Raw genomic sequence first — 57,671 nt, 5'->3', positions numbered from 1 at the left:
CCAGCTCGGCCGCGCGCCACTGGCTGATCGCCTTGGTGACGGCCTCGGTGTCGTCGGGAACGCCGAGCAGCCGCTGGGCAGCGACCTTGATCTTGGGGTAGGGGTTGAGCGGCATCACCCAGCGGTTGTCCGCGGTCCGGTAGAACTGGAAACCGAAGGCGGGGCTGACGTTGCTGGCCGAGGCGCCAGGATAACCGTTGAGCAGTTCCCATTTGCCGTCGTAGAACGGGCACAGCCGGTGCGGCGCGGTGCGCAGGTCGACCGTGATGTCCTGGCCGTCGCCACCGCGCAGCCGCCACAGCTTGGCCACCGCGGCGGACTTGGCGGCCAGCGCGATCGCGGCGGCGCCGCCGAGGCGCAGCGGGCTGGGCACCACCGGGTCCGCGCCGAGGAAGGTGAGCCGGCCGCCGGTGTCGGCCGGGGTCATGCCGATGCCCGCCAGGACCTCGGCCAGCTCGGCCTGCGGATCGAAGTGGTCGTGGGTGAGTGGGTGGGCCACCGCGGCGGTCACTCGATCCGTGAGATTCATCCGAAGAGCCTATCGCCGGGTCGGCGTTTTTCCCGGTCCGGCCGAGGAGATGATCGAGTGCGTCGGTGTGCCGAGCACCGGGTTCGCGCTCCGGCTGGGCGCGGAAGGCGTTGCTGAGGAGGGCGAATGCTGTTCCACCACACCGAGTTGCCCGGGGCACTGGTCATCACCCCGGAGCCGATCGCGGACGAGCGCGGCAGCTTCTTCGAGAACCTGCGCACCGAGGCCCTCTCCGAGGCGATCGGCAGGCCGTTTCGCCCGCAACAGATCAACTACTCGGTGTCCCGGCGGAACACTCTGCGTGGCCTGCACGGGGTGCGCAACCCGCCGGGTCAGGCCAAGTACGTCACCTGTGTCCGGGGCGCGCTGCGGGACATCATGGTCGACCTGCGGCTGGGCTCGCCCGCCTACGGCAGGTACGTGGTCACCGAGCTGACCGCGGCCGAGGGCACCGCGCTGTACATCCCGGAGGGCTTCGGCCACGGCTTCCTCAGCCTCGCCGAGGACACCTGCATCAGCTACGTGCTCGGCACCGCGCACGTGCCCGGCACCCAGATCGACATCAACCCACTGGACCCGGAACTGGACCTGCCCTGGGGCTTCGACAGCTTCCCACTGATCTCGCCCAAGGACGCCGCCGCCCCCAGCCTGGCCGAGGTACGCGACCAGGGCCTCCTCCTCCAGTTCCCCGGCTAAGCAGCCCCGCCGTCGAGTTGGCCCAAGTGGTACGCCCAGTTTGGCCAACTATGCGTACGACTTTGGCCAACTCGGCCTTGCGGTGGGGCGGGGGCGGGCGTTAGGCCAGATGCAGTCACTTGCTGGCACCGGGGCTTTACAACGTTGCAGAATGGGGGTTCAACCTGGGGTTTCTGAGGGGGAACTACGCATGTCAGGCGTTTCCTTGGCGCGCGCGGGCGCGGTCGCGGCACTCATCGGCACGGTGGTCGGCACCGGGCTCGCGGCACCCGCTTCGGCGGCGCCGAAGCCGAGTCCGGCCTGCAGCTGGCAGGCGCAGGCGGTCGCCGCGCCTGCCGGGCTGGATCCGCAGTACGCCAGCGTCACCGGGGCGGACGGGCTGGGCGGCTACTCCGGCTACTACGCCCCCAACAGCGGCGACATCACCCTGCTGCGCTGGACCGGCGGGGTCCCGGCGAAGCTGGCCCCGCCGGCCAGGGTGAACTGGGTGTTCCCCCGGGGCGAGAACCGGTCCGGGACGATCCTGCTGGACGGGATGAACACCGCGACCGGGGCGAAGCAGGTGTTCACGCTGTCCCGGTCCGGGTCCTACCACTCGCTGCCGGTCCCGGCCGGGCTCACGAATCCGACCGGCGCCGCGATCAACAACCGCGGTGACGTGGTCGCCTCGGCCCGGCGCACCTCGGACGACCGGGGTGTGGTGCTGCTGTGGGAGGCGCTCTCCACCGGGTCCGGGCCGCGGGTGCTCGACGTGCCCGAGGCGAGCTTCCCGACCGCGGAGGACCTGGATGAGGACGGGGCCGTGCTGGTCAGCGGCGGCTACGAGGTCTTCGTGTGGCGGGACGGGGTGACCACCCGGCTGCCCGAGCCGACCGGGACCGTGGTGGGCCGGGCGATCAGCGACGGCCTGGTGGTCGGCATGAGCTATGGCAGTGCGGCCCGGTCCTACGTCTGGGATTCCCGGGGCGGCAAGGTCGAGTACCCCGAGCGCGGGCGCACCGCGGAGAGCGTCAACCGCAACGGTCTGATCGCCGGGGAACGGGTGGACGGACCGGCCGCGGTGTGGCAGGGCTCGACCTTCCTGGCCGAACTGCCCGCACTGGATGGACGGCCCGGCCGGCCGCACCTGGTGGCCGATGACGGGTCCGTGTTCGGCGAGACCTTCGAGCCGGGCAGTGTGCCGGTGCAGTGGTCCTGTCGCTGACAACTGGGGAGAAAAGCCATGCTCAGCAAGGAAACCATCCGAGCGGTAGGGACAGTGCTGGCGGCGGTCGCACTGACCGCCGGACTCACCACCACCGCGGTCGCCGCACCGGCGGACGCGCCCTGCACCTGGCAGGTGACCCCGGTGGCGGGACCGCCCGGGATACCGGCGAGCGAGTTCACCGTGACCGGGTCCAACGCCCAGGGCGGGTACTCCGGGTACCGGCGGGTGACCGTCGACGACGCGGAGTTCTTCCGCTGGGTCAACGGTTTCGCCGTGCGGCAGCCCGCCGCGCCGGGGGTGACCGGGGCGCAGCCGGTCGATGAGAACAACGGCGGAACGGTGGTGTTGCGCGGCAAGGACGCCCAGGGCGAGCGGGTGCTGCTGACCCACTCCCCCGCCGACGGCTACCGCACCCTGCCGCTGCCGGCCGGGGCCAGGCTGCAGGACTCGGCCGCGCTCAACGACGGCGGCGACGTGGTGGCCGCGATCTGGCAGGGCGGCAAGGACTTCGTGCTGTTGTGGCGGGCCGGTTCAAGCACGCCGGAGGTGATCACGCCGCCGGGAACCGGGGTGCCGATCCTGGTCGACATCGACGAGGACGGCACCGTGCTGCTCAGCGGTGGGCGGAGCAACGTGCACGTGTGGCGGGCCGGGGTGTTCACCGCGATGCCGGGCTCGACCGACGCGATGGCGCGCTCGCTGAACAACGGCCGGGTGGTCGGCTTCCGGTTCAACGGTCAGAACCCGGTCACCGCCTGGCAGTGGGAACTCGGCACCGGCGTGGTCAGTCAGCCACTGCGCGGCGGCGCGGCGCACGGGATCAACCGGCTGCACCTGATCGGCGGGCAGCTGGACAACCTGGACGGACCGCCCGCGGTGTGGCGCGGCACCCGGCTGCTGGCCGAACTGCCGCTGCCGCCCGGTGCGACCGGTGGGCGGGTCAACGTCGTGGGAGATGACGGGGTGGTGCACGGCAAGGCCAGTACGCAACCGTCGATTCCGGTGCGCTGGCACTGTTCCTGAACAGTTGCGGCCGATGACGGGCGCTGTCCTCGCTAGGGGACAGCGCCCGCGCTGCTCAGCCCGGGTCCAGGATGCGCTTGAGGAAGCGCCGGGTGCGTTCCTCGCGCGGGTCTTCGATCACCTGGCCGCCCGGACCGTGCTCCACGATGACCCCGCCGTCCAGGAACAGCACCTGGTCGGCCACCTGCCCGGCGAAGCGGATCTCGTGCGTGACGATCACCATCGTCCAGCCCTGCGCGGCCAGGTCCTTGATCACGGCGAGCACCTCGCCGACCAGTTCCGGGTCCAGTGCCGAGGTCGGCTCGTCGAAGAGCACCACCCGTGGCTTGAGCGCCAGCGCGCGGGCGATACCGACGCGTTGCTGCTGCCCGCCGGAAAGCTGGTACGGGTAGGCGTCGGCCCGATCGCCCAGTCCCACCTGGTCCAGCAGGATCTTCGCCTCGGTGACGGCCTCTTCCCTGGGCCGCTGCTGGGCGATGACCGGGCCCTCGATGATGTTCTCCAGGACCGTGCGGTGCGGGAACAGGTTGTGCGCCTGGAACACCATGCCGCTCTGCGCGCGCAGCCAGCCTGCCTCCCGGCGACCGGCCTTGCCCTTGGGCAGCGTGGCGAAATCCACCTCGACGTCGTCGATCCGGACCACCCCGCGTTCGGGGGTCTCCAGCGCGTTGAGCGAGCGCAGCAGGGTGGTCTTGCCCGAGCCGGACGGTCCCAACAGGACGGTCGAACTCCCGCGCGGCGAGTCGAAGTCGATGCCGCGCAACACGTGTGCGTCGCCGAAGGACTTGGTCAGCTCGCGCACCCGGATGCGGAGGTCCTGCTCTGCGGTCTCAGTCATGTGCTCACATACCTGTTCAGTCGGATCTCCAGTCGTTTCTGCGCGGCGGACAGACCCACGCAGATCAGCCAGTAGTACAGCCCGGCGAAGGAGTACAGCGCGAGGAACTCGTTGCTCTCCGCCGCGGCCAGCTGGGACTGCCGGAACAACTCGGTCAGCAGCACCACCGAACCCAGTGAGGTGTCCTTGACCAGGGACAGCAACGTGTTGGACAGCGGCGGCACCGCGGTTCTGGCCGCCTGCGGCAGGATGATCCGGCGCAACGTCTTGGTGTAGTCCAGTCCGATGGTGGCGGCGGCCTCGAACTGGCCCTTGGGCACGGACAGGATCGCCGAGCGCACGACTTCGGCGGCGTAGCCTGCCACGTTGAGGCTGAAGGCGATCACGGCCGCGGCGAAGGGCGGGAACTTCAGCCCGAGCTGCGGCAGCCCGTAGAAGACGATGAACAACTGCAGCAGCAACGGGGTGCCGCGGATGATCGAGATGAACGCGCGGGCCAGTCCGGCCAGCACCCGGTAGGTGGAGATCCGGGCCAGCGCCACGAACAGCGCGAGCACCAGGCCGATCGCGAAGCTCAGCGCGGTCAGCGGGATGGTCACCTCGACCAGTCCGACGAACATCGGCCACGCGGTGCTGGCCAGCACCTCCCAGGTGCTGCGGCTGCCCCGGCCCTGGGACAGGTCGGCGCTGCCGCCGTCGGGCACCGAGACGTTGGCCTTGAAGTACTTCTGCGAGATGCCACTGAGCGTGCCGTCGGCCTGGAGCGCGGTGATCGCCTGATTTGCCTGGGCCAGCAGGGTTTCGTCACTCTTGCGGAAGGTCAGCGCCTGCTCGCTGATCTTGTCCCCGGCGTTGCCTGCGATCTCCACCGCGGTGGAGCCGGTGCTGGCCAGGTAGTCCAGCACGGCGATGTTGTCGTTCACGATCGCGTCCACCCGGCCCTGCGCGAGCAGTGCGGCGGCCTGCGCGAACCCTTCGACCGCCTCCACCTTCGCCCCGGCGTCCTTGGCCACCTTGGCCCAGTTGCTGGTGCTGGACTGGGCGGTGGTCTTGCCGTTGAGGTCGGCCAGCGACTTGATGGCGGTATCGCCGGTGCGCCGGACGACCACGCCGCGGGAGTAGGTGTAGGTGCTGGACAGGCCGTATTTGGCCTTGCGTTCGTCGTTGACCGAGACCTGGTTGGCGATCAGGTCGATCCGCCGGGCGTCCAGCGCCGGGAAGATCGCGTCCCACTGGGTCTCGACGAACTCCAGCTTCCACCCGGCCTTGCCGGCGATCGCCTTGATCACCTCGATGTCGTAGCCGGTGAGTTCCTGGCTGCGCGGATCGTGGAAGGAGAACGGCGGGTAGGTCCCCTCGGTGCCGACCCGGACCACGGGTTGTTCGGCGGCCTGTGCGCTCGCCTGCCCCGGCAGCACGACCAGCAACAGCAGGAACAGCACCACGCCCCTGAGCGTGTGTCGCATCAGCGACTCCCTCGACTTCGGCCAGCTGCCCGGAAGCCGGGCGTGAGCCGGAGACTAGTGCGATCGGGGGCGACACCGCCGGGTGATCCACTATGCGGGATCCGGCCGGGAAAGCTACGTCACTCGTTGGTGACCTGGTCACCGCGAGGTGCCCTGCTGCCCTTGCAGGTAACCACCACCTGTTGTTTAGGTTGCGGCACATGAGGTTTTCCGCCGTAGTGCTGGCGGCCGCGCTGGCCCTCCCCATGGCCACCGCGACCGCCGAGGCCGCCACCCGAGCCGACCTGCGGGTCGCCGCGCAGAGCCAGGAGATGATCTGGAACGCGGTGGCCGTGGACCGGAACCGGGTCTTCGTCTCCGGCCCACGCTGGAGCGGCTCCCGCGGCCCGGCCCTGGCCAGGCTGAGCCGAGGCGTCCCCCGGCCCTATCCGAACGCGGAGTGGAACTCCTGGCAGCCCGGTCAGGACCCGGCCGCGAAGTTCGTCAACATCAACGCCATCCACCACGACGGCCACGGCTCGCTGTGGGCGGTGGACACCGGGTCGCCCGACTTCGGCGGCAACCCACTCCCCCGCGCCGCCAAACTGGTCCGGATCAACCTGCGCACCAACCAGGTCACCCGGATCCACCACTTCGCCGACTCGGTGGCCCTGCCCGGCAGCTACGTCGACGACGTCCGCTTCCACGGCCGCCACGCCTACCTGACCGACGCGGGCCGCCCCGGCCTGATCATCCTCGACCTGGTCACCGGCACGGCCCGGCGGGTGCTGGACAACCACCCGTCCACCGTCGCCCCGGCCGACCGGCCCCTGGTCCTGGACGGCGCGGTGGTACGAGCCCCGGACGGCAACCCGCTGCGGGTGCACGCCGATCCGCTTGAGCTGTCCCCGGATCGCCAATGGCTCTACTACGGCTCCCTGCACGGCCCCTGGTCCCGCATCGCCACCCGCGACCTGGACAACCCGGGCCTGTCCGCGCCGGAACTGGCCGCCCGGGTCGAGCCCTGGGCCGACCTGCCCGCGGTCGGCGGCACCGCGATGGACCGGCACGGGAACCTGTACTTCACCGACCTGGTCGAGCACGCGCTCAAGCGGCGCACGCCTGATGGCCGGATCAGCACTGTGGTCCAGGACCAGCGTCTACATTGGACGGACGCGCCCTTCCTCGCCCCGGACGGCCGGATCTGGCTGCCGGTGCCGCAAATGGACCGGGTGGCCCTGTTCCACGGCGGCCAGACGCGGGTTCAGTGGCCGATCCAGCTGTTCACGGTGCGGCCGTGAGCAGGAGCTGAGCCAGTTCGCGGGGCTGGGAGAACATCGGCCAATGCCCGGTGTTCAACCGCACCAGTCGCCAGCGGTCACTGGTGAGCAGCTTCGCCACCGCGGGGCTCGGCTCGTCGCCGTCGAGCAGGCATTTGACGTAGGTGGCGGGCAGCTCGACGAGTGACCGGGTCAGCTCCGCGGGCTCGGTCAGCGAGTCGCCAGGATGTGGTGTTGATCCGTCCACGATCCGGGTGATCTGCTCGCTGGTCAGTCCCTGGCCGTCGTAATCGGCGGCGGCCAGGGGCGGCCAGAAACCCCCGGATTCGGCGATCGCGGGCAGGACCAAAGTCTGCCCCCACGGCGACATCGAGACGAAGGACTCGCCCTCCACAGGCACATTGGAGTCGACGAAGACGATGTGCGCCAACCGGTCGCCAATGCGTTCGGCGGCCTGGCCGACCGGGATGCCGGAGTAGCTGTGCCCGACCAGCACCACCTCGCGCAGGTCCAGGCGTTCGATCTCGGCCACGATGTCCCGCACGTGCGTTTGCTGCCCCGCGGGCAGATCCCGCTTCTCGGCCAGACCCGACAGCGTCACCGGGTGCACGCCGTGTCCGGCGGCGCGCAACTCCGGCGCCACGTCATCCCACGCCCAGCCACCCAGCCAGGCGCCCGCGACCAGCACAAATTCAGCCATGCGGGCAACCTAGCGGACGGGTCCGACAATCGGCTCAGTTACGCGTGTTGTAGCCCTCCACGACCAGGTTCGGCGTGCCGGACGGTTGTTTCGCCGGGTTCCAGGTCGCGGTGATGGTGCGGGATTCGCCGGGGAGCAGCCACAGGTAGTTGTCGCTGTAGGTCACCGGGAGCACTCGCTCGCCGGAACGGCGGTCGCGTACGGACAGCCGGACCAGCGCGGCCACCGTGCGGCCCTCGTTGCGCAGGGTCGCGGTCAGCTTGCCTGGCCGTTGCTCGCCGACGCGCACCGAGACCCTGGTCTGCGCCAACGTGTTGAGCTGTCGCATGTCCTCGGGTTTGCGGTAGCGCCAGTAGGTGTTCTCCGAGAGCACCTTGCCGTTGCCGTCACTGAGCACCAGCCGCAACAGGTGCAGCGCGGGCAGTTCGGCACCGAACGGGACGGTGAACGCGCGAGTGATGTTGGAGGCCGCGATGGCGAGCTGCTGGGACTGCGGGTCGCCGAGCTGTTTGCCGTTGAGGTCGAACAGGGTGGCCTTGACCGTGGCACCGGTGATCGCAGTCGTGGTGTGGTTGGCCGCGACCACCCGGCCGTCCGGATTTGCCTGCACGTGCACGGCTTCGCAGCCCTTGCGGGCGCCGTAGTAGCTGCCGTTGACGTCCAGGTCGTAGTCGTAGGTCTGCCACACCGTGCTGTGCCAGGCCGGGTGCGACATCCACAGCAGCAACGCGTTCGCGTCCTGCCACAGGTTCGCCGTCCACGCCTCGAACATGGCGCGCATGTTCTCGTAGTTGACGAACTGGGCCTTGCGGCAGAACTCGGCCAGGCTGGTCGACTCGCCGAGCCGGGTGTTGATCGCCTCCAGATAGGTCTGCGGCCGCTGGTTGCCCTTGGTGGACCAGTCGTGGTGGAACCAGGTGATGTCGATCGGCCAGCCAGGATTGTCCTTGCCGACCAGGTTGCGCATGCTTTCCACCACCGGGATGGTGGGCATGCCGATCTCGGTGTGGAAGCCGAAGTTGTTGGTGTCGTAGGTGCTCGCCTCGAAGTACTTGGCCGGCTCCACCCAGTAGTACGGGCCGTGCCCGGAGACAAAACCGCCCGCGGAGTCCGGCATGTACAGGATCTCGCTGTGTTCCTCGGCGATGGCCTTGGCGATGCCGTTGTGGATGGCCGGCGGCGGGTGCTGCTCGTTGGCCGCGCACCAGACCACGATGCAGGGGTGGGTGCGGTAGCGCAGGATGGTGTCGCGGGCGACGTCGACGTAGCCGGGCGGGTCGGCCAGGAAGGCCCCCGCTTCCCAGAAGTCGTTCCACACCAGGATGCCCTGCTCATCGCACTGGGCGAACAGCTCCTCCCGGTAGCTGCTGCCGATCCAGTTGCGGATCATGGTGAAGTTCATGTCGCGGTGCATCTTCACCACCGCGTCCATCCGGTCCGGGATCATCCGGCGCAGCAGTTCGTCCCAGCCCCAGTTGCCGCCGCGGCAGTACACCTGCACGCCGTTCACGCTGATCCGCAACGGGATCGGCGCGTTGCTGACCTTCTTGGCCTCCGTCCAGCTCTGGCCGTCGGCCGAGGTCTGCACGGTGAAGTCCTTGGCGTAGGCCGTTTCCCACAGCAGCACCACCCGGTCGAACCCGGTGTCCGCGCCCAGGTCCACCTGGATCCACTGGTTGTCGGTGTACTCCGAGGACCAGCGGGTGCCGGTGTTGCCGTCCACCACGTTGCCCGCCGCGTTGCCGGGATTGTCCACTGAGGACGCGCTGGCCGTCTTGCCAAGGGCCAGATCGACCTCCGGCTTCGCACTGTCCACAACGGACAGGCTCCACATCGAGTTGCCCCAGCCGGTGGCCCTGGTGTGACACAGAATCCGGACGTGCCTGGCCTGGACGCGGGCGAACTCGACGGTCTGCCTGGCCGAGTTGGTAGCCGGGTCGATCTTGATCGGGATGTCGTAGCCGTAGCCGAACTGGCGGATGCCGAACCGCAGGCTGCGCCGGTCGCTGCGCACCCCGCCGACGGTGGCGGTCAGGGTGAGGTCGTGCAGGCTGGGGTCGCCGTACCCGTTGGGCCACCACAGTTTCGGGTCACGCAGCCGCAGCGCCGGGTGCTCGGCCGGGGTGAACACGGCGTTGGCGCTGCCACCGGCGGGCACGGTCACCGTGCTGCGCAGGCTGATCGCGCCGAAGCTCGCCTGCACCACCACGGACACCGGCGCCGCACCGGGGTTGCGCACCGGGACGCTGATCTTGACCTCGGCCAGGCCGGTGTCCGGCAGGTTGGGCAGGGTGGTCTCCACCCGCGGGTCGCCGAAAACCGCCGATCCGGTGCTGCGCAGGCGAACGTGGTTCCACAGGCCCGCGCCGCGGTCGCGCACGGCGGGCATCCAGTCCCAGCCGGAGGCGGCCAGGTAGGTCGGCGAGTCCAGGTAGAGCTTGCCGGAGTGCAGGAACGCCAGTCCGTCCGCGCCCTTGTCGCCCGCGGTGCCCGGATGCGGCATCGGGTCGACCCGGATGGCCAGGTTGTGCTTGCCGTTACCCGCTTTCAGGGCTTCGGTGATGTTGAGGTGGGCGCGGGCGAACGGGCTGGTCACGGTGCCGACCTTGTGCCCGTTGAGCCAGACCTCGCCGTGGTGGTTGACCCCGTCCAGTTCCAGCCACACCTGCCGCCCGGCGCTGACGTCCAGCTCGCGCGGCACGGTGAAAGCCCGCCGGTACCACCAGCTGTGCCGGGACAGCGCCTCCGGGATGTGCAGGTTGTGCTGCCCGGACACCGGATCCGGCAGGTGTCCCTGGTCCACCAGGTCGGCCAGCACGGTGCCGGGCACGGAGGCCGGGAGCCAGGTGGTGGTGTCGATGCTCGGGCCGGACAGCGCGGCGCCGTCGCTGCTGCCCGCCCACTCGTCCATGGTCAGCGACCAGCCGGATTCCAGGGGCACGGTGCCGTCCTTGCCGACGGTCAGCGCCGGCGCGGGGCGGGTGTTGCGGCCCCAGTCGGTCCAGCCCTTGACCGCCGGGCGCGGCCGTTCGGTGCTGCCGTAGACCTCGAAACCGTTGAGCCCCAACGGGTTCGTGTTGTGCGTGCGCGAGGTGGACAGCCGCACCCAGCGGCCGGTGGCGGGCGTGGGCAGCGCGATGTCGACCTGGCCGCCAGGACCGGAGCCGGTCTCGTACACGGTGCGCCAGGCGGTCCCGTTGTCCGAGACCTCCAGCCGGAAGGCGGTGGCGGCGCTGGAGAGGATCTCCGAGCCGTCGGTGTCGGAGAAGGGATTCCAGCCGGTGCCGGGCACGTAGGCCGGGTCGGTCAGCCTGGCCTCGAAGACCAGGCGGACCGCCTCGATCCGGCACTGGGCCTGGAGATCCACGATCAGCCACTGCGGTCCCGCCGCCTCGGCCCGCCAGCCGCTGCCACGCACCCCGGTGACCGCGAGGCCGTCCACCGCGAACTCCGGCGGGGCGGCGGCATAGGCGGTGGAGGAGGCGGTGACGGGCCGGAACCTGGCCAGATCGGTGCGCGGCGGAGCGGCCTGTCCCGGATCAGGGGCCGCGGCCGCGGCGCCGGGTAAGGCGACGCCGACACCGACGCTGGCGAGCAAGGTGCCCGTGCTGGCAAGGAAACCGCGTCGCGAGACTGGTCCAGTCGCATTCGCCATGCCGGACATCAGACCTTGGTTCAAGGCGTGGAACAAGTGGACAAGCAGGACAGAAATCCGGCCGTCCGGGGATCAGTCAACCGGTGTCAGCACCGGTTTCCGCTGCTCGCGGGTGATCCGTCGCTCTTCCATCAGCGCCGTCAGGCAGTGATGACAGCGATTTGTCCACCACCGGCGCGGCCGGTGGGCCAGGCGATGCCACCGGGTGGGTCCACCGGTGAGCATCTTCTGGTGGGCTCGGTCCAGGGCCTGATCGGCCGCGATCAGCAGCCGTCCCAGGATCAGGACCAGCGCACCGCCGGCGATGAGGACAACGAGCACGACAATCAGCGACAAGGGCATGTTGGGGAAGTTCCTACCGACCAGACGTGAAGCGGCCCCGCGACATTGAGGGACCAGCGCGGACAACTGGCGGCGGCGACGCGAACCCTCAACCGGGGCACGCGTCGCCGCCGCCACCGGGTAAGGCCGATCTGCCCGCGATGCGGACCAGCCGGGTGGCTGCCTCCTCCACCTCGACCCATCGGTCCACGTCCATGCGTGGTCCTCTCTTTCCCGCACACCCCGACTGTGCGCCGTCCGCACTGACGGCGAGAAAGCAGCACTGACCAGGCCAGATGCCGTGGCTCGAAGCGATGCTGTTGATCAACATCGTAGGGAGCGGCCGGAAGGCGCGGCAAGGATGTGCGGCCAATGCGCACCGAAAAGGTGACGGGTCACCCGGCTTGGCGACCCAGTCCGCCTACTTGCGTGAACGTCCGAGAGAGCGCTCCCTCGGATTGTTGTGGACTCATACGAACGGCGGTTGCCCGCGCTGTCCGGACGGCGCGATAGTGACCGCTTGAGAGCGCTCTCTCCATACGTTTGCGTCGGGCCCGATGCCAAGCAGAGGGAGTTCCAGAATGGCTTCTTCAACGACGAAGAGACGTTCCGCCACCCTGTTGTCGATCATGGCCGTGGTTGCCGGCCTGCTCACCGGCGGCGCGGGCGCGGCGCAGGCCGAACCGGTCCGGGTGGCCGAGTTCGTGGCCGACTGCCAGCTCAGCCACCGGCTGCCCGATGACCCGATCGTGCTGCCCAACCTGGCAGGCGCCTCGCACCTGCACGACTTCTTCGGCAACTCCTCCACCAACGCCAACTCGAACCTGCAATCGCTGGCCGGGGCCACCGGCAACTGCGATCCGCTGATCGACATCTCCTCCTACTGGGTGCCCACCCTGTTCAAGGACAACGTCCCGGTGCCACCGCGGTTCATGACCTTCTACTACCTCGGCGAGGGCGTGAACCGGCCGCAGGACATCCGGTCCTACCCGCTCGGGCTGAAAGTGGTGGCGGGCAACGCCAAGGCCACCGGGCCCAATGACAGCATCGCGCGCTGGTCCTGCCTGCACGCCGGGCACGTCAACCCCTCGAAGAACTTCGTGGAGTGCCCGCCGAACACGATGCTGGAGACCTACCTGGACTTCCCGCAGTGCTGGAACGGCCGGGACCTGGACTCGCCCAACCACGCCAGTCACCTGGCCTACCCGGTCGCGGGCGGCTGCCCGTCCTCACACCCGGTGTCGGTGCCCAAGCTGCGCATGGTGCTGCGCTACCCGGTGACCGGCCCGACCGGCGGCCTGCGGCTGTCCTCCGGGCCCGGGTACACCATGCACGGCGACTTCTTCAACGTCTGGCCCGCCGCCGAACTGGACCGCCGGGTGCGGAACTGCCTCAACGCGGTGCTCAAGTGCAACGCCGCGGGCGTGCCCGGATGAGCTTGGCCCGGCCACTGCTCATCGCCCTGCTGGCACTCGGCCTGACCGGCTGTGACCGGCAGGTGGCGTCCCCGCCGCCGTCAGCGCCCTCGTCGACGGCGGCGGGCACGTTCGGGCCGACCGAGACCGCCTTCGCCGAACTGGTCATCGCCACCGACGACCAGGCGCTCAAACTGCTCGACGCTGGCGCGGCGCGGCTGGCCGCACCGGCCCTGCGCGAGCTGGCCGCGGAACTCGGCTCGGCCCGCCGCGCGGAACGGGAAACCCTGCACGAGCTGCTGAAACAGGCCGGGGTGGCCTACGTGAACAACCACGAGGGCCACGACATGCCCGGCATGCCGACCGAGCCCGAACTGAGCGCACTGGCCACGGCGGCGGACTTCGACGCCGAGTTCACCCGACTGCTGCGCGCGCACCTGTCCGAATCGACCACGGTGGCCGGTTCGGCGGCCGAGTCGATCACCCACCCGGCCACCAGGGAGGTCGCCGCGCGGATGACCGGGCAACGCAAGGTCGAACTCGCCCGGTTGACCCAGCTGACGGGCGGCTGAACGGGCGGCGGGAGCCGGTATAAAGATCAGGTGTCCGTCTCCCGCCGCCCCACCGCCGACCGCGTGACCCTGGAGGTCGTCGCGCGGGTGGCCGGCGTGTCAAGGGCGACGGTGTCCCGGGTGGTCAACGGCAAGGCCAGCGTGGACGAGGGCCTGCGCCAGGCAGTCGAGCGGGCCATCTCCGAAACCGGTTACCTGCCCAATCTGGCGGCCCGCTCCCTGGTCACCCGCCGCGCCGACGCGATCGCCCTGGTGCTGCCGGAGGAGAGCCGGATCCTGGGCGACCCGTTCTTCGGCCGGGTGGTCAGCGGGGTGACCAGCGTGCTCAACCCGCTGGGCCTGCACCTGGTGCTGCTGATGACCGGCCGGGACAGCCGCGAGCAAGTGGTCACCGACTTGCGCCAGGGCCGCCTGGACGGGGTGATCCTGATCCACACCTACGCCCAGGACCCCCTGCCCGGCCAGCTGCTCAAGTCCCGCCTGCCGGTAGTCCTGGCCGGCAAGTCCGCCAGCCCGGCCCGCATCACCTACGTGGACGTGGACCAGGTCGCCGGTGGCGCCCTCGCCGCCCAGCACCTGCACGCCCTGGGCCGGCGCGGCTTCGCCACCATCACCGGCCCCCTGGACGCTCCGGCGGGACAGGGGCGGTTGACCGGCTTCCGGGACACCCTCACCGCCCTCGGCCACCCGCCGCCGCTGATCACCGAGGGCGATTTCAGCCGGGCGGGCGGCGCTGCCGCGATGGAACGCCTGCTCGCCGACACCCCCGGCCTGGACGCGGTGTTCATCGCCTCCGACCTGATGGCCCAGGGCGCGCTGCCGGTGCTGCGCAAGCACGGCCGCCGGGTGCCCGAGGACGTCGCGGTAGTCGGCTTCGACGACAGCAGCGCCGCCCTGGCCTGCGAACCCCCGCTGACCACGGTCCGCCAGCCGGTGGAGGACATGGCCGCGGAAATGGCCCGCCAGGTCCTCACCAGGGTCGACGACCCAGACGTGCCGCCCGCCGCGGTGATCTTCGAACCCACCCTGGTGCACCGGGATTCGGCCTGATGCCCACCCAGGCATTCGCCCTGCGCACCCTGCTGCCCACCACCCCGGAGACGGTGTTCGAGCACCTGTCCGATCCGCACAACTACCTTGGGCTGTCACCGTTGATCGTCGAGGTCCGGGACGTGCGGCGGGACGGCGCGGAAGTCCGGTACACCGCGGTGGAACGCTTCCGCTTCGGTTTCCTGCGGCACGACAACGTGATCGAGGTCAGCCTGGTGCTCGGCGCGGGCACCATCGACGGCGCGGTGCGCAGTCCCGGCGGGGTGCGGCTGCGCTACGGCTACCGGATCGAGGCGGCTCCGGCGGGCACCGCGGTGCTGGACCACATCGCACTATCCACACCGCGCGGGCTGCTGGGTTTCGCCGCGGGCCAGGCCCGCAAGGCCCAGCTCGGCCGCAGCCGGGAACTGGCCCGCCGGTTCCCGGAACCGCCGCCTGGGAACAGCCCCAACCGCTAGCGTTCGGGCATGACTGACGATCTCTGGGTGCGTCGTTTCCATCCCGCCCCGCAGGCGCCGGCCCGGCTGCTCTGCCTGCCGCACGCGGGCGGGTCGGCCAGCTACTTCTTCCCGGTCTCCCGCGCGCTCACCCCGGGGGTTGAGGTGCTCGCGGTGCAGTACCCGGGCAGGCAGGACCGCAGGCAGGAGCCGCCCATCGACTCCATCGAAGCGCTGGCCGATGAGGTCACCAAGGCCGTGCGGCCCTGGCTGGACCGCCCGGTCACCCTGTTCGGCCACAGCATGGGCGCCTCGCTGGCCTTCGAGGTCGCGCGCAGGCTGGAGGCGGACGGGATCCGGCCGACCGGGGTGTTCGCCTCCGGCCGCCGCGCGCCGTCCCGGCACCGCGACGAGCGCACCCACCTGCTCGACGACGACCGGCTGATCGTCGACGTCCGGAAGCTGGCGGGCACCGACTCCGCGTTGCTGGAGGACGAGGAGGTGCTGCGGATGGTGCTGCCGGCGATCCGCAGCGACTACAAGGCCGCCGAGACCTACCGCTACACACCGGGTCCGCCGCTGTCCTGCCCGGTGATCGCGCTGACCGGGGACGCCGACCCGAAGGCCACCGTGGACGAGGTGCGGTCCTGGGCCGAGCACACCACCGGTTCCTTCGAGCTGAAGGTCTTCCCCGGCGGCCACTTCTTCCTCAACGCGGTGGTGCCGGAGATCCTGCGGATGATCTCCACCCACATCGACGCTCACCTGGCCACCGATTAGTTTTACCGGCCCGCGCGGTCACAACTGGTGTACCCAACCACCAGGAGGACTTATGCCGAAGCTGTATCTGTCGATCATGATGACCCTGGACGGGTACGCGGCCGGGCCGGACGGCGAGCTGGACTGGATCATGGTGGACGATCCGGAGATGGCCGAGTTGATGGCCGAGCAGTTGCGCGGGATCGACGCGATGATCTTCGGGCACACCGCGTACCGGGATCTGGCCGAGTACTGGATGGACGGGCCGACCGAGAAGCCGGTGGACCGGGAGCACACCCGGCTGATGAACTCGATCACCAAGCTGGTGCTCTCGCGCGGCGAACCCGAACTGCACTGGACGCCCGCACAGCGGATCGGCGCGGACCTGGCGGCCGAGATCGGGGAGCTGAAAGCCAAGTCGGGCAAGGATATCGCGGTCTTCGCGGGGGCGGAGACCGCACGCGAGCTGGCGTCCTTTGTGGACGAATACCGGCTGCTGGTCTACCCGGTGCTGCTGGGAGCGGGGCGACCGGTGTTCCGGCCGGCCCCGGAGGCGCTGGAGTTCCTGGGCAGCCGGGAGTTCAGCGCCTCCGGGGTGGTGCAGCTCAGGTATCGGCCGGTGCGCTGACCTTCCCGCCGGAGCGACGCCGCACCAGCTTGGCGATGCCGTCGATGGTGCGGCTCAGCCCGGAGCCGCTGGGGTTGTCCTGCACCATGTAGGTCCAGGTGGAGGTGGGGCGGATGATCCCGGCGGCGGGCAGGTCGGCGCCCTCGGCGGTGATCGGCAGCGCGTCGAAGGTCTCCACGGTGCGCGCGGTCAGTTCGGCCGGGAGTTCCTGGCGGAAGGCCGGGATGGCCACCCGGTGGAACTCGTCGAGGGGGTTTTCCCTGGCCAGGGCGCGCAGGTGGATGGTCTCGCGGAGTTCGGCGAGCAGGGCGAGGTGGTCGGCCCAGCAGCGGTCCATGTGGTGCAGGGTGACCCGGCGGGCCGCCTCGGCCAGCACGTCCTCCGGGATGTCCGCGGCGCGCAGTTCCTTGAGCCGCTCGGCGGCGGGCTCCTCCAGGTCCTTGAGCGCCCGGTCGGTGCGCAGCACCTCGTCGCGGTCCTTGGCCAGCTGGTCGCGCTGGTGTTCCAGGAGCTGGTTGTAGCGCCAGGTGTTGCTGTGCGTGGTGAGCATCTCCGCGTCGGCCACCCGCTGCAGGTGGTCGATCATCTTGGGGTTGCGCACCGGGCCGTAGCGCAGCACCAGCTCGTCGGTGAGGCTGACGAAGAACACCGAGCGGCCCGGGTCGCCCTGCCGGCCCGCGCGGCCGCGGAGCTGGTCGTCCAGGCGGCGGCTGAGCTGGCGGCCGGTGCCGATCACGTAGAGGCCGCCGGTCTCCCGGACCCGTTCGGCGTCGTGCTGGTCCGCGCCACCGAGGCGGATGTCGGTGCCACGTCCGGCCATCTGGGTGGACACGGTGACCGTGCCGTAGGTCCCTGCCTCGGCGATGATCGCGGCTTCCTTGGCGTCGTTCTTGGCGTTGAGCACGGTGCACTCCACGCCTGCCGCGCGCAGCCGTTCGGCCAGCCGCTCGGATTCGGCCACGTCCAGGGTGCCGAGCAGGATCGGCTGGCCGGTGGCGTGCACGCCGAGGACGTGCTCGACGATCGCGGTCTCCTTCTCCTCGACGGTGTCGAAGAGGCGATCGGGCTCGTCCACCCGCACGAACGGCCGGTGCGGCGGGATCTTGGCGACTTCCAGGTTGTAGAAGGTCTGGAGCTGTTCGGCGGCGACCACGGCGGTGCCGGTCATGCCGCAGACGGTCTTGTACCGGCGGATCAGGCCCTGCACGGTCATGGTGTCCAGCACCTCGCCGGACTCACTCGGCGCCAGGCCCTCCTTGGCCTCCACCGCGGCCTGCAGGCCGTCCGGCCAGCGCTGCAGGTTGGCCACCCGGCCGCGGGACTCGTTGATCAGGTGCACCTGGCCGTCCTTGACCAGGTAGTGCACGTCCTTGATCAGCAGCACCCTGGCGTGCAGCGCCAGGTTGACCAGGGTCAGCGTGCTGGAGATGTGCTCCTCGGAGTAGAGGTCGATCTCCAGGGACGCCTCGACCACGGCCGCGCCGACATCGGTGAGCGCGACGTTGCGCCCCTCCTGGTCCCCGGTGAAGTCCACCCCGGGACGCAGCGTGCGGACCAGTTCGGTGATCGAGCGCGACGGCGCGACGCCCTCGGCGGCGCCGGCGAGCACCAGCGGCACCCTGGCCTCGTCGACCAGCACCGAATCGGCCTCGTCCACGATCGCGACATCGTTCTCCGGCGCGACCAGGGCTTCCACCGAGGTGGCCAGCCGGTCGCGCAGCAGGTCGAACCCGATCTCGCTGACCGGCGCGTAGGTGACCTGGGCGGCGTATGCCTCCCGGCGCTCGGCCTTGGTGGACACCGATCCGACCCAGCCCGCCGTGACGCCGAACAGCGCGTAGAGCGGCGCCATCCACTCGGCGTCGCGGCGGGCCAGGTAGTCGTTGACCGAGACCACGTGCACGGTGCGGCCGCGCAGCGCGAACGCGGCGGCGGCGATGGCCCCGGACAGGGTCTTGCCCTCACCGGTGGCCATCTCCACCACGTCCCCGGCCAGCAGCCGGGCCGCGCCGAGCAGTTGTTCGTCGAAGGGCCGCTCACCCAGGGCGCGGTCGGCGGCCTCGCGGGCGACAGCCAGGAACTTCAGCAGGTCGTCGACGTGCTCGGCGGCGGCCGCGGTCAGCTCGGCGTCGGTGAACCCGGCCGCCCACTCCGCGTGCGCGCCCGAGGCCGTGACCAGCTTGGCCGACCGGGTCCGCGCCCGCTCGGCCTTCCCACGCAGCAGCTTCCAGAACATCCGCCGCACCGGGTTCCCCCTGTCCGCCCGCCTAGTCGGCGGGCACGTGTTCCTCGTGACCCAGCTCGCGCAGGGCCACCCGCAGCCGGTGCAGAGCGTCGTCCAACTTCGCGCCGTCCGGTTCCATCTCTACCCGCGTGAAGTCGAAGTCGTCCATGTCCCACACCGGCGACACATGCACGTGCAGGTGCGGCACCTCGAACCCGGCCACGATCAGCCCAGCCCGCGGCGCTGCCCACGCACGCTGCACACCCTGCCCGATGACCTGTGCGATTGCCATACAGCGACCGAGCAGTTCCGGCTCGGCCTGGGTCCACTGGTCGATCTCGGCATGCGGCACGACGAGGGTGTGCCCCGGCCGCAACGGCGCGATGCTCAGGAACGCGGAGACCCCGGCATCCCGCCACACGAACCGCCCAGGCAGCTCACCGGCGATGATCCGGGAGAACAAAGTCGACATGCCCCCATTCTGTCCACCACCCACCCCCACCTCCCCAGACACCCCCGCCCCACCCCTCTTCCGGCGAGTTGGCCCAACTGGTACGCCGGTTTTGCCCAAACGGGCGTACGAGTTGGCCCAACTGGTACGAACGCCCGACCCGGTCCCGGACCAGCTGAGTCTCCTTCTTAGATCCAGGGTGAGTCGGGCCACATCCTGTCCATCTGAGTTGCTTTTTGAAACTCAGCGGATAGCGTCGGTGGTGTCTTCCCGAACTGCTGGAACAAGGAGCACAGACATGCGGATCGACGGTGCGGTGGCGCTGGTGACCGGGGCGAACCGGGGCATTGGCCGGGCTTTTGTGGCGGGGCTGCTGGCCCGCGGCGCGAGCAAGGTCTACGCCGGGGCGCGCGACCCGAAGTCGGTCGAGGTGACCGACCCGCGGATCGTGCCGGTGGCCCTCGACGTCACCGACCACGCCCAGGTCGCCCAGCTCGCCGCGACCGCGGGCGACGTCTCGATCGTGGTCAACAACGCGGGCGTGGTCGCCGGACCGAGCCTGCTCCAGGGCTCCCTCGCCGGGGCGCGGCAGGAGTTCGAGGTCAACACGCTGGGCACCTGGGCGGTGGCCAAGGCGTTCGCGCCGGTGCTGGCCGCGCGGGGCGGCGGCGCGCTGGTGAACATGCTGTCCGTGGCGAGCTGGCTGGCCATCGACGCCGCACCCGGGTACGCCGCGAGCAAGGCCGCGCAGTGGTCGATCTCCAACTCGCTGCGGCTGGGCCTGCGCGGCCAGGGCACGCACGTGCTCAACGTGCACTGCGGCTACGTGGACACCGAGTTCAGCAAGCGGGTCCCGTTCGAGAAAATCAGCGCCGAGACGGTGGCCAGGGAAGCCCTCGACGGGCTGACCGCGGGCGCCGAGGAGGTGCTGGTGGACGAGATCAGCAAGGCGGTCAAGGCCGCCCTGCCCAACGACCTGGCCACCCTCTACTCCGTCTCGCACGACCAGGCGATCCAGCGCCGCTGGTGACGGCTACCGCTTGGGCCAGTGCCAGGACGGCTGGTCCAGGCGGCCCTGTCCCTCGATCGTGGTCTCCCCCAGGTCCTTGACCAGCCGCACCGCACCGAGGTCGGCGCCCGTCTCCTCGGCGCCCGCCTCGATCGCGGCGATCAGCGGGCGGGCGTGCGAGACCACCACGACCTGGGTGTTCTTCGCCGCGGTGACGATCAGCCGGGCCAGTGCGGGCAGCAGATCGGGGTGCAGGCTGGTCTCGGGCTCGTTGAGCACGAACAGCTCCGGGATGCGCGGGCTGAGCAGCGCGGCCACCCACAGCAGGTAGCGCAGGGTGCCGTCGGACAGCTCGGCCGCGCGCAACGGCCGCAACAACCCGTGCTGGCGCAAGGACAACTCGAACCGCCCGTCCGAATGCTCGACCGTCACCCGGGAACCGGGGAAGGCGTCCTCAATGGCCAGGCCCAGCGCGTCGGTGTCGCCGATCTCGGTGATCGTCTGCACCGCGGCGGCCAGGTCCGCGCCGTCCTGGCTGAGCACCGGGGTGCGGGTGCCCAGGCGGGCCTGCCGGGCGGGGGCGTCGGCGTCGGTGCGGAAATGGTCGTAGAACCGCCAGGACCGGATCCGTTCACGCAGCACCATCACCTCCGGCGCCACCCGCGGATCGGTGAACTCGCTGAGCAGGCTGTCATACGGCCGGATCCGGAAGGTGTCCTCGCCCCAGGCCCCGGTCGCCCCGCGCAGCAGCACCGCGCCGTTGCGCCGCTCGGCGAACAGCCCGCTCTGCTTGTACACCGGACCGCGCCACACCGCCTCGCCCTTGATCTCCGGGTCCAGCGCGAACGCGGTCTCCCCCGGCTGCGGCAGGCCCAGGTCCAGCGAATACCCGAAGTCGTCCCCGGCGAAGCCCAGCCGCAACCCGACCGGCTCCTTACGCACCGTGCCCTGCACCGCGTACCGGCCCTCGCGCACCCCCCGGCCGATCACCGCGGGCCCCGCCCACAACGTGGACTGCAACCCGCCCTCCCTGGCCAGCGCGGTGACCGCGCCGTTGCGGGCGGCGTCGGCGAGCAGCCGTAACGCCCGGTACAGGCTGGACTTGCCACTGCCGTTGGCGCCGGTGACCAGGTTGAGCTGGCGCAACGGCAGCACCAGGTGACGCAGGGAGCGGTAGTTCTCGATCGCGAGCGTTCGGAGCACGTACGCAAACCTAGCCACGCCCACCGACAAAACCCGTGGCTCATGCGGTGACCAGGCCGGTCGTGAGGGATGCTGTGCGCCATGGAGATCGCGCTGGAGATCATCGGGCTGGTCGTCGCGGTGCTCGCGGTGACCTTCCTGGCGAAGGTGCTGAACCTGTCGGCGCCGCTGTGCCTGATCGTGGTCGGCGTCGCGGTGTCCTTCATCCCCGGGGTGCCGGACTACGCGCTCAACCCGGACGTGGTGCTCATCGGCCTGCTGCCGCCGCTGCTCTACGCCACCGCGATCCGCACCTCACTGATCGACTTCCGGGCCAACCGGGGTCCGATCGGGTTGCTCTCGGTCGGTCTGGTCGTGTTCACCACGCTCGGCGTCGGCGCGGTCGCCTGGCTCGCCATCCCCGGCGTGCCGCTGGCCGCCGCGTTCGCCCTCGGCGCGGTGGTCGCCCCACCCGACGCGGTGGCCGCGACCGCGGTGGCCCGGCGGGTCGGCCTGCCGCGCACGATCGTGCGGGTGCTGGAGGGCGAGAGCCTAGTCAACGACGCGGCCGCGCTGGTCGCGCTGCGCACCGCGATCGCGGCCATGGCGGGGGCGGTCACCTTCTGGCAGGTCGGCGGCAACTTCCTGCTCGCCGCGGGCGCCGGGGTGCTGCTCGGACTGATCGTCGGCTACGTGGCCGGATTCCTGCGCACCCGGTTGCAGGACCCGGTCTTCGACACCGGCGTGTCCCTGGTCGTGCCCTACGCCGCCTACGTCGCGGCCGAGGCCGTGCACGGCTCCGGCGTGCTCGCCGTGGTGATCGCCGGCCTGATGCTGGGCCACCGCGAACCCCGGATGCTCAACGGCGCGGCCCGCATCGCCAGCACGGTCAACTGGCAGACCATCCAGTTCCTCCTTGAGAACGTCGTCTTCCTGCTCATCGGCCTGCAACTGCGCCGCATCCTCACCGAAGTCGGCGAAACCGACCTGTCCCTGGGCACCCTGGTCCTGGCCTGTGGCCTGGTACTGGCCGCCACCATCCTCACCCGGGTACTGTGGATGGTCGGCATCACGTTGCTGCGCAAGGCTTTCGGCCGCAAGGCCTGGCGCTGGCGGTACTCCGCGGTGACCGCCTGGGCCGGCATGCGCGGCGTGGTGACCCTGGCCGCGGTGTTCGTGCTGCCCGAGAACACCCCGCAACGCCCGGTGCTGGTACTGGCCGCGTTCGTGGTGGTGGCCGGAACCCTGTTGCTGCAAGGCGGTTCCCTGCCCTGGCTGGTCCGCAAACTCAAACTGCCCGCCCCCGACCCAGCCCAGGACGCCCTGCAGGAAGCGGTCCTGCTCCAGGCCATGACCACCGCGGCACTGGAGCGCCTGGAGAAGGAGACCCGCCCCGAGGACACCCCCGAAGTCCTGGACCGCCTGCGCACCCGCCTGAACAACCGGGTCAACGCCGCCTGGGAAACCCTCGGCCGCCCCGACGACGACCTGGAAACCCCCAGCTTCGCCTACCGCAGACTCCGCCGCGCCATGCTGGAGTCCGAAATGGACACTCTGCTGGACGCCCGCGATCGCAAGGCAGCGGACGATATCGTGCTGCGCCGGGTCCTGGACATGCTCGCCATCGAGGAATCCATGCTGGACCGCTCCACCCAGCTGGTCACCGACCCCGGCACCGGCTGGCTCAAGGCCCCCAGCACCACCCAGGTCTGCAAACACCTCAAATCCGCCCCGTACCACGTCCCCCCTGGCAGCGAGGAAGGCTGCGAGGACTGCCTGGCCGAGGGCACCACCAACTGGGTGCACCTCCGCCTCTGCCTGACCTGCGGCCACGTCGCCTGCTGCGATTCCAGCCCCAGCCAGCACGCCACCGCCCACTTCCGCGACAGCCAGCACCCGGTGATGCGCAGCTTCGAGCCCGGCGAAAAATGGCGCTGGTGCTTCATCCACGCCACCGTCGGCTAACCCACCCACCCCGCGTGTTGGCCGTTGTCGTACCCCACGTTGGCCCTTATGGACGGCGAGTTGGCCCAACTCGTACGCCGGTTTTGCCCAAGCGGGCGTACCAGTTGGCCCAACTGGCACGAGAGACGTGCCACTTCGGCCAACGCACCGTCCACTTCGGCCAACTCGGCGTCCATAACGGCCAACTCGCCGTACGACTTGGGTTTAGGGGGTTAGGAGTAGGGCGGTGGCGTTGTCGGTGGCGCCGCGGTCGATGGCGGTGGCGACGAGTTCCTGGGCGCGGGGACCGAAGCGGGCGGGGCGGGCCACGATGGCGGTCATGGTGGGCAGGTCCAGCGCGCCGTAGACGCCGTCGCTGCACAGCAGCAAACCGACATCGCCGCGGACCTCGACCTGGCCGATGTCCTGGGGGCGGGCGGAGCGGACGGTGGCGGTGACCATGTGTTCCATCCACGGCGTGGTGTCCAGGCCCTGGCGGCGGAAGTACTCGGCCACCGTGTGATCCGTGGTCAGCCGGGTCAGCGTGCGGCCATCCCATCGGTAGGCGCGGGCGTCGCCGACCCAGCCGATCCGGTAGCCGTTGCCGAGCTGGTCGGCGAAGGGCATCGCCACCACCAGCACGCTGTCCCCGAGGTGGCTCAGCGCGAGCACGGCACGCTGGGCGGCCAGGATCGCCTCGGTGGGTCCGCGGGCGGGGACGGTGCTGGTGGCGGCGTCGACCGCGACGCGGGCGGCGTCGGCGGCGGTGCGGGTGTCGCCGACGCCATCGGCCAGGGCCAGCACGGGCGTCATGCTGTCCCACCCTGGACGCACGGCCAGGGCGTCGGCGTTGATCCGGCGGCGGCCGGGGTCGGTGGCGGTTTCCCAGTTGATCCGGTTGCGGTGCTCCATCAGCGTCATGGCTTCATGGTGCGACTGGTTCCTAAGAGGTTGCTGTGAGCCGATTAGCGCTTGGCTGTGGCTTGCACCGACGGTACCCGGCCAGCGCGTCGAGCAGGGTCACGATGTCCTCGGTCGAGGTGTAGTAGTGGCAGGCGATCCGCAGCAGGCTGCCGCGGGGGCTGGTCATCACGCCCCGGGTGGCCAGGAACGCGGCGAGTGCGGCTGGATCGTGGTCGCGCAGGGCCACCTGGGGACCTCGGGCGGCGGGATCGGCCGGGGAGGCAAGGTGCTCGCCCGCGTCCCGGAGGCTCTCGTACAGGTGGGTGACCAGCGCCGCGACGTGGGCCTGGCGTTCGGCGGGATCGGTGCGGGCCAGCATGGACAGCCCGGCGTGGGCGCCGTACGCGGCGAGCACCGGTGGGCTGCCGCTCTGGAAGCGTTTGGCGCCGGGGCCGAAGGTGAGGTCGTGTGGGGTGAAGGCGAAGGTGTCGCGCTGGCCGAACCAGCCGGTCAGCAGGGGGTCGACCGGGTGCGGCAGGCCCGCGCGGACGTAGAGGAAGGCGATGCCGGGCACGCCGAGCAGGTACTTCAGCGCGCCGGCGACCAGGTAGTCGCAGTCGAGTTCACGCACGTCCACGGCGGTCACGCCCAGGCCCTGGTAGGCGTCGACGAGCACCCGCGCGCCGTGCCGGTGCGCGGTCTCGGTGATCTCCTCGACCGGGAGCCGCTGGCCGTGGGCGTAGGCGTGCAGCGGCACCGAGACCAGTGAGCACGAGGAGTCGATCAGCTTGGTGTAGCCGGGCAGGTCGGCGAAACCGTTGTGGGCGCCCGCGAAGCGCACCTCGGCGCCGCGGGCGCGCTGGGCCAGCCACACGTGGGCCAGCGAGGGGAATTCCAGGTCGGTGGTGACCAGGCCGGGGCGGCGGGTCCAGTCCTGGCCGCTGGCTGCCTGGAACGCGCCTTCGGAGGCGCAGGAGACGATGGCGATCTCGGCCGGGGTCGCGCCGATCAGTTCGGCGAAGGCCGCGCGGGACCGCTCCACCTCGACGATCCAGTGCTCCCAAGGGTTTCCGTGTTCGAGCAGGGTGGACTGGAAGGTGGTCAGGGCCGCGGCGAGGGCGTCGGAGAGCGCGCCCTGACTGCACGAGGCGAGGTAGGTTTTGGTGCAGGTGATGGGAAAGTGAGTGCGGAACTGGGCCGGGGTCAGCCGTTCCGGGGTGGGATCGGTCATGTTGCCGCTCGGGCCAGGTCCACCCGCCGCAGCGTGTTGCGCAGCTCGCCCAGGCCGCTGACCCGGGTGACCAGCACATCCCCCTCGGCCAGGTACACCGCCGGTTCGCGGGCGTTGCCGATGCCGCTGGGGGTGCCGGTGAGCAGCACATCACCCGCGCGCAGGGTCATGCCGTGGCTGAGTTCGGCGATCAGGCGCGGGATCGGGAAGGCCATCTCCGCCGCGCTCGCCCGCTGCAGCTCAACGCCGTTCAGCTCGCAGCTGATCCGCAGGTCCGTGACCGCGCCGATCTCGTCCGCGGTGGTGAGCCATGGACCGAGCGGCATGGTGGCGTCGATGCTCTTGCCCTTGAGCCACTGGCCGCCGTGCGCCCGTTGCAGATCGCGCTGGGAGACGTCGTTGGCCACCAGGTAGCCGAAGATGTGCTGGTGTGCGGTGGATTCCGGGATCGAGCGCCCGTCCCGGCCGATCACGATGGCGATTTCGGCCTCATAGTCCCATTTCGCGGAGATCGTCGGGTCGAAGGCGATCGGATCATGTGGGCCGACCACGGTGTCCGGGCCCTTGGTGAAGAAGGTCGGGTGCGCCGGGACTGCCACCGGATCCTGGCCTTCGCGTTTGCCCGCTGACTCGTGGAAGTGGTCCAGGTAGTTCCAGCCGGTGCAGAGCACATCCCGGTTGAACTGCTGGACCGGCGGCCCGAGCCGAATCTCGCCGAGCAGGCGGGGTTCGGCCCCGTGCACCGCGTCGGCGACCAGCTGGAGGTCGAGCCTGCCGCGGATCACGTCGTCGACGGTGCCGAGTTCGGCCGGGGCCGTCCGGATCGTGCCCGACTCGGCGTCGACCACGCCGATCGCCCAAGCGCCAACGAGATTCACCGCCGCCAGCTTCACGACCGACCGCCGATCGCCGCGATCGCGTTGATCTCGATGAGGTACTCGGCCCGCACGAAACCGGATACCTCGACCATGGTGGAGGCGGGGGCCTGCTCGGTGAAGTACTGCCGGCGAACCGCGTGCACGGCGTCGAAGTCGGCCATGTCGCGGACGTAGACGTCCACCCTGGCGATATCGGCCAGGGTGCCGCCGGCGGCCTCGACCGCGGCCCGCAGGTTGCGGCAGACCTGGTGGGTTTGCGCGGTGATGTCGCCGACGCCGGTGATGCCGCCCTCGGCGTTGCGGGCGGTCATCCCGGAGAGGAAGACCAGCCGGGCGGTGGCCGGGACCTCGATCGCGCTGGCGTGCGCGAAATGCCCGTTCGGTTCAGCCAGCCCGGGGGCGACGATGGTGTGCACGGTCATGGGTTTCCTCCTCGGAGTGCTCAGCGCGCGTCGGTGGGCGAGCTGTACCAGTCGGGCTGGGTGGGATAGTGCGGACCGTCGTAGACCTCCAGCAAAATCGAGGTCTCCTCGGCCAGGGTCGGGCCGTGCCGGCTTCCCTTGGGGTTCCAGTAGAAGGAGCCTTCGGTGAGAGTGATCCCGGTGGGCAGGTAGGTGTAGCGGCCGGACAGGCAGAACATGAACTGGTTCGAGGCGTGCGAGTGCCGGGACGGGATGCCCGCGCCCTGCTCGAACTTCACCAGCGAGATGGACGCTCCGGTGTCCTCGTTGCGCCACAACGCTTTGTGCGTGAGACCGGCCAGGGTTTTCGCTGCCCAGGACAGGTTGTGGGTTTCCAGGAGGATCTCGCGGAACCGGTGCGCGGCTTCGCCGTCGGCGTCGACGGCCGTTCGTTCGCGGGCCCGGTCGGCTGATTCGCCGCCGTAGCGGGCGGGTGCGGAGAGATTGTCCGCCCATTCCCGGACATCGAGATCCGTGGGGCAGGGCGGTGGTGGGCGCAGGGGCGCGTCGGCGGGGTAGGGCTCGCTCATCCGCGGTGTCCTTCCAGAATGGTGTTGAGGTGGTTCAGGTAGCTGAGTTCGACGACGAACCAGGTTCCGGCGCCGGCCAGGGTGAGCGGGCCGCCGGGGTGCGGTCGCACGCCGCCTGCCGGGTCGTGCTCGTCGACCTCGATCGCGGCGAGCAGGTGCGGCCCCGGGCTGAGGTCGAGTTCGCGGGTCTCGCCCGGATGCACGGTGACCGTCCACACCGACACGTGTTCGTGCCGCAGCACCGGGATCCGGCCGTCCGGCAACGGCTCGCCCGGCGGCACGCCCAGGCTGCTGCGCGCGCCCGGCCCGATGTCCAGAGGTTCGCGGAGGTGTTCGCCGAGATCCTTCAACTCGATGAGCCGGTTGCGGTAGCAGGAATCGCCGATGTTGGTCAGGCGGTGCACTGGTGAGACGGGCCGGTACACCGCACCGCCGCGGTACTCGAAGATGAACCGGGGTTCGGTGCCGTCCAGCCAGTCCATCCGGCCGTTCGAACCGGCCAGACTCATTACCACGTAAGGGTTGTGGTGCAGGTGCCAGGGATGGCAGGCGCCTGGTTCGAGGGAGACGTCCCACACCCGGATCCGCGGGTCCTCGTGCAGTTGCGTCAGGCCGATGTCGGCGAGCACGATCGGCTCCCCCGCGGGTGAGATCACGAGGTCGCCGCGCACGGGGTCACCTCCGTCGGCCGGTGGTCGGCCAGTCCGACGAGGGCCAGGTATCGCTGCTGGATGGTGTGCGTGGCGTTGGCGGTCCAGGGTTCGATGGCGGCGATGTGCCCGTCGGGGCGCAGCAGCACCACCACGTCGCCGTCCAGGCCGAACCGGGTGCGCACGGTGTCGCCGGGGTCGAAGTAGGCCCGGTCGCGCAGGCCGGAGTCGTGCGGCGCGTCCCAGCGGCTGATCAGTGCCTGCCGCAGACCGGGCGGGTTGTCAGCGGCGATCGGTGGGCGGCGACGGGCGTCGGTGAGGTGCACGGCGAGGAAGCTGTCCCGGCACAGCTGGTGCAGGGTGACCGGTCCGCGCCCGGCGAAGACCCGCAGGTCCGGGACTCGTTCGCCGACCCGGATCGGGGTGGGCGTGCTGCTGCCGCGGGCCATTGACCAGTCGCCGGTGTGGTCGATGTCCAGGCGCACGCCGAGCAGGGTGCGGGTCATCGCCTCGCCCCAGCCGCCCGCGCCGGTGGCCGGGTCCAGGCGCCGGTCCATGATCGCGCGGGCCGCCTCGGCCATCTCGCCGGATCCATGCACGGCCACCGGGGATTGCTCGGCCTCGTAGCCACGCAGCAGGTCCGGACTGGCCCAGCCGCGGTGCACCCAGGCCAGCCGCCAGGGCAGGTTCGAGGCATCCAGCACGCCGGTGTTGAGGCCCAGCGCCCACATCGGGGTGATCAGGTGCGCGGCGTCGCCCAGCAGGAAGGCCCGGCCGGCTTGCCAGGAGGCGGCCACCCGGTGGTGCAAGGTGTAGATGTTGCTGCCGCGCACGGTGAGTTCGTCGACCTCGCCGATGAAGCGGTGTGCCTTGTCCCGCAACGCTTCGGTGCTCGGTTCGGGTGCGCCGGCGGCGAGCGGGAACAGGAATCGCCAGCAGTGCGGCTGGCGCACCAGGATCATCCACTCGGTGCGGTCGCCGAAGTAGGCCAGGTACGGGTAGTCGCGCGGGTTGCCGATGTCGAGGTCGCAGACTAGGTCGACCAGCATGTAGCGCTGGTCCAGGGTGTGCCCGCTGACCTCGATGCCGAGCCGTTCGCGCACGGTCGATCGGCCGCCGTCGCAGGCGAGCAGGTGACTGGCGGCCATCGTGATCGGACCGTCCGAAGTGGACACTCGCAGGGTGAGGCCGTGCTCGTCCTGCTCGAAATCCGCCAAGCGGTGCTGGAATCGCAGGGTGCCGGGGGCGCGGTGTTCGAGGACCTCGGCGAGCACCGGTTCCAGTTCGTGCTGGGGAATGTTGAGCAGGAACGGGAACCGGGTTTCCGCGGCCAGCGCGGCGGTCAGCACGCTGCCGGTGGACTGGCCGGTGGCGCGGTCGAGTTCGCCGACCTCGTCGATGCGCAGGCTCGCCTCCAGCACCGGGCCAAGTGCGCCGTAGCGGTCCAGCACCTCCAGGGTCCGGGTGAGGATCGTGCCTGCTTTGGTGTCGGTGGACAGCCCGGATCCGGCTTCCAGCACCACAACCGGCACGCCGTAGGACACCAGGCCCAGCGCGGTGATCAGGCCGATCGGACCGCCGCCGACGACCACGACCGGCGCGCGTTCCGCGCTCACCGCGCGGTCCCGGCGAACGCGCGGTCCCTGGTGAGCACCGAGCCGGACATGGTGGCCGCCTCGGAGAGCAGGAACAGCAGTGGACCGACCACGTCCTCGGGCTCGCCGATGCCGGTGGTGCGCGCCCAGTGCTCGCGTTCGGGGCCGGTCGGGTTGGCGGCCTGGAACTGCGGGGTGTCGATGACGCCGGGGAAGATCACGTTGACCCGGACCCGGCGGTGCGCCACCTCGGCGGCCAGTGATTTGGCGAACGGGATCATCGCGCCCTTGGTCGCGGCGTAGGCGGCGGCCTGGGCGCGGCCGAAGGTGGCCAGGCCGGAGGCGAACAACACGATCGATCCGCGCCCGGCGGCCAGCATGGCGGGCAGGACCGCCTGGCAGGACCAGACCACCCCGTTCAGGTTGACCTCGATCGCCTGCCGCCACAGGGCTTCCGGGGTGTCCACCACATCGGCCCTTGGCTGTACCGCGGCGCCCGCGATCAGGCCGTCGATCCGGCCGAACTCACGCTGTACCAAGGACATCGCGTCGATCACCTCGGCCCGGTCGGTCACGTCCACGGTGAGGTGGTGCAGTCCGGGTCCGGATTGTTCGGGTTCGAGGAGGTCGAGCACCACGGCGGTGCCGCCCGCGCCGGTGTAGGCCCTGGCCACCGCGGCGCCGATGCCGCGGGCGCCACCGGTGACCACCAGGACCTCGCCGGTGGCGTCGAAGGTGGGTTTCATCGCTGGCCCTTTCCGTTGTCGCCATTGAGTTCCGCGGGCAGCTGGGCCCCGACCCGTCGTGCGGTGTCCGCGAGTGCGGTCAGCACCGATTCCGGCACCCGCACTCCGTCCCGGTGCGCGATCCGGGCCGCGGCGGCCTCGCGTTCGCCGGGCAGCAGCACCCGGTCGACGCCGGGTGCGAGCCGGGAATCCCGGACCTCCCTGGCCAGCCGCGCGGTCCGCTCCGGCAGGTCCGCGGCCCCGAACGCCTCCGGGTCCAGGGCCAGGAACAGGTGTGCGCAATCGTTTGGCACCGCGGGGTCGGCGTAGAGCCCCTTGACGCCAGCTCCGAACGAGCCGCCGCTGAGCACCCCGGTGAGCACGTCGATCACGAGGGCCAGGCCGTAGCCCTTGGGTCCCCCAGCAGGCAGCAGCAGTCCGGCGAGGGCGGCGACCGGGTCGGTGGTGGGCAGGCCGTCGCGGTCGGTGGCCCAGGTTGGCGGGATCGCCCGGCCCTCGGACTCGGCGAGTCTGATCTTGCCGAGGGCGGCTTCGGAGAGGGCCATGTCGACCAGGACGGGGTCCGGGCCGGGCACGCCGATCGCGATCGGGTTGTTGCCGAGGACCGCGCTGGCCCCGCCGGGCGCGGGCATCAGCGGCCGGGTGTTGGCCGCGGCGATGCCGATCTGCCCGGCGGCCATGGCGGCCTGGACGTAGCGGAACGCGCCGCCGAAGTGGAAGGCGCGGCGCACGCTGACCACGCCGATGCCCAGTGCCGCCGCCTTGGTCACCGCGAGGCGCATGGCCTGGTCGGCGGTCAGGATGCCGAGGGCGTGCCCGGCGTCGAGCACGGCGACCGCGCCCGCGTCCAGTACCAGGTCCGCCTCGGTGTGGTTGCCGACCGAACCGGCCAGCAGCCGGTCGACGTACATCGGCACCAGCAGCACGCCGTGCGAGGAGATGCCGCGGGCGTCGGCCTCGACCAGTGCTTCGGCGACCTGGTGCGCGGCGACCGCGCAGATGCCGGCGGCGGTGAAGATCCGGGCGGTGGCCGCGGTCAGCACGCCGGTCTGGATCGTGGTCATGGCGTGACCGCCTTGGCCAGCAATGCCTCGGCGTTGCCACCGATCCGTTGGCGCGCTTCGACTGTGAGGTGGGCCAGTGCCTCGAACGGGTCGTCCAGGCCCATCGGGAACGGGTAGTCGCTGCCGAGCAGCAGGTGGTCCTCGCCGAAGGTCATCCTGGCCAGGTCGAGGAATGCGGTGGAATGCCCCAGACAGTCAGTCCACAACCGGCGCACGGTGACGGCGGGGTCGGCGGTGTCCGCGGCGATGCCGGGTCGCCGGGTGGCCACGCCGCGCGACCAGCGCCCGATCAGCGCGGGCAGCACGCCGCCGCAGTGCGCCAGCACGATCCGCAGCTCCGGGTGCCGGGTGAGCACGCCGCCGAACACCAGCTGGGCTGCCGCGATGCCGGTTTCCACCGGGTTGCCCAGCAGGTTGGCCAGGTAGTGCGGCGCCAGTCGCTGGTCCGGTGACTCGCCGGGGTGCAACAGCAGGGGTTTCCGCCGTTCCGCCAGGACTGTCCACATCGGACTCAGCGCCGGATCGTCCAGGGCGAGCGAGTCACCGCCCGCGGCAGCGGTCCAGCCGACCGAGTCGTCGGTCTGTTCGAGGAGTTCGAGGGCGATCCCGGGCTGGTCGAATGGCAGGTAGGTCAGGCGATCCAGGATCTCCGTGCCGTGCAGGCGGGCACGCAGGCCGTCGTCGAGCGCCCGCACCCACGCCCGGGTGCGCGCAAGGTCCAGGCCCTGGCGGTACAGCGGTGGCGGCGCCGACACCCAGGCCCGGTGCACCCCGTTCGCCGCCAGCCGCCGCCGCAGCCGGTCCGGGTCGTAGAGCCCGGCGGCCTCGACGCGCTGGCCGTCGACCAGCAGGCGGCCGTCGTGATCATGCGTCACGCCGCCGACGGGATGGGTCAGCTGGGGTGCCAGGTGGGTGTGCACGTCCGTGCTGCGGGCAGCAGGCATCTCGGATTCCTCTGGATCTGCCGGGTGGGAAAGGGATTCAGGGCCGCAGGAGGTCAGCGATGCGCCGGGCGGCCTCGCGCAGGCGGTCCGGAGAGTTGGCGGCATAGCCGACCAGCAGTCCCGGCGGTCCCGGCCGGACCCGGTGCCAGGACAGCGGATGGGTGAGCACGCCGGCCTCGGCGAGCCGGGTGGCCAGGGCGACGTCGTCCAGCTTCGGGCAGCTTTCCGGGAAGTCGATCAGCACGTGCAGGCCGGCGGCCACGCCGTGCACCCTGGCGGCGGGCCAGGCGCGGCGCAGGGTCTGTGTGAAGGCGTCCCGCCGGGCGCGGTAGCGCAGCCGGGTGACCCGGATGTGCCGGTCCAGCTCGCCGCTGCCGAGCAGGTCGGCGAGCACCAGCTGGGGCAGCACCGGTGAGCCGAGGTCGTTGGCGTACTTGGCCAGCACCAGTTCGTTCTGCAGCTCCCGGGGCGCGATCAGCCAGCCGATCCGCATACCGGGGGCCATCGTCTTGGAGATGCTGCCGGTGTGCGCGACGTGTTCGGGCGCGGCGGACTGCAGGGCGGGCACCGGGGCCCGGTCGTAGCGGTACTCCGCGTCGTAGTCGTCCTCGATGATCAGTCCGCCCTGCCGCGCCCAGTCCAGCAGCGCGCCACGGCGGTCCGGGGCGAGCACCACCCCGGTCGGGAACTGGTGCGCTGGGGTGACCAGCACGGTCCGCTCGCCGGTGGCGGTCAGCGCGTCCACCCGCAGGCCGTCGGCGTCCACCGGCACCGGCACCGGGGTCATGCCGCTGTAGGTCAGGCCCTCGCGGGCGCCGCGCGAGCCGGGGTCCTCCACGGCGAAGCGGGTCACGCCGCGACCGCGCAGCACGTGGCTGAGCAGGGCGACGGCCTGGGCCACGCCGCCGACGATGAGGATGTCCTCGGGGTGGGCGCGCACGCCGCGCACCCGGCCGAGCCAGCCGGCCAGCTGGGTGCGCAGTTCGATCGAGCCGCGCGGGTCGCCGTAGGCCAGGGCGGACGGGCTGACCTGGTTGAGCACCGCCCGTTCGGCCCGCAGCCAGGCCGCGCGCGGGAAGGCGGACAGGTCGGGGGTGCCGGGTGCGAGGTCGAGGTCGATCCGGTGGTCCCGGGCGCCGGGCAGTTCCGGCAGGAACCGGCCGGGGCCGCTGCGCTGCGGCGGGTCGGCCCGGCAGGGGCCCGGCCGGACCGCGGCGGTGACCACGGTGCCGTGGCTGGTGCGCGCGCTGACCAGGCCTTCTTCCGCGAGTCGGCGGTATGCCTCGACCACCACGCCGCGGGAGACGTCCAGGTCGTCGGCCAGTGCCCTGGTCGGTGGCAGCAGCGCGCCGCCGCTGAGCCTGCCGTCGCCGATGGCCGATCTCAGCGCCCCTACCAACCAGTCGGTAAGGCCTTTGGCGGGCGCGGTCTCCGGCCGCAGCTGGAGGAAGTCAGTGCCCAGACCGGACGGTCGTGCTGCCATGTCCGCTCCTCACCACACCGTCGTGCGTTGCCACTGTGCCCGCCGCGGCCGCGGTCGGCTCGCCGATCTGATCCAACAGGGCCCGGACCCGGTCGAGCAGCGGGCGGGCGGTCACCAGATCGGGGCGTTCCCTGGCCGCGCGCAGGTCCCGTAACCGGGCCAGCGTGTCCAGCACCGCGGCCAGTGGCGGACCACTGGCGGTCAGGTCGGACTGGCGTTCCGGCGGGGCGTGCGCGGCGGGCTCCTGCAGGAACGGGACCACCAGCTGGTGGTGGTGGAACACGGTGGCCGCGCCGTGCCCGCGGCAGGCGGCCAGCAGCAGTTCGGCGTTCTCCCGCAACGGCGGCGACGCCGGCCCGGCGGCGAGTTCGCGCGCGACCAGGTCCAGCAGGGACCCGGTGGTGGCCAGCGAACGCAGCAACGCCTGGTCGCCGGGGGCCACGAACGGGTATTTGTCGGCGGTCACCCACTGGTAGAAGGGATCGTGCGGTGAGCACAGGCCCAGCAGGACGTCGACGGCGTTGATCGCGGCGAAATCGCCGGCGTTGGCGCCGCGGAATTCCTGTGCGCCGACCCGGTAGCTCTTGAAGTAGGGCCGGATGTTGTAGAAGAACCGGTCCCGGTCGAGTTCGGCCGCCAGTGTCTGGCTGTAGCCCAGCACATCGCGCAGCGCGGCCACCGCGTCGGCGAGGTGGTAGGTGGCCAGGGGGTTGGACACGCCGAGAGCGGGCACGCTCAGCAGGGCGTGCGCGGCGCGGCGGTAGGCCATCACGGCCAGCCCGTTGTAGGTCAGGAAGATCCGTTCGCTGTCCAGGGTGGTGAAGCTGTTGAACGCGCCGGCCACCGCCCGGTTGTGGATGTGCTGGTGTGCGGAGGAGAACCGGGGCGCGACGCCGAGGGAGGCGGCCAATGCCTGGGCCAGCGGGGCGATCTGGTCCTGGTCGGGCGTCAGCTCGTGCCGGCGGCAGGCGCCGAGGTAGAAGCCGACCATGCCGAGCAGCTCGTAGCGGGCTTCCGGGTCGCGCGGCAGGTCCCGGCCGCGGGCCACCCTGCCGATCAGCTCGCCGCCGTCGCGCACCAGGGTCCGGCCCAGTTCGGCCACCTCCGCCCGGTCGGCCAGGATGAGTGCCCGCTCGGCGAAGTAGATCTCCTCCAGCTCGGTGTTGAGCTGGGTGAACTCTCCCCTGGTCCAGCGGTCCAGATCGGTGATCGCACTCGCTGTCGAGACCTGCCGGCTCACGTGGCCCTCCTCTGCTCATCGGCAGTCTGGGCGCTGTCGTGGTCCGTTCACCAGGACCATTCCCCCGGCTCCTATCCGGACCAACCGATCGGGTTTGGTCCGGATCCCCGGCCGTCCGCTGGACCTGGAACCGGTCCAGGCGGCTGCCCACGATGAGCGGCAGCCAACTCGATGAGGAGTGCGGACAACGTGGCCACACCAGCACCAGAACTCCGGCGTGAGCTGAGCAGCAGACAGATCGGCATGATCGCGATCGGCGGCGCGATCGGCACCGGCCTGTTCCTCGGCTCCGGCCTGGCCGTCTCGATCGCCGGTCCCGCGGTGATCATCGCCTATGTGCTCGCCGCCTTGGTGACGCTCACCCTGGCCTACGCACTGGCCGAGATGGTGGTCCGGCACCCCGAGGCGGGCGGTTTCGGCAGCATCTCCCAGCGTTACCTCGGGCACGGAGCCGGGTTCGTGCAGCGCTGGCTGTACTGGGCCTCGCAGGTCACCAACATCGGCAGCGAGGCCGTCGCCGCCGGGCTCTACCTGCGCTTCTGGTATCCGGAACTGCCGCTGTGGCTACCGGTGATCGGCTTCTCCGCGACAATGCTGCTGGTCAACGCCGCCTCGGTGCGCTTGTTCGGCAGGGCCGAGTACTGGTTCGCGATGATCAAGGTGGTCACCATTGTCGCGTTCATCGCGATCGGCCTGACCGCCATCTTCTTCGGCCTGCCCGGCGGCCAACCGACCGGTCTCGGCGCGCTGACCGAGCACGGCGGCTTCGCCCCCAACGGCGTCGGCGCGATCTTCCTGTCGCTGACCGTGGTCACCTTCTCCTTCCTGGGCACCGAGGCCATCGCGGTGACCGCCGCGGAATCCCGCGACCCCGGCCGGGACATCCCGCGCGCCGCCCGCCGCACCGTGCTCCGGCTGGCGCTGTTCTACGTGCTGGCGATGCTGGTGGTGGTCACCATCGTGCCGTGGCAGCAGGTCGCCGCGGGCAGCACGATCACCGAAAGCCCGTTCGTCCGGGTCTTCGGCCTGGCCGGCCTGCCCGCGGCGGCGACCGTGATGAACTTCGTGGTGCTGACCGCGGTGCTCTCGGCGATGAACACCAACCTGTACGTCACCGCCCGGATGACCTACTCGCTGGCCAGGGACGGCTACGCGCCGGCCGCCCTGGCCGTGGTCAGCCGCAACGGCGCACCCCGGCGCGCACTGGGCCTGTCCGCGATCGGCCTGGCCCTGGCCGCGCTGATCTCGGTGCTCTCCCCCGATACCGCCTTCCCGTTCCTGGTCGGCCTGGCCCTGTTCAGCGCACTCGGCACCTGGTTCCTGATCTTCGCCAGCCATCTCGCTTTCCGCCGCGAGCACCGGGATGCGCCCGCGCCGATCCGGTTGGCCGGGGCCCCGTACACCACGATCGGCGGGATGCTGTTCGTCGCGGCGGTGACGGTGGGAACCGCGTTCACCGAGCAGTTCGCCACGGTGTGGCAGGCCGGGGTCCCGTTTGTGCTGGGGCTGACGCTGGTTTACCTGTATCTGCGGCGGCGTCGGCGCATCGCCGGGGAGTGAGTCGGCGCGCGCTGTTCTGGGGGCCACAGGTTCCTCACGAGTTCCTGACAAGTGGTGGCCAGAATCGCGGCATGGTCAGAGCTGTGTGGGTGGCCGCGCTGGCGGCGTTGGTCCTGCCGGTCGGGTCGGCCGGCGAGGCCGGGGCCCAGGGATGTTTCGACCCCTCGGTCCCGGTGACCATCGAGGAATCCCGGCTGGGCAACGGAACCGGTGATCAACTCGTCGCGGCTGGCGGGTTCGACGGGATGGTCGCGAAGTTCCGGGCGCGGCTGTGTTCGGTGGGTGCCAACGGTGTCCGGGGTGTTGCCGCGGCGGCCGGGGCGGAGTTGTGGCGCGGGGCGGTCGAACGGGCGCAAGGGAAACGGCCCGGGATGGGCACGCTGGGCGTGGCGGATGATCGTCCGTTGTACTGGGCCCGGTTGCGGATGAGTTCGCTGCTGCGGCAGTGGCGGCCCGGGGTCGGCGGCGATCGGGCCGCGCTGCTGCGGGAGTTCGATCGGGCGGCCCGGGGTGTCCGGTCGGTGGACCTGCCCGCAGGGGTGGCGCGGCGGGTGCTGGTCAGCGGGTTTGATCCCTTCGGTTTTGGCGACACGGACCTGCGCGGTGGGAATCCGGCTGGTGCGGCGGCGTTGCGACTCGACGGCACGGTGGTGCACACCGACCAGGGACCCGCGGTGGCGGAGGCGGTGGTGCTGCCGGTGCTGTGGGACGCCTTCACCGACGGCGTGGTCGAAGAGACGTTCGGGACCGCGTTCCGGCGGACCGATCGCGCGCCGACACTGATCATGACGATCAGCCAGGGCGCCGGGTTCACCGTCGAGCGCTGGGCGGCGGGCTGGCGAGGTGGGCAGCCGGACAACAACGAGGTGGGCCGGAGTGGACTAGTGCCCGCGGCGCAAGGATTTCCGCAGCCTGGACTGTCCTTTGTGGAGACTTCACTGCCACATGCGCGGATGATCTCGGCGGCTACCGGGCCCGATCCGGTGTCGCTGAACCAGTGGTTCTGTTACTGGCCGGGACAGCCGGGCGTCGGGAACTCGGAGTGCCGCGCGGACGGCACACCACCGCCGGGAGTGGCGGCGGAAATGGGCAGTGGCGGGAACTTCCTGTCCAACGAGAGCATGTACCGGGCGAACCGGGTGCGGATCGGGCTTGGCGCGCAAGGGGTTCCGGGTGGGCACCTGCACGTGCCGGGCGTCCGGACGCCCGCGAGTGGCGCGTTGACCGATGCCGAGTTCGAGCGCCGCGGGGCCGAGGTGGTCGGGCAGATCGCGGCCCTGGTAGGAGTTGCCGCGGCGGGCTGACCCGCCGCGGCAACCGGATCAGGTACAGGTGATGGTGGCCTCGGCCCAGTCCGCATGGTCGTAGTCGACGCCGTCATCGGTCGGCAGCACGGCCAGGTGCACGTACTGCAGGCCGGTGACATCCGCGGTCAACGTCCGCGCGCCGTCGGTGCCGCGCAGCACCCCGCTACTCGCCAATTGCCTGCCAGGCCCCCAGATTTCCATGCTCACCGAACCCCGATCACCGGACTCGTCGTCCACACCCACCGTGGCGCTCAACCGGGTGCAACGCCCGCCAAGGTGGTAGCGGACCTCGCTGCGCGCGTGCACACCGATGCCCTTGGCGTACCGGGTGCCGCCGATGGTCAGCGCTGTGCCGTCGCCCGAACCGCGTTCGCCGTTGCTGCGGTCCTTCTCCACCGGGCCCCAGGCATTCGCGGCCAGCGACGGGGCGAGCTCGGAGAGCTGGCTGACCCCGGCGGGCGGGGTGACGAAGTTGCCCTGGCGGCTGACCCGGTACACGACGGTGGCGTGTGCCGGAACCGAGGCGCTGATCGCGCCGGTGGTGTCGCGTTCCTGACCGGTCCACAGGTCACGCAGGCGGAAACTGTTGGCATTGCCCAGGTTCGCCGCGCTCGCGGTGGTGCTGATGGTCTGGGTGCCGCCGGTCTCGTTGAACAGCGCCACCGCCACATCGCCGTTGTCCAGCGGCTTGGTCAGCACGTGCCGCCCGCCGTCGGCGCTGATCTCGGTGGCCTGCACGCCAAGACCGTCCTGATCCAGCGCGATGATCTCCCGGTTGGTCAGGATGTCGAAGGTGGACTGGCCCACCTTGCGCAGGTCCGCGCCGATCAGCAGCGGCGCGTTCATCATGGCCCACAACGAGAAGTGGCTGCGGTACTCGACCTCGGTCATGCCGCCGTTGCCGACCTCCAGCATGTCCGGGTCATTCCAGCCGCCGCGCTGCGCGTTCGCTGCCAGGCCGACGTTCTGCTTGAAGATGCCGAGCATGCTGCCCCAGTTGTCACTGATGTCCCCGGTGGTGCGCCAGCTGTTGCCCACCGGCTGGGCCCACCGCCACGGCTGGCTCTGCCCCCACTCGCACAAGGAGAACAGGATCGGCCGGCCAGTGGCCGCGAGCGCGTCCCGCATCTTCGTGTAGCGCTGCTGCGCGCTCTGGCCGAGATGGTCGCCGCAGTTGTCGTACTTCAGGTAATCCACGCCCCAGGAAGCGAACAGCCGGGCGTCCTGTTCCTCGTGCCCGATACCGCCCGGGAAGCCTTGCACATCACAGGTTTTGGTGCCCGCGCTGGTGTAGATGCCGAACTTGAGGCCCTTGGCGTGCACGTAGTCGGCCACGGCCTTGATGCCGTTGGGGAAGCGGGTGCGATGCGGCACCAGGTTGCCGTCAGCGCCGCGCTGCGGCTCGGCCCAGCAGTCGTCGATGTTGACGTACTGGTAGCCCACGTCCTTGAGGCCGCGGCTGACGAAGATGTCGGCGATGCCCTTGACCATGTCCTCGTTGAACTCGGCCCGGCAGTGCGTGGAGTTCCAGTTGTTGAACCCCATCGCCGGAGTCCGGGAGAGCCCGTTCTCCGCCGCCACCGCCGGTGGCCCGCCGAGCACAACCAGGCCCCCCGCTGTCAGCGCCCCCGCCACGAATGTGGTCAGCAGTGTTCTCCGCCAGCCTCGACCCACCGGAACCTCCTTGTTCCACGTCGAAAACCAGAACAAAACCACCCACGATCACACAGCCTGAAACAGAACCGCACAACCCGTCAAACGTCCGGACGTGCAGACCCGACCGCCCGATCGTGAGGACGATCGGGTTCCACCTGCCGCCGCTCCTAAGATCGACTACGTGACGTCTCGCGCGCCGGTTCTGGCGGAAACCCTTGCCCCGCCACACCTCGCACCCTGGTCGCGACGACTTCCGGCGCTGGCCGCCGCCCTCACCACCCTGCTGCTTGGCGCGATCGGCCTCGGCGGGACGCAGCTGTGGCGGGACGAACTCGCCAGCTGGAGCGCGGCCCGCCGCACGGTGACCGAACTGCTCGCCATGACCGCCAACGCGGACGCCTTCTACCTGCCGTATTACCTGTTCCTGCACTACTGGATGACGCTCTTCGGCGACTCCGAGGTAGCCCTGCGCCTGCCCTCGTTGCTGGCCGCCGCGGGCACGGCGGCGGTGGTGGCCGCACTGGCCGGCCGGTGGTTCGGCACGCGGGCCGGGTGGTGCGCCGGACTGCTGTTCGCGCTGGTGCCGATGGTGACCCGGATGGCCCAGGAAGCCCGGCCCTACGCCTTCGTCATGCTGTTCATCGCGCTGTCCACCTACCTGCTGCTGCGCGCCCTGGACGAGCCGTCCTGGCGACACTGGGCGGGTTACGGCGTGGCCCTGGCCGCGGTCGGCATCACCCAGCTCACCGCGTTCGCCATCGTGGCCGGGCACGCGGTGCTGGTGCTGGCCGCGCGGCAGCGGCCGTGGCGATTCGCCCTGACCGCACTGCTCGCCGTACTGCCCGCCGCACCCCTGGCCGTGCTGTCCCTTTCCGGCGGGCAGGGCGCGGTCGGCATGATCCCCCGGCCTGGCCTGCTCGACCTGTTCGGCTTCACCGCGGTCGCGCCCGCGGACAGCATGATGTGGCCGCAACTGTTCCGCTCCACCACCACCGCCTGGATCGTGCTCGCCCTCGCCCTGGCCGCCCTGCTGCTGCCGCAACGCCGCCGGGCCGCCGGAATCCTCGCCGTGGCCGGGGTGCCGATCCTGGTGCTGTGGGCCGCCTCGCAGGCCGGACCGTCCTTCTTCTTCGCCCGCTACCTGGTCTTCCTGCTCCCGGTGCTGGTGGTGGCCGCGGGCGTCACCCTCGCCGCGGTGCGGCCACAGGCCGTGCTCGCCGTCGCGCTGGCGGCCATCGCGGCGAGCACCGTGCCCGACCAGCTGGCCGCCCGCTCCCCCGGCGCACACGACGCGGCCTTCTACCCCTACGCCATGTTCACCGAAGGCCCCGGCCAGTACGCCGACTACCGCCAGCTCGCCGACCGCCTGCGCCGGGACGCCCGCGCGGGCGACGTGATCGTGTACGCGAACCGGCCGGATTTCTGGTTCACCGATACCGCCCTGGACTACCACTGGCGGACCCCCGACCGCCCGCGCGATGTCTTCCTGGACCGGGATCCGATCGCGAACGCGAGCCTGGCCGGCACCGAGAGCACCGCCTACGCCGCCCGGCTGGCCGGGGCGGACCGGGTCTGGGTGATCGGCGTCGGCGAACGCCAGGACCCCTTCGCGGGCAGCCCGGCACTGGTCGCGTTCCCGGCCCGCCCGGACAAGGCCGCCGCGGTGCAGGCCCAGTTCGCCCTCGCCGAGGTGGAGCGGATCACCGGGTTCACCGTGGCCTTGCTGCACCGCCGCTGACCCACCCCGGTCCGAATGGTCCATCCACATTAGACCAAATGCCACTATCCACAATGGACAGCGGGGAAGTGTTGGCGGGTAAGCGATATTACCCGTGAGTTCTCGCCCACCGCGCCGAGGCGGCTACTCGTCGTCGCCCAGACGTAGGACGAAAGTCCCCGCACGTCTGCCCATAAGGACAACATCAGATTTCCGTTCGGTGACGCACGCCACCAACTATTGACAATGATTGCCATTGTCAACTGTATTGAGCGCGACTGATCTGGTGATTGGCTGGTCGCCCGACAAACTCCCGAACCTGCCAGGGGCCGACGACTGCGAGGTGCGAAGTTAGGCGAGCCTAGCCTATGTAAAACAGTGTTCAAAAGGGGACCCTAACTTGACCCCCTACCCGCCGTCTACCTCGGAGAAAGCACGTTGAACGAAGCCCAGCCGCGACCGGTGCGGGTCGTGGTCGCCGGAACCGCCTTCGGGCGGATCTACCTGGACGCGGTGCGCTCGGCCCCGGACGCGTTCGTCCTCGCCGGGGTGCTCAGCACCGGCGGCGCGTACTCGCGCGACCTCGCCAGCCGCCACGACGTGCCGCTGTACACCGCCGTCGAGCAGGTGCCCGAGGTGGACCTCGCCTGCGTGGTGGTGCGCTCCGGACTGCTCGGCGGGCCCGGATCCGAACTGGCCCAGGCGTTCCTGGGTCGCGGCACGCACGTGCTGCAGGAGCACCCGGTGCACGCCGGGGAGATCGCGGACAACCTGCGCGCGGCACGACGCGGTGGCGCGGCCTACGCGGTCAACACGCTCTACCCGGATCTCGCGCCGGTGCGCCGGTTCCTGGCCGCGGTCGAGGTGCTGCGGCGGTCCGGTCCGCTGCGGTTCGTCGACGCCGCCTGCGCCAACCAGGTCGCCTACCCGCTGGTCGAGATCCTGGCCCGGATCGCGGGCTCGGTGCGGCCGTTCAGCTTCGGCGCGGCCACCGGACCGGACGGCCAGCCCTACCGCACGCTGCACGCCACCGTCGGCGGGCTGCCGGTGACGCTGCGGGTGCAGAACCAGCTGCATCCGGCCGACGCGGACAACCACGCGCACTTCTTCCACCGGATCACCGTCGGCGGCGACGCCGGGGTGCTCAGCCTGGCCGACACGCACGGACCGGTGCTGTGGCAACCCCGTCTGCACGCCGGTCGTGACGACACCGGACGGCTGATCATGGCCGGGCCTGGCAGCGAACGGCTAGCCACGCCCAGCACCACCGTGCTCGGTCCGGAGGCCGGCACCTTCCACCAGGTCTTCGCCGAGTTGTGGCCGGACGCGGTGCGCACCGCGTTGCACCGGCTGGTGCAGGACATCCACGAACCCGCGCGCCGGGCCCGCACCGGGCAGTGGGCGCTGGGGGTGGCCACCGCCTGGTCCGCGCTGACCGCCCGGCTCGGTGTGCCACAACCCATCCACCCCGAGGAACCGCCGGTGCTGCCCGTGGCACAACTGCTCGCCGCGGTGGCCGCCGAGGACGCGAGAGGAACCCGATGAGCAGGTGCAGCCATGTGCTGATCAAGGTCGATGATCTGCGGCGCGCGGTCGCCGCCTACCAGTCGGTCGGTTTTGAGGTGCACTACGCCACCGCCGAGGACAAGGCGCTGCACGCGCACGTCTGGTTCCGCGAGGGGCCGGTGCTGGAACTGCTGACCGCGCCCAAGGGGGCGAAATTCCTGCGCTGGCCACTGGAAGTCGCCTTCGGGCGGGGCGCCGGGCGGCGGATGGTGCGCTGGGCCACCCAGCCCGAGGGCTTCTGCGACGTGGCCGTGCTGGTCGACGACGATCAGCTCACCGACACGCGTAACGCGTTGCGTGCCAACGGTTCCGGCTGCGGCCGGGTGGTGAACTGGACCCGCACCAAACCGGACGGACAGCAGACCAGGTTCCGCTTCGCCTATCCGCGGGCCGACCGGGCGCCGTTCCTGGTCACCCCCTACGACCCGCCACAGCACCCGCCGTCGGTGGCGCACGCCAACGGGGCCACCGCGCTGACCAAGGTGGTGCTCGGGGTGCGTCCGGCCGACCTGCCGGTGCTCCGGCTGCTCGTCGGCGACGGCGGCGACTTCGAGTTCCGGGAAGCCGAACAGACCGGGGTGCTCGCCGTCGAACTGGCCGGGCTGCGCGCCGAACTCGACCCGGCGCTGACCCGCGGCGCGCTGCTCCGCCCCGCCACCACCCGCTGAAACCCGCATCCCCCAAGGAGATCCTCGATGCCGCTGAACCGCCGTGACCTGTTCCGGGGGATCGCGCTCGCACTCGCCGCCAGTCCCGTGCTCGCCGCGTGCGGTGGCGCACCCGCCCCCGGCGGCGTGCCACTCGCTGGTGGCAACCAGGCCACGCCGCGCCGGGGTGGCGCGTTGCGGGCGGTCTTCGGCGGTGGCCCGGCGGAGAGCCTGGACCCCTACGCCGGTGGCACGCCGGTGGACTTCGTGCGCAACGACGTCATCTACGACTCGCTGTTCGTGTTGCGTGGCAGTGAATCCGTGCCCTCGCTGGCCACCACGGTCGAGGTCGCCAAGGACGCCAAGTCCTTCACGTTGCGGCTGCGGGAGAATGTGCGCTGGCACGACGGGTCGCCGTTCACCGCGCAGGATGTGGTCTACAGCCTGCGCTACATGTGCTCGCCCGACCGGCCCTTCCCCAGCCAGCTCGCGCCCTACCTGGACGTCGCCCGCGCCAATGCCACCGACGCCAAGACGGTCGTGGTGCCCACGCTGACACCGGTCGGCGATCCGGCGCAGCTGCTGGCCGCGATCCCGGCCAAGATGGTCAAGGACGGGGCCAAGGACTTCAGTGCGGGCAAGGCGATCGGCACCGGGCCGTACCGGGTGGACTCCTTCGAGGCGGGCAGGCAGACCAAGCTCGTGCGCTTCGACGGGCACTGGGACGGTCCGGCCCCGGCCGACGAGATCCTGTTGCTGAGCCTGAGCGATCCGCAGACCGCGGTGCGCGCGGTGACCTCCGGCCAGGCCGACTACGCCGGGGACGTCCCCGTCGCCACGGCCAAGACCGGGGTGCCCGGCGGAGACCTGGAGATCCGCACCGCGGGCGAGGCCAACCGGATCGGCTTCGCCTTCGTGCTCAACACCACCCGCAAACCCTTCGACAACCCCAAGGTGCGCCGCGCGGTGCGGCTGGCGGTCAACCGTCAAGCGCTGGTAGACACCGTGCTGCTCGGCTACGGCGCGCCCGGCAACGACCTGTTCGGCAAGGGCGCCCGGCACCACAGCGACACGCCGCCACCGGCCCGCGATGTCGCCGCGGCCCGCAAGCTGATCAAGGAGGCGGGTGCGGAGGGCGCGGTGGTGACGTTGCGCTCGGCCGAATACGTGCTGGGCTACAACGCCTCCACCCAGCTCTTCGCCGAGCAACTCAAGGAAATCGGCCTGGACGCGCGGGTGCAACTGGTGGGGCTACAGGAGTTCTTCGAACCGGCCGCACTCGCCGAGGCCAACAGCGTGACCTTCTCCATCGGCCCGTCCCCGCTCGCGGTCACCTACGGGCGGCTCGGCGCGTTCCCCTCCCTGGCGCTGGCCGATCCGGAGTTCACCGCGGCCTTCCAGCGCGCGCTCGGCACCACCGACGACACGGTGCGCGCGCAGGCGTGGGAACAGGCGCAGAAGGTGATGGCCGAGCGCGGCAACACCGTGGTGTGGGGCCAGGCCGATGTGCTCAGCGTGGCGCGCAAAACCGTGGCCGGCGTGCAGGTCCGGGACGAGGCCAAGTACCCCTACCTGGGCAAGGCCGGTCTCGCGTGAACCCTGGACTGGCCCTGGTGCTGCGCCGCACCGCGCTCAGCGGCGGACTGCTCGTGCTGCTGACCGTGGTGGTGTACGTGGGCGTGGACCTGCTGCCGGGTGACCCGGTGACCGCCCGGCTCGGCCCGAACACCTCCCCCGCGCGGATCGCCGAGATCCGCGAACATCTCGGCCTCAATCGGCCGGTGCTCACCCGCTACACCGAGTGGGCCTGGGGACTGCTGCACGGCGATCTGGGCCACGCGGCGAACGGGCGGCCGGTCACCGAGGTGCTCGCCGACCGGATCGGCAACTCGCTGCTGCTGGCCGTGCTCGCGGTGCTGCTACTGGCCCCGCTGTCGGTGTTCTTCGGCGTGCTCGCCGCCTGGCACCGGGGCCGGGCCGCCGACCGGATCGTGTCCTCGGCCGCGCTGACCCTGGTGTCCCTGCCCGAATTCGTGGTGGCCAGCGCCCTGGTCGTGATCTTCGCGACCGGGCTGGGCTGGCTGCCCGCGCTGTCCTTCGTGCCCGCCGGGGTCAGTCCGCTGGCCCAGCCCGCGGTGCTGGTGCTGCCGGTGCTGAGCCTGCTGCTGGTCGGCCTGGCCTACGCGGTGCGGGTGATCAGGGCCTGCGCGGTGGCCACCCTGCGCTCGCCGCAGGTGGAATTCCTGACCCTCAACGGCACTCCCCCGCTGACCATCGCCTGGCGCGCGGTGGTGCCCTCGGTGCTGCCGGTGGCCGTGCAGGTGTGGCTGATCAGCGCGAGCGGCTTTGTCGGCGGGGCCGTGCTGGTGGAACAGGTCTTCGGCTATCCGGGCGTGGGCGAACAGCTGGTCACCTCGGTGCGCTCGGGTGATCTGCCGGTAGTGCAGGCACTCGTGGTGGTGCTGGGCGGCGGGATGCTGCTCGCGCTGGTGCTGGCCGACCTGGCCGCGGTGCTGCTCACCCCGCGCCTGCGCACGGCGGTGACCGGATGAGGCGTGCTGGATTCCTGTTGCTGGGCGCGGTGATCGTGCTCGTGCTGGTGGGCCCGGAACTGGCCCCGCACAGCGTGACCGCGCCGGTCGGCCCGCCGTACGCGCCACCGGGCGCCGGACACCTGCTCGGTACCGACCACCTCGGCCGCGATGTGCTCTCCCGGCTGCTCGCCGGTGGCCGGCCGCTGGTGCTGACCAGTCTGCTGGCCGCGGTCGCGGGCACCGGGCTGGGCGCGCTGACCGGACTGCTGTCGGCGTTGCTGCGCTGGGTGAACGCGACCCTGTTCCGGCTGCTGGACGTGCTCGCCGCGGTGCCGCCGGTGCTGCTGCTCCTGCTGGTGCTCACCGCCCTGCCCAGCCGGACCGGACTGCTGCTGGCCGTGGTGCTGGTCAGCGCGCCGCTGTCCGCGCGGGTGGCCAGGGCCACCGCCGACCAGGTGCGCCACCGCGGGCACGTGGAAGCCGCTGTGCTGCGCGGAGAAGGCATTGGCTGGTTGCTCACCCGCGAGGTGCTGCCGCTGGTGGCCGGAACCCTGTTGGCAGACCTGGGTTTGCGGTTCGTGCTCTCGGTGTACCTGGTCGCCGCGGCCGGATTCCTCGGCATCAGCGGCACCGGCAGCGACTGGGGGCTGCTCGTGGTGGAGGCACTGCCCGGGGTGGCGCTGCAACCGTGGGCGCTGCTGGCCCCGGCGGTGGCCATCGCGCTGCTCGCGGTGTCGGCCACCCTGGTCACCGACGGCGTTGGCGCCCGCGCCAAGGCGGTGCTGGCGTGAAACCCTTGGTACGGCTGGAGGATCTCGCGCTCGGCGCGGGCGGGCAGCGGCTGCTTGACGGCGTGTCGGTGGAGCTGGCCCGCGGCGAGTCGGTGGGGATCGTCGGTCCCTCCGGCAGTGGCAAGACCACCCTGGCGCTCGCGCTGTTCGGGCATCTGCGGCCCGGGGTGCGCCACCTCGGCGGCCGGGTGCTGGTCGACGGCCAGGACATACTGCCACGCCGCGCTTCCGGGGTGGCCGGGCGGGTGCTCGGTTACCTCGGGCAGGATCCCGGCGGCTCGCTCAACCCCTACGCGCGGGTCGGTTCGATCCTGCGCACCGCGGCCCGCGGTCACGGCTCGGTGCCGGAGATGCTGGCCGGGGTGGGACTTCCCGCCGACCTCACCCGGCGTTACCCGCACCAGCTCTCCGGGGGTCAGCAGCAGCGGGTGGCGCTGGCCGCCGCGCTGGCCGGGCGACCCGCCTTGCTGGTGCTGGACGAGCCGACGACTGCGCTGGATGTGCTTGCCACGCAAGAGGTTCTGGCCGAACTTGCCCGGGTCCGCGCGTCCGGCACCGGGCTGGTGTGGATCAGCCACGATCACGGCACGGTGGCCGCGCTGACCAACCGGGTGCTGGAACTGGAGGCGGGCCGGGTGGTCCGCGACGGCCGCCCACAGTCCCGCCCGATCCGGGTGGCCGGGCAGCGCAGTACGAGCGAAGTGGGCCGGGAAGTTCTTACCGTGCAAGAACTTTCGGCACGGCATGGCAAGCGAACCGTGCTGGCCGGAGTTGATCTCACTGTCCACTCTGGACAGTTGCTGGTGGTGCTCGGCGCGTCCGGTGCGGGCAAGAGCACCCTGGCCCGCCGGATCACCGGCCTGCACCCGCAGGGCGACGGCCAGATCCGACTCGGCGGCACCCGGCTCGCGCCCGACGTGCGCAGGCGGAACCTCGCTCAGCGGGCCGCACTCGGCCTGGTCGCGCAGAACCCGGCCGATGCCCTGCACCCGCACCAGACCGTGCGCACCGCACTGTCTCGACCGACCCGCACCCTGCGCGGCACCACCGCGACCGAGGCCGATGTGCGCCGGTTGCTGGCACTGGTGCGCCTGCCCGGGGAGTTCGCCGACCGGTTGCCCGGCGAACTCTCCGGCGGGCAACGGCAACGGGTCGCCCTGGCCCGCGCACTCGCCGCGGGACCCGAGGTGCTGCTCTGCGACGAGGCCACCTCGGCCCTGGACAGCACCGCGCAGGAGGAAGTCCTGGCCGTGCTCGCCGATGTGCGCGCACAGCTCGGCCTCGCCGTCGTCCTGATCACCCACGACCCGCACGTCGCCGTCACCGCGGACCAGGTTGTGGTCCTGCACGGCGGTCGTGTGGCCACCACCGGGTCGGCCGAACACCTCTTCCCAGGGCAGGACGATCCGGCGACCGCGGTCGCCCGCCTGCTCACCCCGATCTCCCCGCTCGACACCCGAGGAGTAGCACAGGCATGACAGCGCCCGAGATCATTTCCGAGTTGCAGGCACTGGGCGTGGAGTTGTGGACCGCCCAGGGCCGCATCCGCTTCCGCGCGGCGCCCGGCCTGCTCACCGAGGACCACCGGGCCCGGCTGCGCGCGCACCGGGACGAGGTCCTCGACCTGCTGTCGGCCGAAGCGCAGGCCGACGCGGTGGTGGCCGATCCCGGATCGCGGCACGAACCGTTCCCGCTGACCGATGTGCAGACCGCGTACCTGTTGGGGCGGCAGGAATCCTTCGAGTACGGCGGGGTGGCCTGCCACGGCTACCTCGAAGTGCGCTACCCGCTGCTGGACCCGGCGCGGTTCGAGCGGGTGTGGAACCAGCTCGTCAACCGGCACGACATGCTGCGCGCGATCATCCTGGCCGACGGCTACCAGCAGGTTCTGTCCACTGTGGACCACTACCGGGTGCCGGTGACCGATCTGCGTGGCCGGGACGCGGATTCGCACCTGGCCGCGGTGCGCGAGGAACTCGGCCACCACCGGCACGACACCACCGCCTGGCCGCTGTTCGAGCTGCGCCTCACCCGCACCGACGCCGGCGATGTCCTGCACATCTCCCTGGACTCGCTGATCGCCGACTGGGGCAGCGCGACCGTGCTGCTGGACGAGATCGACGCGCTGATGCTCGGCGACGCACTGCCGCCGCTGGAACTGACCTTCCGGGACTACCTGCTCGCCGAACGCGGCCTGCGCCAGACCAGCCGCTACCAGCGCGACCAGGAGTACTGGCACGCCAGGGTGGACGAGCTGCCGCTCGCGCCCGACCTGCCGGTTGGTCCGGCGCCGCAGGGCCCCGGCCGCTTCGAACGGCACCGCTTCCGGTTGCCCGCCGCGCAGTGGGACCGGCTGCGCGAACAGGCCCGCGTCCGGGAGATCACCCCGGCCAACGCGGTGCTCACCGCCTACGCCGCGGTGCTGGAACGCTGGAGCGCTCGCTCCCGGTTCAGCCTCAACCTCACCCTGCTCGGCCGCCTGCCGCTGCACCCGCAAACCGACCGCTTGGTAGGCGACTTCACCTCGGTCAGCCTGCTCGCCGTGGAACCCCGCGACGGACGCGGATTCGCCGACTGGGCCGGTGAGATCGGCGCACGCCTGTTCGCTGACCTGGAACACCGGCTGTTCACCGGCGTGGAGGTGCTGCGCGAGCTGACCCGCCGCCGTGGCCGGGCCGCGGCGTTGATGCCGGTGGTGTTCACCAGCGGCATCGGCGTCGGACCGGCCGACACCACGGGCAGCGGGCGCACCCTCGGCGAGGGCATCACCCAGACCCCGCAGGTGCTCCTGGACTGCCAGGCCAACGACGGCGACGGCGACCTGGTGGTGGACTGGGACGTGCGCGCGGGCGTGTTCCCGGCCGGGCTGGTCGAGGACATGTTCGCCGCCTTCCGCACCCTGCTCACCGACCTGGCGGTTGACGCCGAGGCGTGGACCAGCGGCCGGGAACTGCCGCTGCCGACCTGGCAGCAGCGGGAACGCGCCGAGGTCAACAACACCGCTGGCCCGCTGCCGGACGCGCAACTGCACGCCGAGGTCTTCGCCCAGGCCGGGCGCACCCCCGACGCCATCGCCGTGCGCACCCCGGCGGGCACGCTCACCTATGACGAACTCATCCGCCGGGCCGCCGCGGTCGCCGAGGCGGTCCGATGTACCGGCGCGGACCGGGTGGCCGTGGTGCTGGACAAGGGCGCCGACCAGGTGGTCGCCGTGCTGGGCGTGCTGCTCGCCGGGGCCGCCTATGTGCCGGTGGACACCACCCAGCCCCGGCTGCGCCGCGATCGCATGCTCGCCGACGCGGGTGTGCGGCAGGTGCTCACCCAGTCCTGGCTGGACACCGAATGGCCCGCCTCGGTGCAGCGCACCAACGTCGACGCACTGCCCCCGGCCGAGACCCGGCCCGAGGTGCCTGCGGGCGATCCGGACGCGCTGGCCTACCTGATCTACACCTCCGGCTCCACCGGCACGCCCAAGGGGGTGCTGATGACGCACCGCGCGGCGCTGAACACCGTGCGGGACATCAACGAGCGCTACCAGGTGGACGCGGCGGACCGTGTGCTCGGCCTGGCGCAACTCGGGTTCGACCTCTCCGTCTACGACCTGTTCGGCCCCCTGGCTGTCGGCGCGACCCTGGTGCTGCCCGACCCTGCCCGCCGCGCCGATCCCTCGCACTGGGCGGAGTTGGTCGCCGAACACGGTGTGACGCTGTGGAATTCGGTGCCCGCGCAGTTGCAGATGCTGGCCAACTACCTGGAAAGCAGCCCGGCCGAACTGCTCACGCTGCGCCTGGCGCTGCTCTCCGGGGACTGGATCCCGGTGACCCTGCCCGCGCAGATCGCCCGGTTCGCCCCCGCGCTGCACCCGGTGTCCCTGGGCGGGGCCACCGAGGCGGCCATCTGGTCCATCCACCACGACATCACCGAGGTCAATCCGGAGCTGCCGTCCATCCCGTACGGCACCCCGTTGCGCAACCAGGGTTTCCGGGTCCTCGACCAGCAGTACCGGGACTGTCCGGTGTGGACGGTCGGCGAACTGCACATCACCGGTGACGGACTCGCCTTGGGCTACAACGGCGATGCCGAGCTGAGCGCGGCGAAGTTCTTCCCGCACCCGGCCGACGGACAGCGGCTCTACCGGACCGGCGACCTCGGACGGTATCTGCCGGGCGGGGAAATCGAATTCCTCGGCCGCCGGGACAACCAGGTCAAACTGCGCGGGCACCGGGTGGAACTCGGCGAGGTGGAGGCCGGCCTGCTGGCCCACCCCGGCGTGGGCGCGGCCGCCGCCGTGCTGGCCGGGGACACCGCCGCCGACCGGGTGCTGCTGGCCTTCGCCGAACCCGCGCACACCACGCCCGCCGAACAGGACGACCAGCGGCTGCGTACCGCGGTGCACCGCTTCGCCGACCGGCAGGTAGGCGAGCTGACCGCCGAGGCGGTGGCCGGGCACGTGCAGGCGCTGCACCGGGCAGCGTTGCTGTCCATGCTCGCCGCGCTCACCGGGGCCGGGCTGTTCGCCGAGGGCGGGCACACCCGGGCCGAGGTGCTGGCCGCCGCCGGGGTCGCCGAGGAGCACGCCTGGCTGGTGCGCCGCTGGCTGGAGTTGTTGCGGGAGCACGGTTTGCTGGCCGTGGACGGTGACCGCTACTACGCGGTGGACACCGCCGAGGACGTGGACGCCGCCTGGCACCGGGTGCGCGAAGGCGTCGAAGCGGGGCTGTGGACCGAGGAGTTCCTGGACTACCACCTGGAGCACCTGCGCCGGCTTCCCGAGTTGCTGGCCGGCACGCAGAGCCCGTTCGAGCTGCTCTTCCCCGCGGGCGACACCGCGCGGGCGCTGGCGGTCTACCGGGACTACTCGATCACCCGCTACCTCAACCACGGCGTCGGCGCGGTGCTGCGCCGGATTGCCGCGGCTCACCCGACCGGTCGGTCGGTACGCGTGCTGGAAGTGGGCGCTGGCACCGGCGCCACTACCTCGGTGGTGCTGCCGCTGCTGGCCGGATACGAGGTGGACTACCAGTTCACCGACCTGACCCCGTTCTTCCTCGGCGCGGCTCGCGCGCAGTTCCCGACCGCTCGGTTGGCACTGTTCGACCTGGACGGCGACCTGCGCGCGCAAGGTCAGCAGCCCAACTCGGTGGACGTGCTGCTGTGCGCCGGTGTGCTCAGCAGCACCAAGGACGTGCGCGCGGCACTGCGGCGGGCGGTGGAACTGCTCGCCCCCGGCGGCTACCTGGTGCTCACCGAACCCACCGCCGAACTGCCGCACCTGCTGCTCACCCAGGGCTTCATGATGCTGCCCACCCCGGACGGCACCACCCCGGTGCACCACCTGGCGCACTGGCGCGCACTGCTCGCCGAGGTCGGCGCGGAAGAGGTGCTGTGCCTGCCGAAACAGGACCATCCCTTTGCCGCACACGGTATGCACCTCCTGGCCGCCAGGGTGAAGACCGACCGGAGCCCGGTCACCGCGCCGGAACTGCTGGCGCACCTGGCCGAACGGGTGCCCGCGCACATGGTGCCCGGCCAGCTCCAGCTGGTGGACGCACTGCCGGTCACCGCCAACGGCAAGATCGACCGGGGCGCGCTGGCGAACTGGCGGATCCAGGCGGTCGCCGACGACGGCACCGATACCGCCGAGGCCCCGGCCGATGAGCTGGAGGCCGCGGTCACCGCGCTGTGGGCCGAGGCCCTCGGTGTGACCAGGCTCGGCCGCGAGGACAACCTCTACGAGCGCGGCGCGGACTCGCTGATCATGGCCAGGGTCGCGGGCAAGCTGCGCGAACAGGTCCCCGAGGCCGCCGCACTCCCCTACGACACGCTGCTGCGCGCCCAGCTCAACGAGCCGCGGATCGCCGCGCTGCTGCACCTGTTGCGCGCCACCAGCAGCCCGGCCGAACTACCGGCCGAGGCTGCCCGGCCCGGCTCCGGCAACGCACTGCTGGTGCCCTTCGGCGGCGGTGCGGACGGCCCGGTGCGGGTGCTCTTCCACGCCGCGCTGGGCACCATGGACTACTTCCAGCACCTGGGCAAAGCCCTTGCCGCCCAAGGACTCGGCCCCGTCGTGGGTATCGCGGTCGCCGACACCGAGGTCTACTGCGGCACCGCGCCCCGGGACCTGGTCGCCGCGGTCGCCGACGGCTACGCCCAGCGCCTGGTCGAGGAAGGCCACACCCGGTTCCAGCTCATCGGCTACTGCCTCGGCGGCCTGTTCGCGGTCGAGGTGGCGCGCCGGTTGCTGGAACGCGGCCTGGACGTCGTCAACCTCACCCTGGTCGACAGCATCCCGATGATGCTGGACACCGACGAGGAACTGGCCTTCGAGTCGATCTTCGTGCCGAACCTGGACCTGGACCCGGTCGCCGCCGTGTTCGGCCCCGGGGTCGACGCCGACGACCTGGGCCGCGCGGTGTCAATGCTCATGGCACGCAACGGAAACCGGATCGAGGCGGGCGAACTAGCCGAGCTGACCGGCGACCCCGGCCTGGACGCGGTGGCCGCAGCCGCCCGCACCCGCGCCGAAGTGCCGCAACAGGAACGGCTCGCCGGGTACGCGGCGGCCTGTGCCGAGGGCGCGGGCATTCCCGTGTCACCGGAACTGATCCCGGCACTGTTCCGGGTCACCCGGCACAGCGTGATCGCCGCCCGGTTCGACCTCGAGCCCTACGCCGGTGACCTGACCTTCCTGCGGGCCGAGCAAGCCCAGTCCTTCGGCATCACCGCCGGGGTCGGGCACCTGGCGGAACCGTTCTGGGCCAACACCTGTCTCGGCGAGTTCACCGTGCACGACGTGCCAGGCAACCACTTCAGCGTCATCGAACCACCCCACGTCGGCGGGGTCGCCGAACACCTCGCGGCTGCCCTGCGCGTCCACCCCGACACCGATCAGGAGATCCCGGCATGAGCGGCTCCACCCCGACCGCGTTGCGCGAGTTGCGCGCCCCGGTCATCGGGCTCACCAGGCTGGGCGTGACCCTGGGCGCACTCGGCGCGCTCACCACGCTGCTGCCGTTCATCGGCATCGCCGAACTCGCCCGCACCCTGCTCACGCCGGGACCGCTCAACGAGAGCGCCATCATCACCGCCGCGGTGCTCATCGCCGCCGGGATCATCCTCGGCTGGAGCTGCACCGGCGCGGCGCTGTGGGTCACCCACATCGCCGACGGGCGGTTGCAGGCCGGACTGCGCCGCAAGCTGGTCGCCCGGCTCGGTCAGGTCGAATTGGGCTGGTACACCGACACGAACTCCGGCGCGGTGCGCAAGGCCGCCCAGGACGACATCGACGACCTGCACCACCTGATCGCGCACCACGACGTGGAACTGGCCGGCGCGATCGCGCTGCCAGTGGGCGGACTGGGTTACCTGTTCTGGCTGGACTGGCGACTCGGCCTGCTCGCACTGGCCACCCTGCCGGTGTACATCGTGGCCTACAGCTTCATGATGCGCGGTTTCGCGGACAAGATGCGGCAGCTGGACTCCGGCTTCGCCAAGGTGTCCTCGGCGATCGTGGAGTTCGTGCACGGCATCGCCGTGGTCAAGACCTTCGGCCAGGCCGGGCGCGCGCACGCCGGCTACCGGGGCGCGGTCAGCGAGTTCGCCCAGCGCTACGCGGGCTGGGTGCGCCCGGTGCTGCGACTGGAAGCGCTGACCTCGATGGCCCTGGCGGTGCCGGTGGTCGCACTGGTCGGTATCGCCGGTGGCATCTGGTTCACCGCGCAGGGCTGGGTGCACCCGGTGGACGCGCTGGCCGAGGTGCTGGTGGCGGTGGTCATCCCGTCCACCCTGCTCACCCTCAACCAAGGCTTCACCGCCCAGCGCAAGGCGGTGTCCGCGGCCGAACGCCTCGCCGCACTGCTGGCCACCCCCGCGCTGCCGGTCACCAAGAACCCGGAGCAGCCCACCGGGCACGACGTCGAGTTCGACGCGGTCAGCTTCGGCTACACCGAGCACACCCCTGTTCTGTCCACAGTGGACCTGCACTGCCCGGCGGGCACGGTCACCGCGCTGGTCGGCGCCTCCGGTGCGGGCAAGTCCACCCTGGCCACCCTGGTGCCGAGGTTCTACGACGTCACCGGCGGCGCGGTGCGCATCGGCGGGGTGGACGTGCGGAACCTGCTGCCCGCCGATCTCTACCAAACGGTCGGTTTTGTGTTGCAGGACGTGCAGCTGCTGCACGGCAGCGTCGCGGACAACCTGCGCCTGGGCCGCCCCGGCGCGACCGACACCGAACTGGTCGAGGCCGCCACCGCCGCCCGCATCCACGACCGCATCACCGCCCTGCCCAGGGGTTATGACTCGGTGGTCGGCGAGGACGCGGTGTTCTCCGGCGGCGAGGCCCAGCGGGTGGCCATTGCCCGCGCGCTGCTCGCCGACACCCCAGTGCTGGTGCTGGACGAGGCCACCGCGCACGCCGACGCCGAATCCGAGGCCGACATCCAGGACGCGCTGTCCGTGCTGGCCAGGGGCCGCACCGTGCTGGTCATCGCACACCGGCTGGCCACCATCACCGGCGTGGACCAGATCGTGGTGCTCGACGAAGGCCGGGTGGCCGAACGCGGCACCCACCCCGAACTGCTCGCCCTGGACGGCCGCTACGCCCGCATGTGGGCCGCCGTGCAGAACCCCGAAGGAGCCACCCGATGATCCGCCACCTCGCCACCGTCCTCGGCGAGCGGCACCGGGGCGCCCTGCGCGCCTACCTGTGCTGGCTAGTCGGCTACGCCGTGCTGGAGGGCCTCGCCATGGTGGCGCTGGTGCCCGCGCTGCGCGCCCTGCTCGACGGCGACACCGACGGCGCGCTGCGCTGGCTCGGCGTGCTCGCCGGCGCGGTGCTGCTCACCTGCGTGGCCCGCTACCAGCAGGCCATGAAGGGCTTCGGCCTGGCCCTGACCACCCTGGAAACCCTGCATGAGCGGCTCGGCGACCACATCGCGACCCTACCGCTCGGTTGGTTCAGCAGCGAGAAGGTCGGCAGACTCTCCCGCAGCGCCACCAGCGGCACCTTCATGGTCACCAACGTGTTCGCGCACCTGCTCACCCCGGTGGTCAGCGGCATCATCACCCCGGCCACCGTCGGCCTGGCCGTGCTGGTGCTGGACTGGCGGCTCGGCCTGGTGATCGTGCTCAGCGCGCCGGTGGTGTGGACCATCCACCGCTGGTCCGCCGCGGCGATCAGCCGCACCGAGGAACAGCGCGACGGCGCGGACACACTGGCCGCCAGCCGGGTGGTCGAGTTCGCCCGCACCCAGAAGACCTTGCGCGCCTTCGGCCGCGGCACCGAGGGCTACCGCCCCCTGGAAGAAGCCATCGAGAACCGGGGGCGCGCGGGCGGGAACATGTTGCGGCAGACCATGCCCAAGCTGCTCGCCGGCGGCCTGGCCGTGCAGTTGTCCTTCGTGCTGCTCGTGGTGGTCGGTGTGCTGCTGGTGCTCAACGCCGCCATCGACCCGGTGACCCTGGTGGTGCTGCTCGCGCTGTCCGCCCGGTTCGTCGGCCCGCTCACCGAGGTCGCCGGGCGCAGCGGCATGCTGCGGATGGCCGCCAACGACCTGTCCCGCCTGGCCGCGGTGCTCAACGAGCCGCCGCTGCCGGTGCCCGCCAATCCCAAGCCGGCCACCCGGCCCGGCGAGATCGAGTTCACCGACGTCACCTTCGGCTACCGCGAAGGCACCCCGGTGCTCGACGGGCTGACGCTGACGATCCCGCCGCGCACCATGACCGCCGTGGTCGGCGCCTCCGGCTCCGGCAAAACCACACTGACCCGCCTGGTGATGCGCTTCTTCGACGCGAACCAGGGCACCGTGAAGGTCAGCGGCGTGGACGTGCGTGAACTGTCCACAGAGGACCTGATGGCGCAGGTTTCGCTGGTGATGCAGGACGTCTACCTCTTCGACGACACCCTGGAGGCCAACATCCGGATCGGCCGCCCCGGCGCCACCGAGGAGGAGCTGCGCGAGGCCGCGCGGATCGCCGGGGTGGACGAGATCGTCGAGCGGCTGCCGCAGGGCTGGGCCACCCAGGTCGGCGAGGGCGGCGCCTCGCTCTCCGGTGGCGAGCGGCAGCGGGTGTCGGTGGCACGCGCGGTACTCAAGGACGCGCCGATCGTGCTCCTAGATGAGGCCACCGCCGCACTGGACCCGGCGAACGAACGGCACGTGCAGAACGCCTTGCACGCCTTGATGAGCCGGTCCACCCTGCTGGTCATCGCACACCAGCTGCCCACCGTGGTGGCCGCCGACCAGATCCTGGTGCTCGACGGCGGCCGGGTGGCCGAAGCGGGCAGGCACGCCGACCTGCTCGCCGCCGGTGGCCGCTACGCCGACTTCTGGAACCGCCGCCAGCGCGGCAGCGGCTGGCGCCTGGTCGCGGAGGCGGACGCGTGAGCGGGCTGATCGGCATCGTCGGCGCGTACGGCGATGTCGGCGGGCACGCCACCAGGGCACTGCACCGGGCTGGGATGGAGTTGCGGCTCGGTGGCCGGAACCTGGCCGCTGCCAACGAGTTCGCCACCCAGCTGGACGGGTCGGTCGAGTGCCGCCGGGTTGATTTCCGTGACCCGGTCTCGGCGGCGGAGTTCGCGGACGGCTGCCGGGTGCTGCTCAACTGCGCCGGACCCTCGCACGCCGTCGGCGATGTACTCGCCGAGGCCGCGTTGCTGGCCGGTGCGGACTACGTCGACGCCGCGGGCGACGACTCACTGCACGCCCGCCTGGACAACGACAGGTTCACCGCGGCCGGGCGGGCCGCGGTGCTCTCCTCCGGGGTCCAGCCCGGCCTGACCTCGATCTTCCCCCGGGCCGT

Annotated in this window: 47 protein-coding genes (2 of these 47 cut by a window edge); 25 read left to right on the top strand and 22 right to left on the bottom strand. The window is 71.2% G+C overall.

Features of this window, described 5'->3' with window-relative positions; translation table 11 throughout:
• Positions 1-529: the 5' portion of a CoA transferase gene (locus MZC64_RS43305; RefSeq protein WP_247765312.1), read on the bottom strand. It extends 962 nt beyond the left edge of the window; only the first 529 of its 1,491 coding nucleotides appear in the window; it begins with the start codon at positions 527-529; its stop codon lies off the left edge, out of view.
• 126 nt (positions 530-655) lie between these two features.
• On the opposite strand from MZC64_RS43305, the gene MZC64_RS43300 reads away from it, so the two are divergent.
• From MZC64_RS43300 to MZC64_RS43290, 3 genes are all read left to right on the top strand, one after another.
• Positions 656-1,225 (top strand): dTDP-4-dehydrorhamnose 3,5-epimerase family protein, encoded by a 570-nt coding sequence (locus MZC64_RS43300; protein WP_247765313.1) that lies wholly within the window; start codon positions 656-658, stop codon positions 1,223-1,225.
• A gap of 190 nt (positions 1,226-1,415) precedes the next feature.
• Positions 1,416-2,429: a hypothetical protein gene (locus MZC64_RS43295; protein ID WP_247765314.1), complete on the top strand. Its 1,014-nt coding sequence runs from the start codon at positions 1,416-1,418 to the stop codon at positions 2,427-2,429.
• An 18-nt stretch (positions 2,430-2,447) separates the two neighbouring features.
• Positions 2,448-3,455: a hypothetical protein gene (locus MZC64_RS43290; protein ID WP_247765315.1), complete on the top strand. Its 1,008-nt coding sequence runs from the start codon at positions 2,448-2,450 to the stop codon at positions 3,453-3,455.
• Between the two features lie 55 nt (positions 3,456-3,510).
• On the opposite strand, the gene MZC64_RS43285 is transcribed toward MZC64_RS43290, so the two are convergent.
• Positions 3,511-4,293, bottom strand: a complete 783-nt coding sequence (locus MZC64_RS43285; protein WP_247765316.1) for an amino acid ABC transporter ATP-binding protein — start codon at positions 4,291-4,293, stop codon at positions 3,511-3,513.
• Complete coding sequence (locus MZC64_RS43280) at positions 4,290-5,759, bottom strand: ABC transporter substrate-binding protein/permease (RefSeq protein WP_247765317.1); 1,470 nt, start codon at positions 5,757-5,759, stop codon at positions 4,290-4,292. Before MZC64_RS43280 ends, MZC64_RS43285 begins: the two co-directional genes overlap by 4 nt.
• Before the next feature lie 200 nt (positions 5,760-5,959).
• Between MZC64_RS43280 and MZC64_RS43275 the strand changes: the two genes are divergently transcribed.
• A complete protein-coding gene (locus MZC64_RS43275) occupies positions 5,960-7,039 on the top strand; it encodes a major royal jelly family protein (protein ID WP_247765318.1) in 1,080 nt (359 codons plus the stop codon).
• Here MZC64_RS43275 and MZC64_RS43270 read toward each other — a convergent pair.
• The 3 genes from MZC64_RS43270 to MZC64_RS43260 form a co-directional block, all read right to left on the bottom strand.
• Positions 7,023-7,718, bottom strand: a complete 696-nt coding sequence (locus tag MZC64_RS43270) for an alpha/beta fold hydrolase (protein ID WP_247765319.1) — start codon at positions 7,716-7,718, stop codon at positions 7,023-7,025. The two genes, MZC64_RS43275 and MZC64_RS43270, sit on opposite strands and share 17 nt — an antisense overlap.
• A 34-nt stretch (positions 7,719-7,752) precedes the next feature.
• Positions 7,753-11,316 (bottom strand): discoidin domain-containing protein, encoded by a 3,564-nt coding sequence (locus MZC64_RS43265; protein WP_247765320.1) that lies wholly within the window; start codon positions 11,314-11,316, stop codon positions 7,753-7,755.
• Between the two features lie 129 nt (positions 11,317-11,445).
• The gene (locus MZC64_RS43260) at positions 11,446-11,715 is read right to left on the bottom strand and encodes a hypothetical protein (RefSeq protein ID WP_247797787.1); all 270 of its coding nucleotides are present in this window, start codon (positions 11,713-11,715) and stop codon (positions 11,446-11,448) included.
• A gap of 608 nt (positions 11,716-12,323) precedes the next feature.
• Between MZC64_RS43260 and MZC64_RS43255 the strand changes: the two genes are divergently transcribed.
• Genes MZC64_RS43255 through MZC64_RS43230 form a run of 6 tightly spaced genes read left to right on the top strand, consistent with a single transcriptional unit; the run spans position 12,324 to position 16,555 of the window.
• Positions 12,324-13,130, top strand: a complete 807-nt coding sequence (locus MZC64_RS43255; RefSeq protein ID WP_247765322.1) for a DUF1996 domain-containing protein — start codon at positions 12,324-12,326, stop codon at positions 13,128-13,130.
• Entirely contained in the window at positions 13,127-13,681 is a 555-nt protein-coding gene (locus MZC64_RS43250) for a DUF305 domain-containing protein (RefSeq protein WP_247765323.1), read from the top strand. The genes MZC64_RS43255 and MZC64_RS43250 overlap by 4 nt, the downstream gene beginning before the upstream one ends.
• A gap of 30 nt (positions 13,682-13,711) precedes the next feature.
• The gene (locus tag MZC64_RS43245) at positions 13,712-14,731 is read left to right on the top strand and encodes a LacI family DNA-binding transcriptional regulator (protein WP_247765324.1); all 1,020 of its coding nucleotides are present in this window, start codon (positions 13,712-13,714) and stop codon (positions 14,729-14,731) included.
• The gene (locus MZC64_RS43240) at positions 14,731-15,189 is read left to right on the top strand and encodes an SRPBCC family protein (RefSeq protein ID WP_247765325.1); all 459 of its coding nucleotides are present in this window, start codon (positions 14,731-14,733) and stop codon (positions 15,187-15,189) included. The genes MZC64_RS43245 and MZC64_RS43240 overlap by 1 nt, the downstream gene beginning before the upstream one ends.
• Positions 15,190-15,198: 9 nt before the next feature.
• Positions 15,199-15,948: a thioesterase II family protein gene (locus MZC64_RS43235; protein WP_247765326.1), complete on the top strand. Its 750-nt coding sequence runs from the start codon at positions 15,199-15,201 to the stop codon at positions 15,946-15,948.
• Between the two features lie 52 nt (positions 15,949-16,000).
• Positions 16,001-16,555: a dihydrofolate reductase family protein gene (locus MZC64_RS43230; RefSeq protein ID WP_247765327.1), complete on the top strand. Its 555-nt coding sequence runs from the start codon at positions 16,001-16,003 to the stop codon at positions 16,553-16,555.
• On the opposite strand, the gene secA2 is transcribed toward MZC64_RS43230, so the two are convergent.
• Entirely contained in the window at positions 16,533-18,791 is a 2,259-nt protein-coding gene (gene secA2 / locus MZC64_RS43225; RefSeq protein ID WP_247765395.1) for an accessory Sec system translocase SecA2, read from the bottom strand. The two genes, MZC64_RS43230 and secA2, sit on opposite strands and share 23 nt — an antisense overlap.
• A gap of 31 nt (positions 18,792-18,822) precedes the next feature.
• The gene (locus MZC64_RS43220; protein WP_247765328.1) at positions 18,823-19,251 is read right to left on the bottom strand and encodes an HIT family protein; all 429 of its coding nucleotides are present in this window, start codon (positions 19,249-19,251) and stop codon (positions 18,823-18,825) included.
• Between the two features lie 277 nt (positions 19,252-19,528).
• Here MZC64_RS43220 and MZC64_RS43215 point away from each other — a divergent pair, with 277 nt between their 5' ends.
• Positions 19,529-20,260: an SDR family oxidoreductase gene (locus MZC64_RS43215; RefSeq protein WP_247765329.1), complete on the top strand. Its 732-nt coding sequence runs from the start codon at positions 19,529-19,531 to the stop codon at positions 20,258-20,260.
• Between the two features lie 3 nt (positions 20,261-20,263).
• On the opposite strand, the gene MZC64_RS43210 is transcribed toward MZC64_RS43215, so the two are convergent.
• Complete coding sequence (locus tag MZC64_RS43210) at positions 20,264-21,442, bottom strand: AAA family ATPase (RefSeq protein ID WP_247765330.1); 1,179 nt, start codon at positions 21,440-21,442, stop codon at positions 20,264-20,266.
• A gap of 81 nt (positions 21,443-21,523) precedes the next feature.
• On the opposite strand from MZC64_RS43210, the gene MZC64_RS43205 reads away from it, so the two are divergent.
• Entirely contained in the window at positions 21,524-23,386 is a 1,863-nt protein-coding gene (locus MZC64_RS43205) for a Na+/H+ antiporter (protein WP_247765331.1), read from the top strand.
• A 204-nt stretch (positions 23,387-23,590) separates the two neighbouring features.
• Here MZC64_RS43205 and MZC64_RS43200 read toward each other — a convergent pair whose 3' ends face one another.
• From MZC64_RS43200 to MZC64_RS43145, 12 genes are read right to left on the bottom strand one after another with little or no spacing between them, the layout of a single operon-like run.
• On the bottom strand, positions 23,591-24,286 hold the full coding sequence (locus MZC64_RS43200; RefSeq protein WP_247765332.1) for a PP2C family serine/threonine-protein phosphatase: 696 nt from the start codon (positions 24,284-24,286) through the stop codon (positions 23,591-23,593).
• A 22-nt stretch (positions 24,287-24,308) separates the two neighbouring features.
• Positions 24,309-25,499 carry an aminotransferase class V-fold PLP-dependent enzyme gene (locus tag MZC64_RS43195; protein ID WP_247765333.1) on the bottom strand — a complete coding sequence of 397 codons (1,191 nt, stop codon included), beginning with the start codon at positions 25,497-25,499 and terminating at the stop codon, positions 24,309-24,311.
• Entirely contained in the window at positions 25,496-26,377 is an 882-nt protein-coding gene (locus MZC64_RS43190) for a fumarylacetoacetate hydrolase family protein (RefSeq protein ID WP_247765334.1), read from the bottom strand. The genes MZC64_RS43195 and MZC64_RS43190 overlap by 4 nt, the downstream gene beginning before the upstream one ends.
• 11 nt (positions 26,378-26,388) lie before the next feature.
• Positions 26,389-26,799 carry a RidA family protein gene (locus MZC64_RS43185; RefSeq protein WP_247765335.1) on the bottom strand — a complete coding sequence of 137 codons (411 nt, stop codon included), beginning with the start codon at positions 26,797-26,799 and terminating at the stop codon, positions 26,389-26,391.
• A gap of 20 nt (positions 26,800-26,819) precedes the next feature.
• The gene (locus tag MZC64_RS43180) at positions 26,820-27,368 is read right to left on the bottom strand and encodes a cupin domain-containing protein (protein ID WP_247765336.1); all 549 of its coding nucleotides are present in this window, start codon (positions 27,366-27,368) and stop codon (positions 26,820-26,822) included.
• Positions 27,365-28,039 carry a hypothetical protein gene (locus tag MZC64_RS43175; protein WP_247797785.1) on the bottom strand — a complete coding sequence of 225 codons (675 nt, stop codon included), beginning with the start codon at positions 28,037-28,039 and terminating at the stop codon, positions 27,365-27,367. Before MZC64_RS43175 ends, MZC64_RS43180 begins: the two co-directional genes overlap by 4 nt.
• The gene (locus tag MZC64_RS43170) at positions 28,021-29,634 is read right to left on the bottom strand and encodes an FAD-dependent monooxygenase (protein ID WP_247765338.1); all 1,614 of its coding nucleotides are present in this window, start codon (positions 29,632-29,634) and stop codon (positions 28,021-28,023) included. The genes MZC64_RS43175 and MZC64_RS43170 overlap by 19 nt, the downstream gene beginning before the upstream one ends.
• Positions 29,631-30,359: an SDR family NAD(P)-dependent oxidoreductase gene (locus MZC64_RS43165; RefSeq protein WP_247765339.1), complete on the bottom strand. Its 729-nt coding sequence runs from the start codon at positions 30,357-30,359 to the stop codon at positions 29,631-29,633. The genes MZC64_RS43170 and MZC64_RS43165 overlap by 4 nt, the downstream gene beginning before the upstream one ends.
• Positions 30,356-31,423: an Ldh family oxidoreductase gene (locus tag MZC64_RS43160; RefSeq protein WP_247765340.1), complete on the bottom strand. Its 1,068-nt coding sequence runs from the start codon at positions 31,421-31,423 to the stop codon at positions 30,356-30,358. Before MZC64_RS43160 ends, MZC64_RS43165 begins: the two co-directional genes overlap by 4 nt.
• The gene (locus MZC64_RS43155; protein ID WP_247765341.1) at positions 31,420-32,367 is read right to left on the bottom strand and encodes an amidohydrolase family protein; all 948 of its coding nucleotides are present in this window, start codon (positions 32,365-32,367) and stop codon (positions 31,420-31,422) included. The genes MZC64_RS43160 and MZC64_RS43155 overlap by 4 nt, the downstream gene beginning before the upstream one ends.
• Positions 32,368-32,404: 37 nt before the next feature.
• Positions 32,405-33,850, bottom strand: coding sequence for a PLP-dependent aminotransferase family protein (locus MZC64_RS43150; protein WP_247765342.1), 1,446 nt, complete (start codon positions 33,848-33,850; stop codon positions 32,405-32,407).
• Positions 33,819-35,090 (bottom strand): monodechloroaminopyrrolnitrin synthase PrnB family protein, encoded by a 1,272-nt coding sequence (locus MZC64_RS43145; protein ID WP_247765343.1) that lies wholly within the window; start codon positions 35,088-35,090, stop codon positions 33,819-33,821. The genes MZC64_RS43150 and MZC64_RS43145 overlap by 32 nt, the downstream gene beginning before the upstream one ends.
• A gap of 189 nt (positions 35,091-35,279) precedes the next feature.
• Between MZC64_RS43145 and MZC64_RS43140 the strand changes: the two genes are divergently transcribed.
• The gene (locus MZC64_RS43140) at positions 35,280-36,650 is read left to right on the top strand and encodes an amino acid permease (protein ID WP_308301135.1); all 1,371 of its coding nucleotides are present in this window, start codon (positions 35,280-35,282) and stop codon (positions 36,648-36,650) included.
• 71 nt (positions 36,651-36,721) lie between these two features.
• Entirely contained in the window at positions 36,722-37,954 is a 1,233-nt protein-coding gene (locus MZC64_RS43135; RefSeq protein WP_247765344.1) for a hypothetical protein, read from the top strand.
• Positions 37,955-37,972: 18 nt separating this feature from the next.
• Here MZC64_RS43135 and MZC64_RS43130 read toward each other — a convergent pair whose 3' ends face one another.
• Positions 37,973-39,502 (bottom strand): NPCBM/NEW2 domain-containing protein, encoded by a 1,530-nt coding sequence (locus MZC64_RS43130; protein ID WP_247765397.1) that lies wholly within the window; start codon positions 39,500-39,502, stop codon positions 37,973-37,975.
• A gap of 292 nt (positions 39,503-39,794) precedes the next feature.
• Here MZC64_RS43130 and MZC64_RS43125 point away from each other — a divergent pair, with 292 nt between their 5' ends.
• From MZC64_RS43125 to MZC64_RS43075, 11 genes are all read left to right on the top strand, one after another.
• Positions 39,795-41,351 (top strand): glycosyltransferase family 39 protein, encoded by a 1,557-nt coding sequence (locus MZC64_RS43125; RefSeq protein WP_247765345.1) that lies wholly within the window; start codon positions 39,795-39,797, stop codon positions 41,349-41,351.
• A 417-nt stretch (positions 41,352-41,768) separates the two neighbouring features.
• Positions 41,769-42,875, top strand: a complete 1,107-nt coding sequence (locus tag MZC64_RS43120; protein ID WP_247765346.1) for a Gfo/Idh/MocA family oxidoreductase — start codon at positions 41,769-41,771, stop codon at positions 42,873-42,875.
• Positions 42,872-43,564: a VOC family protein gene (locus MZC64_RS43115; protein ID WP_247765347.1), complete on the top strand. Its 693-nt coding sequence runs from the start codon at positions 42,872-42,874 to the stop codon at positions 43,562-43,564. The genes MZC64_RS43120 and MZC64_RS43115 overlap by 4 nt, the downstream gene beginning before the upstream one ends.
• 27 nt (positions 43,565-43,591) lie before the next feature.
• Positions 43,592-45,139, top strand: coding sequence for an ABC transporter substrate-binding protein (locus MZC64_RS43110; protein ID WP_247765348.1), 1,548 nt, complete (start codon positions 43,592-43,594; stop codon positions 45,137-45,139).
• The gene (locus MZC64_RS43105; RefSeq protein WP_247765349.1) at positions 45,136-46,095 is read left to right on the top strand and encodes an ABC transporter permease; all 960 of its coding nucleotides are present in this window, start codon (positions 45,136-45,138) and stop codon (positions 46,093-46,095) included. Before MZC64_RS43110 ends, MZC64_RS43105 begins: the two co-directional genes overlap by 4 nt.
• On the top strand, positions 46,092-46,868 hold the full coding sequence (locus MZC64_RS43100; protein ID WP_247765350.1) for an ABC transporter permease: 777 nt from the start codon (positions 46,092-46,094) through the stop codon (positions 46,866-46,868). Before MZC64_RS43105 ends, MZC64_RS43100 begins: the two co-directional genes overlap by 4 nt.
• Positions 46,865-48,346 carry an ABC transporter ATP-binding protein gene (locus MZC64_RS43095; protein ID WP_247765351.1) on the top strand — a complete coding sequence of 494 codons (1,482 nt, stop codon included), beginning with the start codon at positions 46,865-46,867 and terminating at the stop codon, positions 48,344-48,346. Before MZC64_RS43100 ends, MZC64_RS43095 begins: the two co-directional genes overlap by 4 nt.
• Positions 48,343-53,775, top strand: a complete 5,433-nt coding sequence (locus MZC64_RS43090; RefSeq protein WP_247765352.1) for an amino acid adenylation domain-containing protein — start codon at positions 48,343-48,345, stop codon at positions 53,773-53,775. The genes MZC64_RS43095 and MZC64_RS43090 overlap by 4 nt, the downstream gene beginning before the upstream one ends.
• Positions 53,772-55,514: an ABC transporter ATP-binding protein gene (locus MZC64_RS43085; RefSeq protein ID WP_247765353.1), complete on the top strand. Its 1,743-nt coding sequence runs from the start codon at positions 53,772-53,774 to the stop codon at positions 55,512-55,514. The genes MZC64_RS43090 and MZC64_RS43085 overlap by 4 nt, the downstream gene beginning before the upstream one ends.
• Entirely contained in the window at positions 55,511-57,253 is a 1,743-nt protein-coding gene (locus MZC64_RS43080) for an ABC transporter ATP-binding protein (RefSeq protein ID WP_247765354.1), read from the top strand. The genes MZC64_RS43085 and MZC64_RS43080 overlap by 4 nt, the downstream gene beginning before the upstream one ends.
• Positions 57,250-57,671, top strand: the 5' end (the start) of a protein-coding gene (locus tag MZC64_RS43075; RefSeq protein WP_247765355.1) for a saccharopine dehydrogenase NADP-binding domain-containing protein. 673 nt of this gene lie beyond the right edge of the window; 422 of the gene's 1,095 nt are visible here — the first part of the coding sequence; it begins with the start codon at positions 57,250-57,252; its stop codon lies off the right edge, out of view. The genes MZC64_RS43080 and MZC64_RS43075 overlap by 4 nt, the downstream gene beginning before the upstream one ends.

The sequence above is a fragment of the Crossiella sp. S99.2 genome (assembly GCF_023094165.1).
Lineage (GTDB): Bacteria > Actinomycetota > Actinomycetes > Mycobacteriales > Pseudonocardiaceae > Crossiella.
Note: the sequence above shows the minus strand (reverse complement) of the source record. Positions and strands in the feature narration are given on the sequence as shown.

Excerpts from the sequence above, each read along its gene's own strand:
- MZC64_RS43300 (WP_247765313.1), top strand. The coding sequence starts at position 656 with ATGCTGTTCCACCACACCGAGTTGCCCGGGGCACTGGTCATCACCCCG.
- MZC64_RS43295 (WP_247765314.1), top strand. The coding sequence starts at position 1,416 with ATGTCAGGCGTTTCCTTGGCGCGCGCGGGCGCGGTCGCGGCACTCATC.
- MZC64_RS43290 (WP_247765315.1), top strand. The coding sequence starts at position 2,448 with ATGCTCAGCAAGGAAACCATCCGAGCGGTAGGGACAGTGCTGGCGGCG.
- MZC64_RS43285 (WP_247765316.1), bottom strand. The coding sequence starts at position 4,293 with ATGACTGAGACCGCAGAGCAGGACCTCCGCATCCGGGTGCGCGAGCTG.
- MZC64_RS43280 (WP_247765317.1), bottom strand. The coding sequence starts at position 5,759 with ATGCGACACACGCTCAGGGGCGTGGTGCTGTTCCTGCTGTTGCTGGTC.
- MZC64_RS43275 (WP_247765318.1), top strand. The coding sequence starts at position 5,960 with ATGAGGTTTTCCGCCGTAGTGCTGGCGGCCGCGCTGGCCCTCCCCATG.
- MZC64_RS43270 (WP_247765319.1), bottom strand. The coding sequence starts at position 7,718 with ATGGCTGAATTTGTGCTGGTCGCGGGCGCCTGGCTGGGTGGCTGGGCG.
- MZC64_RS43260 (WP_247797787.1), bottom strand. The coding sequence starts at position 11,715 with ATGCCCTTGTCGCTGATTGTCGTGCTCGTTGTCCTCATCGCCGGCGGT.
- MZC64_RS43255 (WP_247765322.1), top strand. The coding sequence starts at position 12,324 with ATGGCCGTGGTTGCCGGCCTGCTCACCGGCGGCGCGGGCGCGGCGCAG.
- MZC64_RS43250 (WP_247765323.1), top strand. The coding sequence starts at position 13,127 with ATGAGCTTGGCCCGGCCACTGCTCATCGCCCTGCTGGCACTCGGCCTG.
- MZC64_RS43240 (WP_247765325.1), top strand. The coding sequence starts at position 14,731 with ATGCCCACCCAGGCATTCGCCCTGCGCACCCTGCTGCCCACCACCCCG.
- MZC64_RS43235 (WP_247765326.1), top strand. The coding sequence starts at position 15,199 with ATGACTGACGATCTCTGGGTGCGTCGTTTCCATCCCGCCCCGCAGGCG.
- MZC64_RS43230 (WP_247765327.1), top strand. The coding sequence starts at position 16,001 with ATGCCGAAGCTGTATCTGTCGATCATGATGACCCTGGACGGGTACGCG.
- secA2 (WP_247765395.1), bottom strand. The coding sequence starts at position 18,791 with ATGTTCTGGAAGCTGCTGCGTGGGAAGGCCGAGCGGGCGCGGACCCGG.
- MZC64_RS43220 (WP_247765328.1), bottom strand. The coding sequence starts at position 19,251 with ATGTCGACTTTGTTCTCCCGGATCATCGCCGGTGAGCTGCCTGGGCGG.
- MZC64_RS43215 (WP_247765329.1), top strand. The coding sequence starts at position 19,529 with ATGCGGATCGACGGTGCGGTGGCGCTGGTGACCGGGGCGAACCGGGGC.
- MZC64_RS43205 (WP_247765331.1), top strand. The coding sequence starts at position 21,524 with ATGGAGATCGCGCTGGAGATCATCGGGCTGGTCGTCGCGGTGCTCGCG.
- MZC64_RS43200 (WP_247765332.1), bottom strand. The coding sequence starts at position 24,286 with ATGACGCTGATGGAGCACCGCAACCGGATCAACTGGGAAACCGCCACC.
- MZC64_RS43195 (WP_247765333.1), bottom strand. The coding sequence starts at position 25,499 with ATGACCGATCCCACCCCGGAACGGCTGACCCCGGCCCAGTTCCGCACT.
- MZC64_RS43185 (WP_247765335.1), bottom strand. The coding sequence starts at position 26,799 with ATGACCGTGCACACCATCGTCGCCCCCGGGCTGGCTGAACCGAACGGG.
- MZC64_RS43180 (WP_247765336.1), bottom strand. The coding sequence starts at position 27,368 with ATGAGCGAGCCCTACCCCGCCGACGCGCCCCTGCGCCCACCACCGCCC.
- MZC64_RS43165 (WP_247765339.1), bottom strand. The coding sequence starts at position 30,359 with ATGAAACCCACCTTCGACGCCACCGGCGAGGTCCTGGTGGTCACCGGT.
- MZC64_RS43160 (WP_247765340.1), bottom strand. The coding sequence starts at position 31,423 with ATGACCACGATCCAGACCGGCGTGCTGACCGCGGCCACCGCCCGGATC.
- MZC64_RS43155 (WP_247765341.1), bottom strand. The coding sequence starts at position 32,367 with ATGCCTGCTGCCCGCAGCACGGACGTGCACACCCACCTGGCACCCCAG.
- MZC64_RS43150 (WP_247765342.1), bottom strand. The coding sequence starts at position 33,850 with ATGGCAGCACGACCGTCCGGTCTGGGCACTGACTTCCTCCAGCTGCGG.
- MZC64_RS43135 (WP_247765344.1), top strand. The coding sequence starts at position 36,722 with ATGGTCAGAGCTGTGTGGGTGGCCGCGCTGGCGGCGTTGGTCCTGCCG.
- MZC64_RS43130 (WP_247765397.1), bottom strand. The coding sequence starts at position 39,502 with ATGGGGTTCAACAACTGGAACTCCACGCACTGCCGGGCCGAGTTCAAC.
- MZC64_RS43115 (WP_247765347.1), top strand. The coding sequence starts at position 42,872 with ATGAGCAGGTGCAGCCATGTGCTGATCAAGGTCGATGATCTGCGGCGC.
- MZC64_RS43110 (WP_247765348.1), top strand. The coding sequence starts at position 43,592 with ATGCCGCTGAACCGCCGTGACCTGTTCCGGGGGATCGCGCTCGCACTC.
- MZC64_RS43100 (WP_247765350.1), top strand. The coding sequence starts at position 46,092 with ATGAGGCGTGCTGGATTCCTGTTGCTGGGCGCGGTGATCGTGCTCGTG.
- MZC64_RS43090 (WP_247765352.1), top strand. The coding sequence starts at position 48,343 with ATGACAGCGCCCGAGATCATTTCCGAGTTGCAGGCACTGGGCGTGGAG.
- MZC64_RS43085 (WP_247765353.1), top strand. The coding sequence starts at position 53,772 with ATGAGCGGCTCCACCCCGACCGCGTTGCGCGAGTTGCGCGCCCCGGTC.
- MZC64_RS43080 (WP_247765354.1), top strand. The coding sequence starts at position 55,511 with ATGATCCGCCACCTCGCCACCGTCCTCGGCGAGCGGCACCGGGGCGCC.